At 40.1% G+C, this 57,671-nt stretch carries 53 protein-coding genes and 1 tRNA gene (1 of these 54 running past the window's edge); 31 read left to right on the top strand and 23 right to left on the bottom strand.

The window, feature by feature from the left end:
• Both ACHUE3_RS12920 and ACHUE3_RS12915 read left to right on the top strand, forming a co-directional pair.
• Positions 1-259: the end of a hypothetical protein gene (locus ACHUE3_RS12920; protein WP_394192818.1), read on the top strand. It extends 431 nt beyond the left edge of the window; only the last 259 of its 690 coding nucleotides appear in the window; its start codon lies off the left edge, out of view; the stop codon is at positions 257-259.
• Between the two features lie 389 nt (positions 260-648).
• Positions 649-2,574: a methyl-accepting chemotaxis protein gene (locus ACHUE3_RS12915; RefSeq protein WP_394192817.1), complete on the top strand. Its 1,926-nt coding sequence runs from the start codon at positions 649-651 to the stop codon at positions 2,572-2,574.
• Positions 2,575-2,649: 75 nt separating this feature from the next.
• Here ACHUE3_RS12915 and yjgA read toward each other — a convergent pair whose 3' ends face one another.
• The gene (gene yjgA, locus ACHUE3_RS12910) at positions 2,650-3,174 is read right to left on the bottom strand and encodes a ribosome biogenesis factor YjgA (RefSeq protein ID WP_394192816.1); all 525 of its coding nucleotides are present in this window, start codon (positions 3,172-3,174) and stop codon (positions 2,650-2,652) included.
• A 134-nt stretch (positions 3,175-3,308) separates the two neighbouring features.
• Here yjgA and pmbA point away from each other — a divergent pair, with 134 nt between their 5' ends.
• A complete protein-coding gene (gene pmbA / locus ACHUE3_RS12905; protein ID WP_394192815.1) occupies positions 3,309-4,658 on the top strand; it encodes a metalloprotease PmbA in 1,350 nt (449 codons plus the stop codon).
• 324 nt (positions 4,659-4,982) lie between these two features.
• Positions 4,983-5,399, top strand: coding sequence for a VOC family protein (locus tag ACHUE3_RS12900; RefSeq protein ID WP_394192814.1), 417 nt, complete (start codon positions 4,983-4,985; stop codon positions 5,397-5,399).
• A gap of 52 nt (positions 5,400-5,451) precedes the next feature.
• On the opposite strand, the gene ACHUE3_RS12895 is transcribed toward ACHUE3_RS12900, so the two are convergent.
• Positions 5,452-6,108, bottom strand: coding sequence for a DUF1707 SHOCT-like domain-containing protein (locus ACHUE3_RS12895; protein WP_394192813.1), 657 nt, complete (start codon positions 6,106-6,108; stop codon positions 5,452-5,454).
• A 324-nt stretch (positions 6,109-6,432) separates the two neighbouring features.
• Between ACHUE3_RS12895 and ACHUE3_RS12890 the strand changes: the two genes are divergently transcribed.
• On the top strand, positions 6,433-7,002 hold the full coding sequence (locus tag ACHUE3_RS12890; protein ID WP_394192812.1) for a BON domain-containing protein: 570 nt from the start codon (positions 6,433-6,435) through the stop codon (positions 7,000-7,002).
• Positions 7,003-7,066: 64 nt separating this feature from the next.
• Positions 7,067-7,225 (top strand): YqaE/Pmp3 family membrane protein, encoded by a 159-nt coding sequence (locus ACHUE3_RS12885; RefSeq protein ID WP_099295317.1) that lies wholly within the window; start codon positions 7,067-7,069, stop codon positions 7,223-7,225.
• 588 nt (positions 7,226-7,813) lie between these two features.
• On the opposite strand, the gene mgtE is transcribed toward ACHUE3_RS12885, so the two are convergent.
• The 12 genes from mgtE to ACHUE3_RS12825 form a co-directional block, all read right to left on the bottom strand.
• Positions 7,814-9,172 (bottom strand): magnesium transporter, encoded by a 1,359-nt coding sequence (mgtE, locus tag ACHUE3_RS12880; protein WP_394192811.1) that lies wholly within the window; start codon positions 9,170-9,172, stop codon positions 7,814-7,816.
• Positions 9,173-9,282: 110 nt separating this feature from the next.
• The gene (locus ACHUE3_RS12875) at positions 9,283-9,555 is read right to left on the bottom strand and encodes an HPr family phosphocarrier protein (protein WP_394192810.1); all 273 of its coding nucleotides are present in this window, start codon (positions 9,553-9,555) and stop codon (positions 9,283-9,285) included.
• A 21-nt stretch (positions 9,556-9,576) separates the two neighbouring features.
• Entirely contained in the window at positions 9,577-10,419 is an 843-nt protein-coding gene (gene rapZ / locus ACHUE3_RS12870; RefSeq protein WP_099295314.1) for an RNase adapter RapZ, read from the bottom strand.
• A gap of 20 nt (positions 10,420-10,439) precedes the next feature.
• Complete coding sequence (ptsN, locus tag ACHUE3_RS12865) at positions 10,440-10,892, bottom strand: PTS IIA-like nitrogen regulatory protein PtsN (protein ID WP_099295313.1); 453 nt, start codon at positions 10,890-10,892, stop codon at positions 10,440-10,442.
• A 4-nt stretch (positions 10,893-10,896) separates the two neighbouring features.
• Positions 10,897-11,184, bottom strand: coding sequence for a ribosome hibernation promoting factor (hpf, locus tag ACHUE3_RS12860; RefSeq protein ID WP_099295312.1), 288 nt, complete (start codon positions 11,182-11,184; stop codon positions 10,897-10,899).
• Between the two features lie 29 nt (positions 11,185-11,213).
• Positions 11,214-12,710 (bottom strand): RNA polymerase factor sigma-54, encoded by a 1,497-nt coding sequence (locus ACHUE3_RS12855; RefSeq protein ID WP_394192809.1) that lies wholly within the window; start codon positions 12,708-12,710, stop codon positions 11,214-11,216.
• Positions 12,711-12,778: 68 nt separating this feature from the next.
• Positions 12,779-13,504, bottom strand: coding sequence for an LPS export ABC transporter ATP-binding protein (gene lptB, locus ACHUE3_RS12850; RefSeq protein WP_394192808.1), 726 nt, complete (start codon positions 13,502-13,504; stop codon positions 12,779-12,781).
• A complete protein-coding gene (lptA, locus tag ACHUE3_RS12845) occupies positions 13,501-14,034 on the bottom strand; it encodes a lipopolysaccharide transport periplasmic protein LptA (protein WP_394192807.1) in 534 nt (177 codons plus the stop codon). The genes lptB and lptA overlap by 4 nt, the downstream gene beginning before the upstream one ends.
• Entirely contained in the window at positions 14,024-14,578 is a 555-nt protein-coding gene (gene lptC, locus ACHUE3_RS12840; RefSeq protein ID WP_394192806.1) for an LPS export ABC transporter periplasmic protein LptC, read from the bottom strand. Before lptC ends, lptA begins: the two co-directional genes overlap by 11 nt.
• A complete protein-coding gene (gene kdsC / locus ACHUE3_RS12835) occupies positions 14,575-15,126 on the bottom strand; it encodes a 3-deoxy-manno-octulosonate-8-phosphatase KdsC (RefSeq protein WP_394192805.1) in 552 nt (183 codons plus the stop codon). The genes lptC and kdsC overlap by 4 nt, the downstream gene beginning before the upstream one ends.
• Complete coding sequence (locus tag ACHUE3_RS12830) at positions 15,127-16,098, bottom strand: KpsF/GutQ family sugar-phosphate isomerase (protein ID WP_394192804.1); 972 nt, start codon at positions 16,096-16,098, stop codon at positions 15,127-15,129.
• A 22-nt stretch (positions 16,099-16,120) separates the two neighbouring features.
• On the bottom strand, positions 16,121-17,092 hold the full coding sequence (locus ACHUE3_RS12825; RefSeq protein WP_394192803.1) for a calcium/sodium antiporter: 972 nt from the start codon (positions 17,090-17,092) through the stop codon (positions 16,121-16,123).
• A gap of 256 nt (positions 17,093-17,348) precedes the next feature.
• Here ACHUE3_RS12825 and mlaF point away from each other — a divergent pair, with 256 nt between their 5' ends.
• From mlaF to murA, 7 genes are read left to right on the top strand one after another with little or no spacing between them, the layout of a single operon-like run.
• Positions 17,349-18,164 (top strand): phospholipid ABC transporter ATP-binding protein MlaF, encoded by an 816-nt coding sequence (gene mlaF / locus ACHUE3_RS12820; RefSeq protein ID WP_099295483.1) that lies wholly within the window; start codon positions 17,349-17,351, stop codon positions 18,162-18,164.
• A complete protein-coding gene (gene mlaE, locus ACHUE3_RS12815) occupies positions 18,164-18,943 on the top strand; it encodes a lipid asymmetry maintenance ABC transporter permease subunit MlaE (RefSeq protein WP_099295303.1) in 780 nt (259 codons plus the stop codon). Before mlaF ends, mlaE begins: the two co-directional genes overlap by 1 nt.
• 14 nt (positions 18,944-18,957) lie before the next feature.
• Positions 18,958-19,506: an outer membrane lipid asymmetry maintenance protein MlaD gene (gene mlaD, locus ACHUE3_RS12810; protein WP_394192802.1), complete on the top strand. Its 549-nt coding sequence runs from the start codon at positions 18,958-18,960 to the stop codon at positions 19,504-19,506.
• A 5-nt stretch (positions 19,507-19,511) separates the two neighbouring features.
• Positions 19,512-20,198, top strand: a complete 687-nt coding sequence (locus ACHUE3_RS12805) for an MlaC/ttg2D family ABC transporter substrate-binding protein (protein WP_394192801.1) — start codon at positions 19,512-19,514, stop codon at positions 20,196-20,198.
• Positions 20,191-20,484, top strand: coding sequence for an STAS domain-containing protein (locus tag ACHUE3_RS12800; protein WP_394192800.1), 294 nt, complete (start codon positions 20,191-20,193; stop codon positions 20,482-20,484). The genes ACHUE3_RS12805 and ACHUE3_RS12800 overlap by 8 nt, the downstream gene beginning before the upstream one ends.
• A gap of 5 nt (positions 20,485-20,489) precedes the next feature.
• Positions 20,490-20,747 (top strand): BolA family protein, encoded by a 258-nt coding sequence (locus ACHUE3_RS12795; protein WP_394192799.1) that lies wholly within the window; start codon positions 20,490-20,492, stop codon positions 20,745-20,747.
• 13 nt (positions 20,748-20,760) lie between these two features.
• On the top strand, positions 20,761-22,020 hold the full coding sequence (gene murA / locus ACHUE3_RS12790) for a UDP-N-acetylglucosamine 1-carboxyvinyltransferase (protein ID WP_394192798.1): 1,260 nt from the start codon (positions 20,761-20,763) through the stop codon (positions 22,018-22,020).
• Positions 22,021-22,058: 38 nt separating this feature from the next.
• Here the strand turns inward: murA and ACHUE3_RS12785 are convergent, their stop codons facing one another.
• The 3 genes from ACHUE3_RS12785 to ACHUE3_RS12775 form a co-directional block, all read right to left on the bottom strand.
• Complete coding sequence (locus ACHUE3_RS12785) at positions 22,059-23,141, bottom strand: trypsin-like peptidase domain-containing protein (protein WP_394192797.1); 1,083 nt, start codon at positions 23,139-23,141, stop codon at positions 22,059-22,061.
• Positions 23,142-23,243: 102 nt separating this feature from the next.
• Complete coding sequence (locus ACHUE3_RS12780) at positions 23,244-24,596, bottom strand: Do family serine endopeptidase (RefSeq protein ID WP_394192796.1); 1,353 nt, start codon at positions 24,594-24,596, stop codon at positions 23,244-23,246.
• A 127-nt stretch (positions 24,597-24,723) separates the two neighbouring features.
• Positions 24,724-25,167 carry a Z-ring associated ZapG family protein gene (locus tag ACHUE3_RS12775; protein WP_394192795.1) on the bottom strand — a complete coding sequence of 148 codons (444 nt, stop codon included), beginning with the start codon at positions 25,165-25,167 and terminating at the stop codon, positions 24,724-24,726.
• A gap of 178 nt (positions 25,168-25,345) precedes the next feature.
• On the opposite strand from ACHUE3_RS12775, the gene zapE reads away from it, so the two are divergent.
• The 16 genes from zapE to ACHUE3_RS12695 all read left to right on the top strand — a co-directional run bounded on the left by zapE (position 25,346) and on the right by ACHUE3_RS12695 (position 48,890).
• Complete coding sequence (gene zapE / locus ACHUE3_RS12770) at positions 25,346-26,434, top strand: cell division protein ZapE (protein ID WP_394192794.1); 1,089 nt, start codon at positions 25,346-25,348, stop codon at positions 26,432-26,434.
• 251 nt (positions 26,435-26,685) lie between these two features.
• Positions 26,686-27,114, top strand: a complete 429-nt coding sequence (gene rplM / locus ACHUE3_RS12765; protein WP_002957960.1) for a 50S ribosomal protein L13 — start codon at positions 26,686-26,688, stop codon at positions 27,112-27,114.
• An 8-nt stretch (positions 27,115-27,122) separates the two neighbouring features.
• Positions 27,123-27,515: a 30S ribosomal protein S9 gene (gene rpsI / locus ACHUE3_RS12760; protein ID WP_024600778.1), complete on the top strand. Its 393-nt coding sequence runs from the start codon at positions 27,123-27,125 to the stop codon at positions 27,513-27,515.
• Positions 27,516-28,180: 665 nt separating this feature from the next.
• Positions 28,181-28,771 (top strand): ubiquinol-cytochrome c reductase iron-sulfur subunit, encoded by a 591-nt coding sequence (petA, locus tag ACHUE3_RS12755; RefSeq protein ID WP_058560963.1) that lies wholly within the window; start codon positions 28,181-28,183, stop codon positions 28,769-28,771.
• Entirely contained in the window at positions 28,771-30,036 is a 1,266-nt protein-coding gene (locus ACHUE3_RS12750) for a cytochrome b (protein WP_058560964.1), read from the top strand. Before petA ends, ACHUE3_RS12750 begins: the two co-directional genes overlap by 1 nt.
• Positions 30,033-30,776 (top strand): cytochrome c1, encoded by a 744-nt coding sequence (locus ACHUE3_RS12745; RefSeq protein WP_394192793.1) that lies wholly within the window; start codon positions 30,033-30,035, stop codon positions 30,774-30,776. Before ACHUE3_RS12750 ends, ACHUE3_RS12745 begins: the two co-directional genes overlap by 4 nt.
• Before the next feature lie 79 nt (positions 30,777-30,855).
• A complete protein-coding gene (gene sspA / locus ACHUE3_RS12740) occupies positions 30,856-31,482 on the top strand; it encodes a stringent starvation protein SspA (protein WP_394192792.1) in 627 nt (208 codons plus the stop codon).
• The gene (locus ACHUE3_RS12735) at positions 31,482-31,922 is read left to right on the top strand and encodes a ClpXP protease specificity-enhancing factor (protein WP_394192791.1); all 441 of its coding nucleotides are present in this window, start codon (positions 31,482-31,484) and stop codon (positions 31,920-31,922) included. Before sspA ends, ACHUE3_RS12735 begins: the two co-directional genes overlap by 1 nt.
• 225 nt (positions 31,923-32,147) lie before the next feature.
• Positions 32,148-34,208 (top strand): M13 family metallopeptidase, encoded by a 2,061-nt coding sequence (locus tag ACHUE3_RS12730; protein WP_394192790.1) that lies wholly within the window; start codon positions 32,148-32,150, stop codon positions 34,206-34,208.
• Positions 34,209-34,371: 163 nt separating this feature from the next.
• Positions 34,372-35,253, top strand: coding sequence for an NTP transferase domain-containing protein (locus ACHUE3_RS12725; protein ID WP_394192789.1), 882 nt, complete (start codon positions 34,372-34,374; stop codon positions 35,251-35,253).
• A gap of 49 nt (positions 35,254-35,302) precedes the next feature.
• Positions 35,303-36,376 (top strand): phosphotransferase enzyme family protein, encoded by a 1,074-nt coding sequence (locus ACHUE3_RS12720; protein WP_394192985.1) that lies wholly within the window; start codon positions 35,303-35,305, stop codon positions 36,374-36,376.
• A 136-nt stretch (positions 36,377-36,512) separates the two neighbouring features.
• On the top strand, positions 36,513-37,877 hold the full coding sequence (locus ACHUE3_RS12715) for a Gfo/Idh/MocA family protein (RefSeq protein WP_394192788.1): 1,365 nt from the start codon (positions 36,513-36,515) through the stop codon (positions 37,875-37,877).
• Positions 37,878-38,134: 257 nt separating this feature from the next.
• A complete protein-coding gene (locus ACHUE3_RS12710) occupies positions 38,135-40,216 on the top strand; it encodes a hypothetical protein (protein ID WP_394192787.1) in 2,082 nt (693 codons plus the stop codon).
• A 426-nt stretch (positions 40,217-40,642) separates the two neighbouring features.
• Complete coding sequence (locus tag ACHUE3_RS12705) at positions 40,643-44,425, top strand: S8 family serine peptidase (protein ID WP_394192786.1); 3,783 nt, start codon at positions 40,643-40,645, stop codon at positions 44,423-44,425.
• A gap of 62 nt (positions 44,426-44,487) precedes the next feature.
• Entirely contained in the window at positions 44,488-48,306 is a 3,819-nt protein-coding gene (locus ACHUE3_RS12700) for a S8 family serine peptidase (RefSeq protein WP_394192785.1), read from the top strand.
• Positions 48,307-48,416: 110 nt separating this feature from the next.
• Positions 48,417-48,890, top strand: a complete 474-nt coding sequence (locus tag ACHUE3_RS12695) for a peroxiredoxin (protein ID WP_394192784.1) — start codon at positions 48,417-48,419, stop codon at positions 48,888-48,890.
• An 86-nt stretch (positions 48,891-48,976) separates the two neighbouring features.
• Here the strand turns inward: ACHUE3_RS12695 and ACHUE3_RS12690 are convergent, their stop codons facing one another.
• Positions 48,977-51,100 (bottom strand): S8 family peptidase, encoded by a 2,124-nt coding sequence (locus ACHUE3_RS12690; RefSeq protein ID WP_394192783.1) that lies wholly within the window; start codon positions 51,098-51,100, stop codon positions 48,977-48,979.
• 312 nt (positions 51,101-51,412) lie between these two features.
• Here ACHUE3_RS12690 and ACHUE3_RS12685 point away from each other — a divergent pair, with 312 nt between their 5' ends.
• Together ACHUE3_RS12685 and ACHUE3_RS12680 are read left to right on the top strand one after the other, a co-directional pair.
• Positions 51,413-52,597 (top strand): BaiN/RdsA family NAD(P)/FAD-dependent oxidoreductase, encoded by a 1,185-nt coding sequence (locus ACHUE3_RS12685; protein ID WP_394192782.1) that lies wholly within the window; start codon positions 51,413-51,415, stop codon positions 52,595-52,597.
• A gap of 227 nt (positions 52,598-52,824) precedes the next feature.
• A tRNA-Ile gene (locus tag ACHUE3_RS12680) sits at positions 52,825-52,901 on the top strand.
• A 39-nt stretch (positions 52,902-52,940) separates the two neighbouring features.
• Here the strand turns inward: ACHUE3_RS12680 and ACHUE3_RS12675 are convergent.
• The 5 genes from ACHUE3_RS12675 to ACHUE3_RS12655 form a co-directional block, all read right to left on the bottom strand.
• Positions 52,941-53,363: a BLUF domain-containing protein gene (locus tag ACHUE3_RS12675; protein WP_394192781.1), complete on the bottom strand. Its 423-nt coding sequence runs from the start codon at positions 53,361-53,363 to the stop codon at positions 52,941-52,943.
• A gap of 112 nt (positions 53,364-53,475) precedes the next feature.
• Positions 53,476-54,702 (bottom strand): organoarsenical effux MFS transporter ArsJ, encoded by a 1,227-nt coding sequence (arsJ, locus tag ACHUE3_RS12670; RefSeq protein WP_394192780.1) that lies wholly within the window; start codon positions 54,700-54,702, stop codon positions 53,476-53,478.
• A 6-nt stretch (positions 54,703-54,708) separates the two neighbouring features.
• Positions 54,709-55,719, bottom strand: coding sequence for an ArsJ-associated glyceraldehyde-3-phosphate dehydrogenase (locus ACHUE3_RS12665; RefSeq protein ID WP_394192779.1), 1,011 nt, complete (start codon positions 55,717-55,719; stop codon positions 54,709-54,711).
• 20 nt (positions 55,720-55,739) lie between these two features.
• Positions 55,740-56,231: a phosphatase domain-containing protein gene (locus ACHUE3_RS12660; RefSeq protein WP_394192778.1), complete on the bottom strand. Its 492-nt coding sequence runs from the start codon at positions 56,229-56,231 to the stop codon at positions 55,740-55,742.
• Positions 56,232-56,245: 14 nt separating this feature from the next.
• Entirely contained in the window at positions 56,246-57,085 is an 840-nt protein-coding gene (locus ACHUE3_RS12655; RefSeq protein ID WP_394192777.1) for a metalloregulator ArsR/SmtB family transcription factor, read from the bottom strand.
• Between the last annotated feature and the right edge of the window lie 586 nt (positions 57,086-57,671).

The raw sequence follows: 57,671 nt of genomic DNA, 5'->3' as shown, positions 1-57,671 counted from the left end.
CACAGTGGTTAATGGTTTAGGCGGGGGAATTGAGTTGGTCGGTGGTATATGGGTATTGCTTATTAGTATTCATGGCCTAAAAGCAGCACAATTAGCAAAAGGGTTACATTTATTAGGGCTTGTTGTTGGTGCTTTCGGTGTGCTCACGCTGTTTCAGTCAGTGCCAGAGTTGAAAGATGCATTCGGCTTAAGCCAGATTGTATGGTTTGTCTGGATGGGGTGTGCCTTACTAAAAAGCAGTACTGAGAGAACGCAGTGAAGCGATTCTCAGGTTAAAGTGTGCTACCGACTGTTGCGTTGCAGCAACAGTACAGCAAAAGTAACCTTTATATTATGGAAAGACTATAAAAATGGCTGCTCTAATACTCTGTAAATACTTAAACTCACTAACGATAGCTATTTACCAACGACAGCCTTAAGTTGGTAAGTCCAAACACATACATGTACAAACGCGATGCCAGAGTATAGTTTCATTTTATGTCGCTGTGTGACTTTACATTGTTCGTAAGCTATTTTTAATTGCATACTATGTCTATCATGCTTTTAGTTTAGCTATTTTTGTCATGTGAGAATTTCATGTTAGGTTTTCATTAAACTGTCATAAATAATTAATAATCTACGTGCGTGATTAACCCAAAGGGGAAACTTATGCGCGTATCTTCATTTACCCGCCTCTTAGCCGTGTTACTTGCCTCTGCAAGTATACTTTTATCGGCTACATTATTTTGGGCTAGCCAAACCCTGATAAAGCTTGAACAACAAGATCAATCTTATAGCCAATTAAAGAATAAAATTCTGCTCGATCTGGAAGGGGTAATTGAAGATTATCTAGCTAAAGGCGATAGTTTGTACCTTACAAAAGCGTCTGAGCTGATCAGTGAGGTACAGAATAATGATCTTAACGTATTACCCAGTCACTTAGAGAAACAGCTAGCAGCTTTGCTTACTCAGCTTGACCAAGATATTAATGGTAAATACCGGGCATTAGGTAAACTATCGGGCAATGAGACGGCTCTTTTAGATAACGCTTTGCGCCAAATGGCAGGTTCTGCTTCTTCATTGATTAATTATGCCAATAAAGCAAATCAAGCGGGGACTCATAGTGAGGAATATTATGTGCTTGCTAGTGACTACTATAGCGAAGTTGCATCGCTTTCATTATTTACTTATCAATTAATTATTAGCTTTGATCAAGACACTAAAGATAGCTTGCTCCAAAGCGTGGATAATTTAAATCGTATCGCAAAGCAGATTAATAACCTAGATAACTTGGGTGTGATGAGTGAGGTTGATGAAGATGAACTGTTTTTTGGTGTTGAAGCTGAAGATTTAGCAGAGGAAATAAAAGCAGAAATAAGCAGCTGGCCTAACAGATACCCACGAGATTTATCAAGTACTTTAGAGCAAACTGAGCAGCGCCAAGCCGGCATTGAGTCATTACGTGAACAAACAGCTTTGCTTTCAGAGACGGTTATTAACGCTGAGAAACAATTAAAAGTTGAACAGGCGACATTGAAAAAGCATATATTTTTGGTTTGTTCAATTGCTATAAGCATGCTGGTGATTTTAGCAATCGGCGTTTATATAGTTCAGCGCAAACAGATTCTTGCGCCATTAAGACAGTTGCGTGATGGTTTTGCATTTTTAATTGAGTCAAACGAGCTTAAAAATATTGAGAGTAAAAACTCAGAAACTGAAGTGGGTGAGATCGCGACTTACTTTAACCAATTAATAGAGCGCCAGCGACTAGAAGCACAAGAGCGAGCGCAAATGCTCAAGGTCATTAATGACTTTATGCAGGACATGAGTGATAACCTAAATACGATTAGCCAACAAACACATGGTAGCCATCAACAAGTAGAGCAAAATCAAGCATTGCTGCATGATATACAGCAAATTGGTGAGCAAGTTAACGACATTAATAGTCAAGTTGCTGATAACGCCAAGCAAACCTTTTCAGCGATGGAGCAAAGCTTGGGGTTTGCACAAAGTATGTTAGGCGCGAGCTCAAATACGCAAACTCGTGTTGAAGGCGGTCTTAAGAGCTTACAAGAGTTACTTAGTGGTGTGCAGGATGTTGGCCAAGTGATAGAAGTGATACGTACAATTGCAGAGCAGACTAACCTACTGGCTTTGAATGCGGCGATTGAGTCTGCGCGAGCTGGTGAACATGGACGAGGTTTTGCGGTTGTGGCAGACGAGGTGCGTAAACTTGCGCGCCAAACTCAGGGATCATTAAGTGATATAAACGAACAGCTTAATTTACTGAGCGAAAACTCCAGTATGGTGTCTACTCAAATTTCAGCATTAGCGGATGATGCCCAATCACAAACTAATAACGCACAAGAGCTTAAGCGCAACTCTGAGGGTGTGGCTAATAATGCTCAAGATGCCAACAAGGTTGCATTTGAGGCAATGGAGCTTGCAAAGCAGCAAAATAGGTTACTCGAAAACTTTAGTCAGTCAATGCAAGACATGAAGGGGCAGGTGAGTGAATCAAGTCATTTGGTTGAGGAAATACATGACCGATTACAGCAACAAATGAAAAATATTAAAGATAATTTAGGTTTGTAATTAAGAATCAAAATAGGCTTAAACGCAGTGTTTAAGCCTATTAGTGATAAGTAATATAAACGCGCAAGGCGCTGATTACATCATGCTATCTTTTAGGTATTGAAATAACTCTTTATAGCCACGTGCTGGCTTTTCCGCTTTCACTTCTTTCGCTGCATTGCGCACTAGCTGGCGCATTTTTTGGCGTTCAAGTGATGGGTATTCTGCAATTGTTTGATTGATTAAATCATCACCTTGCTCGATCAAATCGCTGCGTAATTGCTCGATTTTTTTGATCATGACTTCCGCTTGGTTATTTTTGTTCAGCATAATGTCGATAATTGCTTTTATTTCATCGATGTTTTCAACTGTACGTAACGTTTTTGCGATGTAATTTAAGTGGCGACGATACGCATCGCTTTTGTTACTAATTTTATCTGCAACTACCATCGCTGCTTTTAAATCGTCATTAAGAGGCAAGCGCTCGCGCTGTTTTTTCCCCATTTTGGCAATATCAGAGCCTAGTTGATGAAACTCTTGCGCATCTCGCTTAAGCTCACTTTTGGATACGTAAATAATTTCTTCTTCAATTTCAGCAGGGTTGCCTTTTTTCTTCGCCATGAGGTGCTCATATAATGTCGTTAACTAACCTCATTATACGCGATTCTTTTAATGATTAATATTAGCTGATGCAATGCACTGGGTGTGTTAGCATTTAACTATATTGTAAGTGATACACGCTCAGGACCAATAACATGAAAAGCCAACAGCAAGATCCTATTTATACACAAATTTCTCAAGTAAAAGATGCCGTAGCAGAAGTGTTAGAACACGCAAAAAAACTCGGTGCTACCGGTGCTGAAGCGGCCATGTCGAGTACGTCAGGTTTATCTGTAAGTACGCGTATGGGTGAAGTTGAAACGATCGAATTTAACCAAGATGGCGGTTTAGGTATTAGTGTGTACGTGGGTAATCATAAAGGATCTGCTTCAACGGCTGATTTAAACCCTAAAACGTTACGGACTGTTGTTGAAAAAGCCATAGATATTGCAAAGTTTACGTCAGATGATCCACACAATGGTGTGGCAGATAAAGCGCTATTAGAGTTTGCACCGTTAGATCTTGATTTATACCACCCTTGGGATGTTAGCCCGGAGCAGGGTATTGAGCTTTGCCATAGTGCGGAGCAAGCTGCACTCAATGCCGATGAGCGCATTGTTAATTCAGACGGTGCAAGTTTTTCATCTCACCAAGGTTTGCGAGTTTATGGCAATAGCCATGGCTTAATAGCAGGCTACCCACGCACGCGCCACAGCATAAGCACCATGGTTATTGGTAAAGATGGTGAGCAAATGCAACGCGATTCAGCTTATACAGTTTCTCGTGAGCAAAGTGGCTTAAAAGATGCCGCAGCCGTAGGACTTGAAGCTGCAACTGAAACTTTAGCAAAATTAAACAGCCAAAAGCTGGGTACCATGAAGGTGCCTGTGATTTTCAGAGCTGATATTGCTAATTCTTTATTTGGTCACTTGGTGTCAGCCATTGGTGGTGGTGCTTTATACCGCAAATCAAGCTTTTTGATGGATAGTCTTGGTACTAAAGTATTTAGCGATTGCGTTAATATTGCAGAGCGCCCACATCTGTTAAAAGGCTTAGCATCAACTCCGTTTGATAGCGAAGGGGTCAAAACCATTGACCGTGAAATTATTCAGGGTGGTGAATTACAAACTTATTTATTAGCCAGCTATGCAGCCCGTAAGATGAACATGACACCGACAGGTCATGCTGGTGGTATTCATAATTGGCTTGTTGAGCAAACTCACCAAGACTTAGCACAGTTATTAAAAACTATGGGCACAGGTTTATTAGTGACAGAACTAATGGGGCAAGGTGTTAATACTGTAACAGGTGATTACTCTCGCGGCGCAGCTGGTTTTTGGGTAGAAAATGGTGAAATACAGTACCCTGTGAGTGAAATAACCATTGCTGGTAAGTTACAAGATATGTTTAAAGCAATTGTAGGTCTAGGTGGTGATATAGAACGCCGTGGCGGGATTCAAACAGGTTCAGTACTGATTGAAGAAATGCAAATCGCGGGAAGCTGATTGAAGCTTATAAGTGATTAATTCACAAAGAGATTAAAAGGCGCTGCACTTAAGAGGGAAAAGGTATTAGGTAAGTGACAATGATCAAGGTGCAATTAGCCTGTGCCTTTTTCTTCTCATTTACCCTAATTGTCTTCTCTTTGTGCAAAATATTTTAGTTATTTATCCTAGGTGTTAGGGAAGTGACTAGATACTAGAGCCCTAAAACCTAGTGCCTCTATTCTAATACCTTTTACTTATAAAGTTTATTGTAAAAAACACTTTACCTCAACTTAGCTTTAGGTTTTAAGCTGGCTTTAACTACTTAAATAAAGGAGCTATATTATGTATTTAGAGCATGTGAATTTAGTTGTTGATGACGTTGAGGCAATGCTGCACTTTTACAAAGCGGCGTTTCCGCATTGGTATATTAGAAGTAAAGGGCAAGGCACTTGGCATGGTAAGCCACGACAATGGTTACACTTTGGTGATGATTATCATTATTTAGCCCTAAGTGATAATGGTGAAAATAAGAACCGAGATTTAACTGGCCATCAAGTAGGGCTGGCGCATTTTGCATATGTTACTAATAATATTGCTGCGGTAATTATGCGCTTAGAGCAAGCAGGTTATAGCATAGATAAGCCTGGTGCAGAAAACCCATATCGTAAAAACGTGTACTTTATTGATCCTGCCGGGTTTGAGGTGGAGTTTGTTGAGTATCTTAGTGATATACCAGCACAACGCAATAACGATCAATAAGTCAAGAGTAGGTGTCGGGTTTAACTAACACCTACTTTGAGCGCCTAGTGGCTTAATACTTATTCATATCATTCCAGCTTGCTTTTAAGCTATTGGCAAAGGATACGAACTTTTCTTTAATAGTGCGTTTAACTTTTATTTCTACCGAACCAAGAATGACTTTACCTTCAATGGTTATTGTTGGGCCATGTAGTTTGTTAAGCGATACCGATTTATTTTCTACGCTGCCGACAACACTAAACATTTTTGATACTACGTTGACGTGTTCTGGCACATAAATCTCATCACTGCCTAGCAAACAGTTAACATGCAGCGTGATATGTTGGTGTTGAAATATAGCATCCGTGAAGTCTAGTTCTATCGACCCTAACAGGTTGGTTAAGTGAATCTCTTTTGGTACAACCCACTGACCACTACGTTCATTTGAACCCATAATGCTCTTCAGGTGCAGTGTGTCACTTTGACTTTGGTTACTATAGTTTGGCGTAAACTGTGCGCGTTTTTCACTTTGATACTGGGTATCTGTTGTTAACTCAAGGTCGCTTACTAATTCCATTAATACAGCGTTATCTGTTGCTTCCATTGCTTGATCTAAACGACGTTCAAAGGCTTCTGCAGAGATAACTCCGTGGCTGTAGTTATAGATTAATTGGTCGATAACTTGTTCACGTACTTGATCAATAGGGCGATCTTCAACTTTAACTGGCATGGTAGTTCCCTTTTTACACGTTCATTTAGGTAGTTAACTATATTAAGCAAAGCTTAGGCCAAAATATAATATCAATAAAATCAGTGTTTTAATTTTATTTAAGTGTTTTGTGTTTAGTAATATTAACGACAGATTAATGAAAATTGCGACTAAATAGCGAAATCTACACAGGTCAGAACAAATTACCGAGCTGCATGTAATTTATTACCATGTATTAAACCAAGGTAAAATACATTTCCATTTAAGTTTTTGATTTTTATAGTTAAAAAAGTTGGCTTGATGTTCGCATTAACTAAAGTGTCTTTAATCAAAAGGAGAAAGATTATGAAAACATTTAACAAATCTATGATCGCCGCTTTAGTTCTTGGTACTACAGCAATGGGTGCGCAAGCAAGCAGCTGGGAAAATGAAAGTAAAGATGCTTGGATTGATGGTAAGGCAGAAACGGTTTTATTAATGAATACAAACCTTAACAACTTTGACATCAACACAGACGTAAAAAATGGCAAGGTTATTTTAACAGGTAAAGTAGACAGCGACCTAGATAAGGAGCTTGCTGAAGAGCTTGTGTTAAGCCTTGACGGTGTTAACGATGTCGACAACGAATTAACTGTTGTAAAAAATCCAGACATGCATAGAAAAGACATGAAGTCTGATATGAATGACACAGAAAGTGATTTAACAGATGCTAAGATCAGCACTGTAATTACAACGCGTTATTTATTTAGCTCAGAAGTAGGTGGTACTGATATTGACGTTGATACAGATAATGGCGTTGTAACCTTGAAAGGTACTGTTGAATCTGAAGCTGAAAAGCAACTTGCAATCAACATTGCTAAGAATGCTGAAGACGTACATAACGTAGTTGATGAGCTGACAATTATCACTGAATAATTTTTAGCAAGTGAATGCCCAGCTCCGCTGGGCTTTCTAATACAATCTTCAAGGAGTGAGAATAATGGACATAATTCGTATTATTTTATCGGTGCTGATACCACCACTTGGTGTATTTCTTCAAGTTGGATTAGGTGCGCATTTTTGGATTAATATTTTGTTAACATTACTAGGTTATATTCCTGGCTTAATTCATGCGATATACATCATCGCAAGACGCTAAATAAAACGTTGGTCAATTTGCTCTATCAAGGAGGGATTATGAAACAAGAACAAGGAACGGCTCAAGCGGATAATGTAAATAGCCCTAGAATGTTATGGTCATTAAAGCAATGGAAGCAGTTAATGAATAGTTCGCAAGAATGAATTTATTCAATATGGACGTGAGCAAGGATTGAAGTTGTCACGATGGATGTGAGCAAGGATTGAAGTTGTCACGATGGACGTGAGCAAGGATTGATATTACTCACGATGGATGTGAGCAAGGATTGATATTACTCACGATGGACGTGAGCAAGGATTGAAGTTACTCACGATGGACGTGAGCAAGGATTGAATTTATCACGATGGATGTGAGCAAGGATTGAATTTATCACGATGGATGTGAGCAAGGATTGATAAAACCCACATAGGATATAGTGGTAGGAGGTTTAGGATATATCAATGGATGATGCAGTGTTTTCACATGGATTGATAAGGAGATAGCTAGGATGGTATCTAACAAATCATAAGTGCATGCTTATCTTATTGAGAGCATGCACTTATGAAAGCTTCTTAAAATGACTCTATTAAACTTCTTAAAACCTAGAACCTAGATAAGCAGCCAAGTCGCAGTGCCTAAAAAGGCGAAAATACCTACGATGTCGGTAACTGTAGTCAATACTACACTGCCTGCAAGTGCAGGATCTATTTTCATTTTTTTCAGTAGTAATGGAATGCTTGCTCCCGCAATACCTGCCGCTACTAAATTCATAAACATAGCAAAAGCTAATACGCCACCAAGCTTGAAGTCCCACTGCCACAGTGCAACAACACCGGCAATTAATATAGACCATACCATGCCATTAATAGCACCGATTGCTAGCTCTTTTAATAACAAGAATCGTTGGTTTGTCTGATTTATATGTCCTACAGCAATACCACGAATAACCAGGGTTAATGTTTGGCTACCCGCAACTCCACCCATTGAAGGCACAATACCGTTAAGTACTGCGAGAATCGGTAATATGGCTAAGGTGTTTTCAAAAAAGCTAGCCACAATTGCAGCCAACAATGCTGTTAGTAAATTTACACCGAGCCAAATTGAGCGCTTTTTAGAGCTTTTTAATACGGGAGCAAAGGTATCCTCTTCGTCATCAAGACCCGCCATGCTTAGAAGGCTATGTTCAGCATCTTCACGAATTACATCAACAATATCATCGATTGTAATACGCCCTAACAAGTGGTCGTTATCGTCAACAACAGGTGCCGAAATCCAGTTGTGTCTTTCAAATAGCTGGGCAACTTCACTTTCATCCATTGCAATTGAAATAGATTCGCAATCTTCGTCCATTAAATCACGAATTATTTTATCAGGTGGATTGGTAAGCAAAGTTGTAAGTGACATAGCCCCTAAAAAACAATTGTGTTTATCAACGACGTATAAGTCATCAGTGCCTTCAGGTAGTTCGCCACGTAAACGTAAGTAACGTAATACTACATCGATAGTAACATCGGGGCGGATGGCTACCGTATCGGTGTTCATTAGTGCGCCGGCAGAACGCTCTTGATAAGAGAGGGCTTGCGTCGCTCGCTCTCTATCTTGGCTATCCATAGCGCCAACAACGTCTTGATAGACGGTCTCTGGTAAGCTACGTAATACTTCCCCTAAATCATCATGGCTCATGTCCTCTGTCGCCGCAGCAATATGCTCAGGCTCCATTTGAGCTATGATCCCAAGGCGTACGTCTTCAGAAAGTTCTTCTAAAACATCGCCTCTGACATCTGGATCAACAAGTTGCCATAGTAGAGTTCGTATTTTATGGGGGGAAGATTCAAGGAGAAGAGCTGTATCACACGGTGCTGTTTTTGCCAGCATACGCCTAACTTGAACAAATTGACCACTATTAAGTGACTTAGTCACTTGTTTTAGTTGTTGTAGTGGGTAATCTTGTTCAAAAGCTTCTGGCATTAGTGTCCTTATATCATGTGTATTTCTGAGGGTAGGTCAAAAACTAATAATATATTACAGTTCTTACATGCATGGTTAGTTTAACTCACTTTTAAGTGACAGACCACGCACTATTCATGCTCGTGAAAGCGTTGCTCTATAAGTTCGCCAATAGAATTAAGGGCCGGCTCTGCATCAGGCCCTTCACACACAACTTTTACTTCTTTACCTTGACTGCTTTCAAGTAACATTAAAGCCAACACACTGTCACCTGCTGCTTGCTTATCATCTTGGAAAAGAGTGATAGTTGCATCAAATTTAACGGCGAGTTGAGCTAATACCGTTGCAGCCCTTGCGTGCAAACCTAATTTATTTCTAATTAAAAAAGTACCTTCTGAACGCATATACAACAGGCCTATTTAAAATCAATCTTGCTCACGATGGCGAATTTTTACATTGTTATGACTCATTGCAAAGCTTTCACCTATGGTTTGTGCTAAATATACAGAGCGGTGTTGCCCTCCGGTACAACCTATAGCAATAGTTAAATAGCTACGGTTGTTTCGCTCTAAATGCGGTAACCATGTTTGTACAAACGTTTGAATTTGCCACGTAAATTTTTGCACTATGCTGTGGCTTGCCAGGTAATCCTTTACAGGCTGGTCTAAACCTGTGAGGGGCTTTAACTCTGGTTCCCAATGAGGGTTGGGTAAAAAGCGAGCATCAAAAACATAATCAGCTTGTTTAGGTATGCCGTGTTTAAAGCCAAAAGATTCAAATGTTATGATCAGTGTTTTATCTTTTTTGCCTAAGATCTTTTCTCTGATCGACTCGGCCAGTTGATGCACACTGAGCTCAGTGGTATCTAAGATAAAGTCAGCGCGAGTTATCAGTACATCGAGTAATATTTTTTCTTGTTTAATGGCCAAATCAAGCGGCAAACTATCGATAGAAAGAGGGTGTAATCGACGAGTTTCAGAAAAGCGTTTGATAAGTGTTTGGTCATCACTGTCGAGATAAAACAAAGTTGGATTTGCAAAACCAGGCAAATACTCAAGGATGTCGTTGAACTCTTCTTGTTCTTTGGGTAAGTTGCGCACATCAATACTGACTGCAATCTTATCGTAATTCTCTGACACACTTCGAACTAAAGAAGGGAGTAAATTGACCGGAATATTATCAACACAGTAATAGCCAAGATCTTCAAGTACGCGAAGCGCGACGGATTTACCTGAACCAGACCGCCCACTGATAATAATCAATTCCATGTAACCTCTCCTTCACTTTCTTATGAATGCTCAACAATAACTTGATATAAATCGTGATCTGTTTTTGCGCTACGTAGTTGTTTACAAAACTCTTTATCGTTAAGTTTATCAGCAATTGTTGCTAACGTCTTCAAATGAAGTTGGCAATCTCCATCAGGTACGATCAGTGCTACAAAAATATCGACAGGACGATTATCAATTGCATCAAAGCTAATGGGGGTTTCACTCACTAAGATTAGTGCTAGAGGAGATTGTGCGCCACTCATACGACCATGTGGAATAGCAATACCTCGACCAATGCCTGTGCTACCAAGTTTTTCCCGGTTTAATAAAGCGTTAAGGATCTCTTGTTGTGTAAGGTGAGGAAGCTTTTCATGAGCCAGTTGGCTAATAAATTCTAGAATTCGTTTTTTGCTATTAAAAAGGACCGCAGCTTTACTGCAGTCCTCAGAAGTAAGTGAACTTAATTTCATAGTATTAGTGTCGAGCGTGCTTCTCTTTGTGTTTTATTACTTGGCGGTCTAATTTATCAATTAGTCCGTCAATCGCAGCATACATATCTTGATGTTCAGTTGAAGCAAATAAATCAGCACCGCTAACATGTATTGTGGCTTCCGCTTTTTGACTTAATTTTTCTACGTCAAGAATCACATGTACATTATTAATACTATCAAAGTGCCTTTCAAGCTTCGCAAACTTATTGTGTACATAGTCTCTAAGTGAATCGGTAATTTCTACGTGGCGACCAGTTAAGTTAATTTGCATAAGCATTTTCCTTCTTTGTTTTTTACGCCTTAAATCAAACTCTTTCTTTGATTTGACGGTGGAATAGCTAGAGACTCACGATATTTTGCAATTGTGCGTCTAGCTACTTTGATACCTTGCTCAGCCAATATATCTGCAATTTTACTATCACTCAATGGTTTCGCTGAGTTTTCTGCGCTAATAAGCTTTTTGATCAATGCACGGATAGCTGTAGAAGAGCATTCCCCGCCATTTTCGGTGCTTACATGGCTAGAGAAAAAGTACTTCAACTCAAAAATACCACGTGGTGTATGCATATACTTTTGAGTTGTTACGCGTGAGATAGTTGACTCATGCATCTCTACCATTTCTGCTACATCATTAAGTACCATCGGGCGCATGGCTTCGGGGCCGTGTTCAAAAAAACCTTGCTGCTGTTTCACTATGCAATTAGTAACTTTGAGCAGTGTTTCATTACGGCTTTCTAAGCTTTTAATAAACCATTTTGCTTCTTGCAGATGTGAACGAATAAACTGACTGTCACTGCTCGATTTTACTGAACGAGACATCGCAGCGTATTGGCTGTTCACTCTAATTTTAGGCATGCTGTCTGGGTTTAACTCGACCATCCAGCGACCTTTAACTTTTTTCACTGAAACATCAGGGATAACATACTCGGACTCTTCGCGCACAATAGTATCTGCGGGCTTAGGGTTCAAGCTGTGTATCAGTGTCATGACTTCTTTTAGCTCATCTTCTTTAAGCTTAGTCTTTTTCATCAAAGTACGGTAGTCACGACTCGCTAAAAGATCGATATATTCAGTCAAAATCATTTTAGTCTCTGCAAGCCATGGCGTTGCCGGGTCAAACTGATTTAGTTGTATACATAAACACTCTTGTAAGCTGCGTGCGGCAATCCCTATTGGATCAAATAATTGGATGCGCTTTAAAACAGCTTGGACTTCATCAAGTTCTATTTCTTCTTCGTTATTATCTTTATTTAAACTTTCAACAATATCTTCGCAGCTAAGTGTTAAAATACCCGATTCATCAATCGCTTCAACAATAGCAATGGCTATGGCTTCATCGGTCGGGCTAAATGGCGTTAATTGCAGCTGCCACATGATGTATTCATGCAGTGTTTCAGTGGAAGCACCTTGGTAAATAGACTCATCTTCAGGCATTGGTCCTGATGAGCTAGAAGGCGCAGCGCTCATGTACTCATCCCATGTTACATCCATGGCCATTTCGTCGCTGACAGTTTCTTTATTCAGTGCTTCACTACTTTCTTGTTCGTATTCACTTGGTGTTTCATCAGCAGATGCACTGACTGTTACTTCATCAGTGTCTTGTTTTTGCTCATTTTTGCCTGCAGTTTCATCACTAAATTCATGCTCCTCAACTTCTAGTAAAGGATTACTGTCGAGTGCTTCCTGAATTTCTTGTTGGAGATCCAATGTACTGAGTTGCAACAAACGAATAGCTTGTTGTAACTGAGGTGTCATTGTCAATTGCTGGCCCATGCGCAGCTGGAGTGATTGCCTCATTTATCTTTAACAATCCTTTTATTATGTAATCAGAATTAAGTTTAGCAGATAGTTAGCTGAACGTTGGTTTATAGCCTAAATTGCTCACCCAGGTAAACATCGCGTACTGTTTGGTCGGCAAGCACATGTTCAGGAGTGCCTGAAGCAATTAGCTCACCATGAGAAACAATGTAGGCTTTTTCACAAACATCAAGGGTTTCTCGTACATTATGATCTGTAATCAACACCCCGATGCCTCGGTTTTTAAGGTGTTCAATTATCTTCTTTATATCTAACACTGAAATTGGATCAACACCAGCAAAAGGCTCATCTAATAAAATAAATTTAGGATTTGCGGCTAATGCGCGTGCAATTTCAACTCGGCGGCGTTCGCCACCTGATAACGCCATACCTTGGCTATCACGTATATGTTGTATGCTAAATTCATCAAGCAGGCCATCAAGGGCTTCTTCGCGAGCTGTTTTATTTAGCTCTTTACGGGTTTCTAAAATCGCCATCAAATTTTGATAAACGGTTAACTTACGAAAAATAGATGACTCTTGCGGTAAATAACCAATACCTAATCGCGCACGGCTATGCATAGGCAGTAATGTAATGTCGTTATCATCAATGCTTATTTTGCCTTTGTCGCTCGGCACTAGGCCTACAATCATGTAGAAAGTGGTGGTTTTACCTGCACCATTTGGGCCCAGTAAACCGACTATGCTTCCTGCACTTACCTCTAAGCCCACACTCTTTACAACTTGACGACCTTTATAGCTTTTAGCTAAAAATTCAGCTTTTAATGTACTCATGGCTGACCTTTTGACTTTGCTTTTTTATTTTCAATAGGCACTAAAATAGTATGTACGCGGTCATCTGAGTCTTCATCTTTTTGCGCACTAATTAGTTGTTGCTCCATGTCATAAGAGATGCTTTTTGCATTAATCTTTTGCCCAGCTTGAGTTACTTGAGCATTGCCAATTAGCGTTAAGTAACGTTCAGCTACATCGTAACGAACTTCGTTTGCGCTGGCACTCATGATTGAGCCGTCATCTTGTTTTTCTTCGAAATAAGCTGGGTTACCCGTTGCAATAAGTAGTTGCTTATTCTCGCCTAACTTGTCGCGTTTATGTACTTCTAAGCGGTCAGCAGTAATGCGGCGTACGCCATGGATTATTTCAACATTCGATTCGAAAATACCGACATTAGATTTTAGCTGTGCTTGCTGTTTATCGGCACTGATTGATACTTGGTTTGCAGCGGGAAGTTCACTTTGCGCAACACTTGAGTAAGCAATGAATAGGCTTGGAATTACAAGCATTTGGGCAAGTTTATTGGTCATAATATATGGTTCGCGTATGGTTAATTAATTCAATTACTTCGGCTTTTAAATCGGCTTTTAGCCCGCGGCCAGTAATTTTTAAATCAGGCCCGACTAACTCTACAGGTTGCTCTGAACTCATGGTTTGTAGCTCAATATCAACTTGGATGTTATCGGCATTAATATGATCTATCATGGCATTGTCTGTAAGGTTTATTGCCGTCACATTGCCTTCTAAAATCAGCTGGTTATTTTCATACAACGTGGCCTCAGCTGCATTAATTTGCCACATTTGCTCTTGATTATATAAGGTAAAAATAGGCTCTTCAAAGTAAGTGAACCCTAACTGCTGATATAGCTCCATTTTTGCAGCGGTTACTTTGTGACTTATTTTTCCTTGCTCATCAAAGGCTGTTTGTTTTAATGCGACAGCCGTGTAATCTGGCTTAGCAATAATGTCTTCTTCAACGAGCTGTTTTGTATTTGATTGGTTAAAGTATGGATACCAAAGCCAAACCATACAGCCTATAAATAGTACGCTTAAAATTAAACGCGCACTATTCATGAGCTAGTACCTGTACTCGTCAGCGGTAGGCCATTTTCAAGCATCAGTAAATCAGTAAGCTCTCTGACCGCACCAAATCCACCCGGTAGCATGGTTGTGTAATGTGCTATTCGTTTTATCAACGGGTGAGCGTCATTAACCGCTACAGCAAAGCCAACCTGCTCCATTACCGGTAAATCAGGGCCATCATCACCAATGTAAGCAATTTCATCATCAGTTAAAGTCAGCGTATCTTTTAACTCTTGATAGGCTTGCAATTTATTCTCTTGGCCTTGATAAATATGTTTAACAGTTAGACTAGTCATACGCTGCTGAACAATGTGTGAATGACGTCCTGTAATCACTGCCACTTCAATACCACTGTTTATCAATGCTTTAATACCAAAACCGTCTTTAGTATTAAAGGCTTTTAATTCTTCGCCTTGGTTACCAAGGTAAATACGACCATCAGAAAAAACACCATCAATATCGCAGATTAGTAGCTTTACTTTTTTAGCTCGGGTCTGGGCATCTTTACTCAATGGTTGATATAAATCAGCAAACTGCATTTATAAAACTCCTGCTTTTAGCAAGTCTTGCATATTAAGTGCACCAATAGGGTGTTGGTTATCATCAATAACAATAAGGCCATTTATTCGTTTACGTTCCATGATGTTTAGCGCTTCAGCGGCAAGCATATCGGCTGTCGCTGTGGTACATGAACGCGTCATAACTTCACTGATTAGGGTGTTATGAATATCAATACGTTGTTCTAAAATTCTGCGTAAATCACCATCGGTAAATAGCCCTGTTAGTTGTCCAGCTTCATTCACAACAGCGGTCATACCTAACCCTTTGGCAGACATTTCTATTAAGGCATCTTTTATGCGCTGGGTATCTTTAATGATAGGCGTTGCATCACCATCGTGCATCAAATCTTTCAGGCACAGTAACAAACGTTTGCCTAAACTTCCGCCAGGGTGAGAAAGCGCAAAGTCATCTGCGGTAAAGCCTCTGGTTTCAAGTAAAGCAACTGCAATAGCATCGCCCATAGCAAGTGTGGCAGTGGTGCTTGCTGTAGGGGCTAACCCAAGCGGGCATGCTTCTTGTGATACTTTTATACATACATGCGCATCCGCCCATTTTGCCATCGAAGAGCTTGGGTTTCCTGTCATAGCAACCATTTTAGCCCCGATGCGCTTGATAACAGGAATAATATTAAGCACTTCGCTGGTTTCGCCGGAGTTTGATATAAGCATAACGACATCATTTTGAGTGATCATACCTAAATCGCCGTGGCTTGCTTCGCCTGGGTGAACAAAAAAAGCTGGGGTACCAGTGCTTGCAAGTGTTGCAGCAATTTTGTTACCTATATGACCCGACTTGCCCATACCAACAACAATTATTCGCCCTTGGCATTGAAACATTAATTGGCATGCTTTATTAAAGCTATCATCTAGATACTGAATAATATCATCAAGTGCTTGGCGCTCAATTGTGAGTACGCGCTTACCTTGCTCAATAAAATTTAACTGCGTCATTTATTATCCATTTATGTTGGCATTAAGCTACTTGGCTAAAAATATAACCTTGGTACGCTACAAATGCAGCGAGCAGTAAACCACCTTCAATTCTATTTATTCGCTGAGTGCCTTTAATACTTAGCGACATAGCGATTAACGCGAGTGTTGCACCAATCATTATGAGTGCGTCACGGTTTGCTGCTGAAGGGTCTATGATTGATGGGTTTATAATACCTGCCAAAGGCAAAACAGCTAATATGTTAAATATATTTGAGCCAACAATGTTGCCTAACGCAAGGTCATCTTCATTTTTTAACACCCCGGCTATACAGGCTGCTAATTCAGGTAAGCTTGTGCCAATAGCAATAATCGTTAAACCAATAACAAGGTCGCTGAGGCCAAAATATTTTGCAATATCAACAGCAGAGCCAACTAAAAAGTGTGAACTTAAGGGCAGTAATATCATGCCTACCACGAGCCAGAAAAAGGCGTTTTTAGTTGGCACGTTATCTGGCACATCTTCACATGCTTCACTTACAAAAGGGTCATCAGCTTGGTTTTTGTCACGAATAGAAATAATGATAAGTCCGGCGATAAACACAATAAAAGCGATTAATAATGCTATACCTTCAGCAAATGAAAAGTAGTTATCAGAGAAAACATACCATGCACCCAAAGAAACGATTAATACCAGTGGCATTTCACGCTTCAGAGTTGTCGATGACACCAAAAGAGGGCGAAGAAGTGCAGTAATACCTAGTACTAATAAAATATTAGTGATATTTGAACCAACGGCATTACCAACGGCGGTGTCGGTTTTACCCGCAAGTGCTGCAGAAGCTGAGACCATCATTTCTGGTGCAGAGGAGCCCATAGCGACAACGGTTAAACCAACAATTAAAGTAGGTACGCCAAAGTTTTTTGCCAGCGCTGCGGCGCCATATACAAAGCGATCTGCGCTCCAAACAAGCCCAGCAAACCCAAGAATCAAAATGACAAAAGAAGTCACCATTACATTACGCCAATTACTCAATATCAAATTGACTTAAATAATATCAAAAGCCAGCTTGAAAGTATAAATAAAAGAATCAGGTCAAGTTATTAGCAAAACGTTATTAGTATGAACAAAAGTACAACGTTAGATATTATGCTAACCTGTATTTTCCTTGCTTAGGTTGTTATTACATAGAATATTACAAAATTTTACGATTTGTTTTTTCCATCTGAGTACAAAAAGCTTTAAAATAGAAAAAGTAGTGAAAATGATAATGGAGAGCGACTTGTCGCAACCAATAGTAGAAATCAAGGATGTAAGCTTTTCAAGGGGCGATAGAAGCATATATAAAAATATGAGCTTCAGCGTTCCTAAAGGTAAGATCACTGCCATTATGGGGCCCAGCGGTATAGGTAAAACAACTATGCTGCGATTAATTGGTGGCCAATTAAAACCTGATAGCGGCACGATTTTATTTGAAGGTGATAATATCCCAACCATGACGCGTAAAGAGCTTTATGCTGCGCGTACCAAAATGAGTATGTTGTTTCAAAGCGGCGCATTGTTTACCGATATGTCAGTGTTTGACAATATCGCTTTTCCACTTAGAGAGCATACCCGTCTTAGCGAAGATTTAATCCGCCTTGTTGTACTGATGAAGCTTCAAGCTGTTGGCTTGCGCGGTGCACAAGACTTGATGCCATCGGAACTCTCTGGTGGTATGGCACGGCGTGCTGCCTTGGCGCGTTCAATCGCACTTGATCCAGAACTCATTATGTATGATGAGCCATTTGCTGGACAAGACCCTATCTCAATGGGGGTTTTAGTCAAGCTAATCAAATCACTAAACCAAGTATTAGGTTTATCTTCGTTAATTGTTACGCATGATGTAACTGAAGTTATGAGTATCGCGGATCATGTAATTATCATTGCTGATCAAGGTGTGATTGGAAGTGGTTCTCCTGAGCAAATGCGTAATCATGAGTCGCCATTAGTGCAGCAGTTCTTAAAAGGACTTTCTGATGGGCCTGTACCGTTCCATTTCCCCGCAGAACCTTATAATGATGAATTACTAGGAGTGCTTAGCTAATGTTCGATATGTTACAAAAGCTAGGTCAGAAAACATTTGGCCGATTTGCAGCGCTTGGGCGCTCTACGCAAATGTTAATTGGTGCGTTGTGGAACTTGCCAAACTTTCGTAAAGGAACTCCATTACTTGTTCGTCAGTTATATATGGTTGGTTCGCAATCATTACTGATTATTATGGTATCAGGTTTGTTTATCGGTATGGTGCTCGCGTTACAAGGTTACACCGTATTAGTGGGCTATGGTGCTGAGGATAGTCTTGGGCCATTGGTTGCGTTAAGTTTACTTAGAGAGCTGGGACCTGTTGTGACAGCCCTTCTGTTTGCTGGACGAGCAGGAAGTGCGCTAACCGCAGAGATAGGTCTAATGAAAGCAACCGAACAGCTTTCAAGCTTAGAAATGATGGCTATCGACCCACTTAAGCGCATTATTGCGCCACGGTTCTGGGCGGGCTTTATCAGTATGCCGTTACTTGCATTGATATTTTCAGCGGTTGCTATAATCGGCGCTCACTTAGTGGGTGTAGATTGGTTAGGGGTCGATACAGGTAGCTTTTGGTCAATCATGCAATCTCAAGTGTCATTCCAACAGGATATTTTAAATGGCATGATCAAGAGTTTTGTATTTGCCATCGTTGTAACTTGGATTGCACTTTATAAAGGGTATGACTGTGTGCCGACATCAGAGGGCATCAGTAAAGCAACTACAGAGACTGTTGTGCACTCATCTCTGGCTGTTTTAGGGTTTGATTTTATTTTGACAGCGGTAATGTTTACCAGCTAAAAAAGGTATAGATAATGAATTCACGGAAATTAGAAATTTTAGTTGGCTTTTTCGTCGCTTTAGGGATTGCAGCATTTGCAATGTTGGCATTGAAAGTGGCTAACGCAGGTATTAGTGGTAATGGAGATACTTATTTATTAAAGGCTAAATTTGATAATATTGGCTCACTAAAAGCGCGAGCGCCTATTAAAGTCGGTGGCGTAGTTGTTGGCCGTGTTGAAGCAATCTCTATCCATCCTCAAGAGTTTTTACCAGTGGTTGATATGACTATTGATGCGCAATATCAATGTCGATTTTCAGATACTAGCTCAGTGTCTATTTTAACATCAGGGATTTTAGGTGAGCAGTACTTAGGCATTAATCCGGTTATTGCACCTAAATCAGCTGAGCAGGCATGTTTAGGACTTGAAGTAACAAGTAATGATGGCGACTTAGGATTAGATGAGTTATTTGGTGTCGAGAGTAAAGCATTAAACAATGGTGACTTTATTACGGATACCAAGTCAGCGTTAGTACTTGAAGAATTAATTGGGCAGTTCTTATTCAACCAAGGTGGCGAGTAATTATTATGTTTAAAAAACTTTTAGCGTTAGTTGCATTTGCTTTTATCGCAACCAATGCAAATGCAAATGCAAATACAGACCAAGTAAATTTAAAAGACCCATACAAAATGGTGCGCCAAGTATCGGATAATACTTTTCAACGTATTACCCGAGACCAGCCACTGATTGAAAAAAACAAAGAGCATTTACGAGTTATTGTTACTGAAGAATTAATGCCATATATTGATTACAAATACGCTGCCCTTCGCGTGTTAGGTAGCCATGTATCGAAAGTCCGTGCGATTAAAGATCCTAGCGAACAAAAACAAGCAATTGAAGATATCAAAATATTTATAGATGTTTTTCAAGAGTACTTAATTGCTACGTATGCGGGTGTATTTACCCAATACACTAATCAGCAGGTTGAGTTTGCTCCTAGCCGAGAATTTGCAGGACAAGATGTTGTTCTAGTTAAAACCAAAATTGTTGACCCGGGTAAACCGGATATCAAAATTGACTTTAAGGTCCGCGAAGATAGAAGTGGTGAATGGCGCGCGTACGACATGGTTGCAGAAGGCATTAGTTTACTGGATGCAAAGCAAAGTGAGCTGCAAGGTATTCTTCGCCAGCAAGGTATTGAGCACGTAAGTAACCTGCTTAAGCAAAAAAGTCAGTTACCGGTCCAATTTAGAGGCGATGGTGGTAATGAGTAAAGTAAGCGTTACTCAAGTAACTGATCATGAGTTTCGAGTCAGTGGTGAACTCACTCGAAACTCAATCACAACTGAACAGCTTCTTAATAAAAACTCACAAAGTAGCCATAAAACCTGGTATTTTGACCTTTCTGAGGTGTCTAGGGTTGACACGGCGGGCTTAGCTTGGTTAATTCACTCTTTCGCAGAATTAAAGCAGCAAGGCATTCGCCTTGAATTGCAAAATATTCCTGAACAGCTGCAAAATTTAATGCAGTTGGGACAGGTTACAACCTTATTTGAGTGAGAGTTATGCAAACAAGCGAAGTCGAAACATTATTACGCGACGAATTACAATTAGCAGAAGTACATGTTAAAGCCAATGGTAGCCATTATGAAGTGGTTGCAGTGGGTGATTGTTTTGATGGCTTAAGCCGTGTTAAAAAACAGCAGTTAGTGTATGGTCCATTAATGAACACTATTTCTGACGGTACGATCCATGCTGTATCTATTCGTGCATTTACACCTACAGAGTGGAAGCGTGAACAAAAATTTATCTTACCGCAATAGTTAAGGCCTCCTAATGGATCAATTTGTAATTCAAGGTGGCACTGGCTTAGCTGGTGAAGTTACCATTTCTGGCGCTAAAAATGCCGCATTACCTATTCTTTTTGCTGCGCTATTGGCTGATGGAAAAAGTACCTTCAAAAATGTCCCACGGCTACGTGATATTGGCACAACAGAAGCGCTATTACAGACGCTCGGTGCACAAGTGCTGTGGCAAAATGACCAACTTGTTATTGATGGTGCGACAGTCAATAAAACACTCGCACCTTACGAGTTAGTAAAACAAATGCGCGCCTCGGTTCTTGCTTTAGGGCCTTTGGTAGCTCGCTTTGGTGAAGCTCAGGTTTCCCTTCCTGGTGGCTGTGCTATCGGTGCACGCCCTGTTGATATCCATATTCAAGGCCTTGAGCGCATGGGCGCGACGATCAAGGTTGAAAACGGCTACATTAATGCCAGTGTAGAAGGGCGCTTGAAAGGCGCTGAAATCTTCATGGAAATGGTCAGTGTTGGTGCAACTGAGAACTTGCTAATGGCAGCGACTTTGGCTGATGGTAAGACCGTTCTAGAAAATGCAGCACGTGAACCAGAGATCGCTGATTTAGCGGCCTGCTTAACTGCGATGGGGGCTAAAATATCGGGTGCAGGCACTAGCCGCATTGAGGTCGAAGGTGTTGAAAAGCTAAATGGTTGTGAGCATCGTATTTTACCTGATCGCATAGAAACCGGTACTTTCTTGGTTGCGGCGGCAATGGCAGGTGGCGAGGTGCTATGTAAATCAACTGATTTTCACAGCCTTGAACCTGTTATTGAAAAGCTTCGCGCAGCCAATGCACTAGTCGAAGTGACCGATGACAGCATATATTTAGATATGCGTAACCGTGAATTAAAAGCGGTTAATATTAAAACTATGCCACACCCTGGCTTTCCAACTGATATGCAAGCGCAGTTTACAGCGCTTAATGTGGTGGCTAATGGCAGTGCAACAATCACTGAAACAATTTTTGAAAACCGTTTCATGCACGTACCAGAACTACAGCGTATGGGGGCTAATATCCGTTTAGAGGGAAACACTGCAATTTGTGGTGAGACCGAAAGCTTAAGCGGTGCGCAAGTGATGGCAACAGATTTGCGTGCTTCGGCGAGTTTGATTTTAACGGGAATTGTAGCCAAAGGTGAAACTATAGTTGATCGTATCTATCATGTTGATCGTGGTTACCAGCGTATTGAAGATAAGCTCAGCGCACTAGGTGCAAACATCAAACGCAGAAGTAGTTAATCGCCTAGAACCTAGGTCCTAGCTCTAGGCCCTAGGTTTTATAGTTCTGTTTCAAGTTCGGCCACTTTGACCATCACTTTTAAAATTTCCCCACTTCGATAAAGCTGAAACTCAATCTCATTTCCGGGTTCAGAATTTCCTATTAACGTAAGCGTACGTTGTGGGTTACTGACATCTTTCCCTGCTATCTTAACGATTATATCTTGCTCTTTTATACCAGCCTGCCATGCAGGACCAAAAGGGTCTAGGCTTGTTATACGAAGCCCTGCAACGGGCGTATAATTGTCGCTGACCTCTTTACCTGTATTATCAACAGCGGTGCCTGTAAAGCCTAAGTAACCTCTTACAACACGGCCATGACGTATTAGTTTATCCATTACTTCTTTTGCTAAAGAATAGGGCACAGCGAAGAAAATACCTTGAATATCCAAATTTTCACGTGTTTTGAACTGTGCCGATGTGATCCCCACCAAATCACCTCTAGAGTTAACTAACGCGCCACCTGAGTTTCCTACATTTATAGCAGCATCCATTTGTAACAAGCTATTGAATGGGCTGTCAGTAATTTTTTGTTTTCCTGTTGCGCTGATTATTCCTTGGGTAATTGTTTGCCCTAAATTTAGTGGGTTTCCTATAGCGAGTACTACATCACCCACACGTGGATTAAAGTTATTATTCACCGGGATAACGGGCAAGTGCTCAGCATTAATTTTTAATAACGCCAAATCGGTAATTGTGTCAAAGCCAATAAGTTGCACATCAAAAAAGCGGCGACCATCAGTGAGGATCACCATTATTTGATCTGCGTTATTAATCACATGATAGTTAGTTAATATGTAACCATCACTGGACATGATAACGCCTGAGCCTAGTTCTTGAACAGTGTTTTGGCGTTTGTATCGGGGCTGGCTAGAAATACTCTCAGAGAAAATGGTGACAACGGATGGCCCAGCTCGCTCTACTGCTTCAGAAAAGCTCAGGTGTTGACTTGTTATAGCGCTGGGCAGGGCAACATTCGGTAAAAGACTTGCTCGCATATTAGGGCTAAAGAATACCACTAAGAAAGCGATACCGAGGCCAGCAAATAAAGGGGGAAGTACAAATTTAAAAAATTTTAGCACGGTATTCTTATTATTAGAGGGCAATCCCTTTATTTTGGCACAAAAAAAATAACAGCGGCAAGTGCCGCTGTTATAAATTTCGTTATTTAATCAATATTTATATTATTGGATCAATACAAACACAGATTCGCGCCCTCTTTGTACGCCAAGGACGATATTGCCTCTAGTGTTTTCGATGATTTCATTCATGTCTCTGATATTTTCTACACGTTGACGGTTAACCTGCATAATAATATCACCTTCTTCTAAGCCAACACGTGCGGCAGGAGAACGAGGATCAACAGATGTAAGCTCAACACCTTTTGCGCCATTTCGCTGGGTTGTTTTAAGTGTTGCACCTTGGAATGCTGGGTGTAATTCATCACCTGAAGCGCTTTGACCAGAAGCACCATCAAGAGTTACATTAACTATTTTTACTTTACCGTCACGGTAAATACCCAGTTTCACTTTTTTACCTTCGCCTAGTGTCGCAATCTTACTGCGCAGTTCATGGAACCCGCTGATATCAGTGCCATCAACACTAGTAATTACATCACCCGCTTTAATACCTGATTTACTAGCGGCAGAATCATCCATTACTTGCATGACATAGGCCCCTTGCTTAACATCGAGTTTCTGTGCTTTTGCAAGGCCTGCATCAAGTGGGCGGCCAGAAATACCCAGAGATCCTCTGCGGGTTTCACCATGTTCAATTATTTGATCTACTAGGTTTTTCATCATATTAGAAGGAATAGCAAAACCAATGCCTACATTTCCACCTGATGCGCCTAATATGGCGGTATTAATACCAATCAGTTCACCATTTAAATTAACTAATGCGCCACCTGAATTACCTTGATTTATTGCCGCATCTGTTTGAATGAAATCTTCATAACCTTCAATATTTAAGCCGCTGCGACCAAGCGCACTAACAATACCTGATGTTACTGTGTGGCTTAAGCCAAATGGGTTACCGATTGCGACTGCAAAATCACCCACACGCAGTTGATCTGAATTAGCTAGTTTGATTTCGACCAAGTCATCAGCATCAATTTGTAATAGGGCAATGTCAGATTCTTTATCACTGCCGATCCGTTTAGCTTCGTACTCGCGGCCATCTTCAAGTGTAACAAGCATTTTTTCTGCATCTTGCACAACGTGATTATTGGTTACTACATAGCCTTCATCGGCATCAATAATAACACCGGACCCTAGTCCACTAAATTCACGCTTTTGGCTGCGTGGTTGAGGATTACCAAAAAAGAAGTCAAGGGGATCGGCGCGTCTGCGTACTTCTTTAGAGCCTGATACTTGTATACTCACAACACCTGGGGTGATTTGTTCTAGCATTGGGGCTAAAGTTGGTAATTGTTGACCATTTACTGCAATTGGCATTTTTGCCATTGAAACTGCAGGGGTTAATAGTAGGCTCGCAGATAGAACAGCTGCGCTGATTAACGATAATTTCATTTTCATAGTCAAGGTTTACTCCACATCACAGGAAAAGTAAAAACTAAAAAGGCTGCAAATAGCAGCCTCATTAAGGTATAGATATTATATAAAGCTGTTATATCTAAAGACTATGGGGTCAAAAAAAAGTTCCTCAAGATGCTTTCGATTGTTCCGAAACTTTGTTGTCACCAGCAAATAAACCAGATTCACCCGAGACATAATCAGCAGGCTGAGCATTGGCAGATGAACGATCGCTTTGACGTTCCTTTAAAGAACGTTGAAGCTGTTCTGTGGTTTCTTTTGAGAAAAAAGGTTCTGCAGGATGCTGCTTTTTGTCATTAAGTAATAACTTATTTGTTTCATCAACATGGTTTAAAAGCTGGTCATAATTGTCTTTCATGCGATTTACTAGCTTACCGGTACTTGCTAAGTGATCGGCAACATCTTGGCGATACTGCTCTAGTGCATGCTTAGCTTGCTCTGCTTGTTCTTCTAGTTCATCTTGCTTAAATTGTTTTTTAGTCACAAAAGCGCCCAAAAAGAATGCTGCTACGGCAACAATAACAATAATACCAATCCAAGTAACGGTGCCCATAAATTCTACCCCTTTGGGAAATAAAAACGAAAAAATTGCGTGTGTAATTAATAAGTTTAGTCTGTGCTTATGTAACCTGAGCTCAGGTTATATAAATCTTACTATCTCTAATATACCCCGAGTTACGATGCGTGTTAATATATTGCGCAAATTAAACCGTGTTTTATTGTAACTACCTATGACTCCTTGGCAAAAATACCAGCAAGATTTACAGCGTGATGATTTTGTACATGATGCTGCGCAAGAAAATGCAGTGCGTCATTTACAGCGACTATACGATGACTTAACCGCTGCAAAGCCAGCTGAAAAAGGCTGGTTTGCAAAGCTATTTAATAAAGATAGCACGCCAACTATAAAAGGCCTGTACTTTTGGGGGGGTGTAGGGCGCGGTAAAACCTACTTAGTTGATACATTTTATGAAGCGCTACCCGGTGAGCGCAAGATGCGTGTGCATTTTCATCGCTTTATGCATCGTGTACATGATGAGTTGAAAAAACTAAATAATAAATCTAACCCACTCGAAATTGTTGCGGATATATTTAAAGCAGAAACAGACATCATCTGCTTTGATGAGTTTTTTGTACAAGACATCACCGACGCTATGTTGCTGGGTGGTTTAATGGAAGCGTTATTTGAACGTGGCATTGTTTTAGTGGCGACTTCTAATATTGTGCCAGATGAGCTTTATCGCAATGGACTTCAGCGTGCACGTTTTTTACCTGCGATTGCATTAGTTAATGAAAATACTGAAATCGTTAATGTTGATTCGGGTATTGATTATCGCTTGCGCACACTTGAGCAAGCTGAAATATTTCACAGCCCACTAGATGCACAGGCCGATAAGAACTTGTTTGAATACTTTGATAAGTTATCACCAGAGCCGGGCACCTTGGATACAACGATAGAAATTGAAGGGCGGATGATCAAAACTCGTAAGGTATCAGATTGTATTGTGATGTTTGATTTCCCTGAGTTATGTGAAACGGCCCGCAGCCAAGTCGATTATATGGAAATAAGCCGTTTGTATAACACGGTTATTTTATCAAATGTAAAGCAGCTTGGACAAAGTAACGACGATGCCGCGCGCCGCTTTATAGCATTAGTTGATGAATTTTATGAGCGTAATGTGACACTAATCATCTCAGCAGAAAAACCGATCACTGAACTTTATACTCAAGGGAATCTAAACTTTGAGTTCAAGCGTTGTATTAGTCGGTTACAAGAAATGCAGTCACTGGAGTATCTTGCAAGAGAGCATTTAGCTTAATGAACCTGAACTTTGGTTAATTAGATAGAGCACTTAAATTTCTTGCGGAAAAAACAAGCGCTAGGTAGCAATGTGGTTTAAGTGCTGGTATACTCCCGCGTCTGCCACGTTGCGTTCTATTGCCTTCATTAGCTTAGCCTCTTTTGAATGGCGCAAAAGTCTTAAACTCGAAGGGGTTGGAGCAAACATTTAGAGCGGTAATTAATAATAATTACCTGTGGTTTTAATTGAAAAACATTGGATTTTTATAAATGAAAACGTTTGTTGCTAAGCCAGAAACAGTAAAACGTGACTGGTACGTAGTTGACGCTGAAGGTAAAACTTTAGGTCGCATCGCTACTGAAATCGCTCATCGCCTACGCGGTAAGCACAAAGCTGAATATACTCCACACGTAGATACTGGTGATTACATCATCGTTATCAACGCGGAGAAAGTTACTGTAACTGGTAACAAATTCAAAGATAAAGTTTACTACGCTCACTCTGGTTTCCCAGGTGGTCTTAAGTCTACTACTTTTGATAAACTTCAAGCTGCAAAGCCTGAAATGATCATCGAAAAAGCTGTTAAAGGCATGTTGCCACGTGGTCCTTTAGGCCGCGCTATGTACCGTAAACTTAAAGTTTACGCGGGTACTGAGCACAACCATGCTGCACAACAGCCTCAGGTTCTAGACATTTAAGGAGCACTATCATGGCAAATCAATACTACGGTACAGGTCGTCGTAAAAGTTCAAGTGCTCGCGTATTCTTACGCCCAGGCACTGGTAACATCGTAATCAACAAGCGCTCTTTAGAAGAGTACTTTGGTCGCGAAACAGCACGTATGGTTGTTCGTCAAGCTCTTGAGCTTGTAGATATGACTGAAAAGTTTGACTTACACATCACTGTTGCAGGTGGTGGTACTACTGGTCAAGCTGGCGCAATCCGTCACGGTATCACTCGTGCACTTATGGAGTTTGACGAGTCACTACGTCCACAACTTCGTAAAGCCGGTTTCGTTACTCGTGATGCGCGTAAAGTTGAGCGTAAGAAAGTGGGTCTTAAGAAAGCACGTAAGCGTCCACAGTTCTCAAAACGTTAATATTACGTTTTACAGAATTCCAAAAACCCAGCTTCGGCTGGGTTTTTTGTTTATGGATGAAAAAATTAGCGATAAACACAGTGTCACCCTATACACCGTAGCGTGGGTTGAGTATCACCAATCCTACGAGCAAAAGAATCCCACGCCCCCCCAAAGCTCTATGCATCCCTTTAAAACGGATTGCAGTAAATTTGAGAAACTCGCACTTTTTACAAGTAATCAGCAAACGAGTATTAAATATGCGCCTAATAATTAACCTGCTTGGGCCTTTACTGCGTATAACTTTAAAAAAAGTTCAATAATAATCATAATAAGTGTAAATCCATCAGTTAATTGATGGATTTTTTTGCTACAATTGTCTGGCAAGTAATGTGAGTGAGTTCAACAGCACCATGTGCAGTTTATCTGCTTCCTCTTAGTGAGGTTGATCTTGGTCAGTATATTGTTTTTGTAAAAGTTATATCATAGAGACGGCTCTATGCTCGAGCTAGCTTAATCAGTTTTTGATAAAGTCAGGATTATTCGAGCATGAGGCTGTTAATAACCTTGTTTTAATAATGGGTTTTAATTATGATCGCTTCTATTTTAAAATTTCGAAAAATTAACCTGCTGTAACTGATGTTCTCAATATAGCAAGTGTTGGGAATCATAGTGGAGATAAGTGGATGAGCAATGCGCCTGTAGACAATGGCCGACGTCGCTTTTTAACCATAGCTACCTCTGTTGTTGGTGGTGTTGGTGCGGCTGGGGCTGCTGTTCCTTTTATTGCGTCTTGGAATCCAAGTGAGCGAGCTAAATCTGCGGGTGCGCCTGTAGAAGTAGATATCAGCAAACTTGAGCCAGGACAATTAATACGTGTCGAGTGGCGTGGTAAACCTGTATGGGTTGTATCACGGACCCCAAAAATGCTTGAGCAGATGAAAGCTCACGAAGGTCAACTTCGTGATCCGCAATCGCAAGAGCCACAACAATTAGAATCATCAACGAATGATTTCCGTTCAATACGTCCAGAGATTTTTGTCGCTGTTGGTATTTGTACGCATCTAGGGTGTTCACCTAGCTTCCTACAAGGTGGCTTTGGTGAGAAAGTGGAAGGGACTGAAGACGGTTTTTACTGTCCATGTCATGGTTCTAAATTTGATATGGCTGGCCGTGTTTTCCAATCGGTACCAGCACCATTAAACCTAGAAATTCCACCATATACTTTTCTTGATGAGACCACTATTTTAGTGGGCGAAGAACAAGGGGTGGCCTAATGTTTGGAAAAATTGTTGATTGGATAGACGACCGTATCCCAATGACACGTGTTTGGAACATGCATATTGCACAGTATCCAGCACCTAAAAACTTTAACTTCTGGTACTTCTTTGGCTCTCTAGCCATGTTGGTACTAGTAAACCAAATCCTAACTGGGATTTGGTTAACAATGAACTACGTGCCTTCAGCTGAAGGGGCGTTCGCTTCTATTGAATACATCATGCGTGATGTTGAGTATGGTTGGCTTTTACGCTATCTACATTCAACGGGTGCATCAGCATTCTTCATTGTTGTATACCTTCATATGTTCCGTGGCATGATCTACGGTTCTTACCAAAAGCCGCGTGAATTACTGTGGTTATTCGGTATGTTCATTTTCTTAGCCCTAATGGCTGAAGCGTTCATGGGGTACTTATTACCATGGGGCCAAATGTCGTTCTGGGGTGCACAGGTAATTATCTCACTATTCGGTGCTATTCCGGTTATTGGTGACGATTTAACACTGTGGATCCGTGGTGACTACGTAATTTCTGGTGCAACGCTTAACCGCTTCTTTGCACTGCATGTAATTGCATTGCCATTGGTTATTGTTATCTTAGTATTTTTACACATTGTTGCACTACACGAAGTGGGTTCAAACAACCCTGACGGTATTGATAATAAACGTAAAAAAGGAACCGTGGCCGAAGAAGACAAGCCTAAATTTAAGTTCCATGAATACTATACTGATAAGAAAGACATCATCGATGCGATACCGTTCCACCCTTATTACACAGTAAAAGATATTGTGGGCGTGGTTGGTTTCTTAATCTTGTTCTGTTGGGTTGTGTTCTTTATGCCAGCTATGGGCGGTTTCTTCCTAGAAGCGCCAAATTTTGAAGCTGCTAACCCACTTAAAACACCAGAGCATATTTTCCCTGTTTGGTACTTTACGCCATTCTATGCAATCTTACGTGCAATCCCTGATAAATTAATGGGTGTTGCAGCAATGGGTGCATCAATAGTCGTACTAGCATTATTACCTTGGATTGACCGTGGTTCGGTTCGTTCAGTTCGTTACCGTTGTGGTTTCCATAAATGGAATATTGCAGGTTTTGTTGTAACTTTCGTTCTCTTAGGTTGGGTTGGTGCTACACCTCAAACTGACTTTAAAACGATTGTTTCGCAAGTCTGTACTGTGACTTACTTTATGTTCTTCGTACTGTTATTTGTTTACAGTAAGAATGAAAAAACTAAGCCATTGCCTGAGAGGTTAACGAAATGATGAAAAAACTACTTATTGGTTTATTCGCTTTATCAGTAAACGTGTTACCTGCAATGGCGGCTGGCCCGTCAGTTCCTTTAATGGAAGCGGGTAACGATATATCTGATCAACCATCTTTACAACGTGGCGCAAAGTTGTTCATGAATTACTGCCTTGGTTGTCACCAAATGCAGTACCAACGTTATGAACGTACTTTCCGTGATATTGGTATTCCAACAGATGTTGGTCAAGAGCAACTTATTTTTGATGGTTCAAAAGTAGGTAGCCACATTACCAATGCGATGGCTAAAGAAGATGCTGCAAAATGGTTTGGCGCAGCGCCACCTGATTTAACCAATGTTGCACGAGTTCGTGGTAGTGATTGGATTTACACTTACTTAAAGTCATTTTACAAAGATGAATCTCGTCCATTTGGCGTGAATAATACGTTATTCCCGTCAGTAGGTATGCCGCATGTTCTGCAAGAGCTGCAAGGTTTACCAACACCTATTGTCGAAGAAGTTGAAGAAAATGGTCACAAAGTGACTAAGGTCGTCGGCACTGAAACAGATGGTACAGGCGAAATGAGCGTGGATGAATACGACCAAGCGGCTCGTGACTTAACTAACTTCCTTGAGTATGTAGGTGAACCTACACGTCTTGAGTCTGAAGCGTTAGGTATTAAGGTAATAGGGTTCTTAATTATCCTATTTATCTTGGCATTCATGCTGAAGAAAGAATACTGGAGAGATGTTCATTAATTTTGAACATATTTAAAGGTAATTTTGCAATAGGGGCTTAAGCCCCTATTGCTGTTTTAGTTATATAATGGAGGTAGGCATGGCCGTAGCTGCCAATAAGCGCCCTGTAATGACCCTTTTTTCTGGTGCTAACTGTATGTATAGTCACCAAGTACGCATTGTACTTGCAGAAAAAGGTGTAAGTGTAGATATTCATTTGGCTGAAAAGGATAATCTGCCAGAAGCACTTCACGAAATTAACCCTTACGGTACAGTGCCAACACTGATTGACCGTGAGCTTGGTTTATATCAGGCAAACATCATCATGGAATACCTTGATGAACGTTTTCCTCATCCTCCACTAATGCCTGTTTACCCGGTAATGCGTGGTCGTAGCCGTTTGATGATGCATCGTATCGATACTGACTGGTATAGCCTAGCAGCAAAAATATATGCTAATGGTACTGAGTCAGCCCAAGCACGTAAAGAGCTTACTGAAGCACTACTAGCAGTATCAGCAATCTTCACTGAAGCGCCATACTTTATGAGCGAAGAGTTCAGTTTAGTTGATTGTTACTTAGCACCTCTATTATGGCGTTTACCAGAACTTGGTATTGAGCTAAATGGTGCAGGTTCTAAAGAAATGAAAGAGTACATGATTCGTTTATTCGAACGTGAATCTTTCCAAGCTTCTTTAACGGAAGCTGAGCGTGAGATCCGTTTGTAATGACATCTAATCGTCCTTATTTGCTCCGTGCATTTTTTGATTGGATTGTTGATAATCAATGTACACCACATTTAGTAGTGAACGCTGATTTTCCTGCCGTGCAAATTCCAACGCAGTTTGTCCAAGATGGCCAAATTGTTTTGAATGTTAGCCCGTCAGCCGTTACGCAGTTTTCGATGGATAACCAACAATTGAGTTTTAATGCTCGATTTGGTGGTCAACCAATGCAAGTATATGTACCAATAGGTGCTGTACTTGCAATATATGCACGTGAAAACGGTGAAGGAACTGTATTTACCGCAGAAGAGTTTTTAGAGGACGAAGACGATTTTGCACTACAGCCAGAGCCGGTTGAATTAGTTGATGAACCGATCATTGATGAGCCTGAGTCACCTAAACCTGACAAGAAGAAAGGGTCACATTTACGTGTTATTAAATAAAACGTGAATAATTAAAAAAGCCGCTTTATAGCGGTTTTTTTGTGTCTGAAAGATCATATACAGTTTAGGTATACGACTTGATAAACTTTGTTACACATTAAAATCGTTTGCCAATGCTCAGTCATATATTGTTTTGTTGATCAGGTTTAATATAGTGGATGCGAATAGGTTGATGAGGTTTATCGCTTCTACGTATTCAATCAATAATTAATAAACGAGGCTTTCATGAAAAAAGTAACGCTTACGGCAGCAAGTATCGCACTGGCATTAGGTTTAGTAGGGTGTGGTGAAAAACAACAAGCAGAAATAGTAACACCTCAAGCGCAAGTCCAGCTATTAGATTCAGGAATAGAACTGGCTAATATGGATAAATCAGTTCGAGCGCAAGATGACTTTTACTATCACGTGAATGGTCAGTGGTTAGAGACGACAGAGATTCCGGGTGATAAATCTAATTATGGTTCATTTACACAGCTATATGACGACTCTCAAAAAGCAATGAAGGCTGTATTAGAAAATGCAGCAGCGAATAAAGAGGTTAAAGCTGGTACTGACGAATTTAAACTAGCCGCATTTTATAATAGCTACATGAATGAAGCTAAACGTGAAGTGCTTGGCATTCAGCCTTTAACGCCTGTGTTAATGAATATTGATGAAGTTAAAGCTAAAAGTGATTTGGTCACGTTAATGGCCCAGTTACGTATTCAAGGTGGTAGCGTACCGTTTGGTTGGTATGTTAACAATGACGCTAAAAATTCAAGTGAATATGCTCTTTATGCTTATCAGTCAGGTCTGGGTCTACCTGATCGTGATTATTATTTAAAAGATGATGAAAAATTTAGCAAAATACGTGAAGAGTATAAGGCATACATTACTGCTGTGCTTGAACGAGCAAATGTAGGAAATGCAAAAAATGCCGCAGACACAATCTTAGCATTAGAGAAAACCATCGCACAGGCACAATGGAGCAGAGTGGAAAGCCGCGATGCAACTAAATCTTACAATAAGATGAGTATATCTGATGCTAGTAAGCTTACAGGTACATTTGACCTAGAGACATATTTTACAGCCTCAGGTGTGGATTCAACGGATATTATTGTTGGGCAGCCTAGTTACTTTGAAAAATTTGCCAGTATTTATAGCGAAACGGATTTAGATATATGGAAAAATTATTTGAAATTTCATTTCGTTAATAATTATGCAAGGCTGTTAAACAAAGATTTGGTCAACTTAAACTTTGATTTTTACAGTACCACCTTACGAGGTGTAAAAGAACAAGCCCCATTATGGAAAAAAACGGTTGATGCCTCTAACAGTGTCTTGGGCGAAATTTTAGGCAAGGTTTACGTTAAAGAAAACTTCCCGCCTGAAGCCAAAGCACGAATGGAAGAGTTAGTCGATAACGTGATTCTAGGCTATGGTGTTGCTATTGAAAACCTAGAATGGATGAGTCCTGAAACAAAATTAGCAGCCAAAGAGAAGCTGGACAAGTTCACGCCTAAAATTGGTTACCCCGACAAGTGGAAAGATTACTCTAAGTTGGAAATCAAATCGGATGATTTGGTTGGAAATTATATTCGCTTTAGCGAATGGTCATACGCAGATATGACGGCGAAGCTTGGTCAACCTGTTGATCGGTCTGAATGGCATATGACTCCACAAACGGTTAACGCGTATTACAACCCGGTTAATAATGAAATAGTATTCCCAGCAGCAATACTGCAACCTCCTTTCTTTAACTTAGAGGCAGATGATGCTGTAAATTACGGGGCAATCGGTGCTGTTATTGGACATGAGTTAGGGCATGGTTTTGACGATCAAGGTGCAAAATATGATGGTGATGGTAACTTGCGCAACTGGTGGAGCGAGTCAGATTTAAAGCAGTTTGAAGAGCGTACAGCGCAGCTAGTTGCGCAATATAATGAATATAAGCCATTTGAAGATGCAGCGGTGAATGGTGAGTTAACATTAGGCGAAAACATTGGTGATTTAGGTGGTTTAACCGTTGCCTATACCGCATACCAATTATCATTAGGTGAAACCAAAGCGCCTATCATTGATGGCTACACTGGTGAACAGCGCTTCTTTATGGGTTGGTCACAAATCTGGCGTCGTAAATATCGTGATGAAGAGTTACGCAACAGACTGATGACTGACTCTCACTCACCGAGTCATTACCGAGTTATTGGTATTTTGTCTAACATGCCAGAGTTTTATCAAGCATTTGATGTCAAAGAAGGTGACAAAATGTACATAAAACCAGAAGAACGAGTAAAAATTTGGTAATAAGGTTGGGATAAATACCAAGTCATTCATGCTTAAGTTTTTAAACGGTGGCCTATAAAGCCGCCGTTTTTATTGTGTAGCTGTTATTTCCTCTAGGCGTTCAGCTAGACCTATTATTGAAAGCTGGTACAATTCTTCCCAATAAAAATAATATGAGTTTGCCATGGAAAAAAGTAAACATTCGCTCAGTTTGGTCGTGCTTGCGGGTGGCCTAGGTAGTCGCTTTGGTGGTAATAAGCAAATAGCAGAAGTGGCTGGGCTAGGTTGTACAATAATGGAATTGAGTATCGCTGATGCACACACTACGGGAGTGACTCAAGTTATACTTGTCATTAACCAAGACGTTAGAGCTGAGGTTGAAAACACAATTTTACCTCGATTACCACAAGGGCTAGAGGTGCTACTTGTAGAGCAACGTATCGATTCAGTCCCACAGCGCTTTGTTGATTTAGCAAGTAATAGAGTTAAGCCTTGGGGTACAGGCCACGCTTTATTATGTGCTAAAGAGCACATTAAAAACCCAGCTATTGTGATTACGGCGGATGACTACTATGGGGCTTCGTCATTTAAAATACTCAGTGACCATTTTAAATCTGAACAAAGTTGGGCCATGGTCGGATACCCTATTGAAGACACATTATCAACGCAAGGGGGTGTTAACAGAGGTATTTGCCAAGTTGATAGTGGCTATTTACAAGGGGTGGAGGAGTATTTAAATATCACTAAAAGCGATACGGGGTTAACAGGTATAAATTCATCCGGTGAGCAAAAAAAAATAGCGTTGGATGCCTTAAGTTCAATGAGTTTTTGGGGCATTACTCCTACTCTACTTGAGCGTTTAGAACATGGTTTTAATGAGTTTTTAGAAATAGATGACAGCGATGTCACAAAAGAGTATTATTTACCCGATCAAATACAGTGGTCAATCATTAACAATAAACAAAAAGTGCGCGTTTATACGGCCCAAGAGTCGTGGTATGGCGTTACTTACAAGTCTGAGTTACAGGATGTTGCAGGGAAATTATATGAACTACGCCATGGATGAGGTAATCCCATCCCAGCCCTTTTCTGGGCACGAAAATAGTGAAATAGGTATGAAGTTAGACCCAGTTGCGGTGCAGTTGTCAGAAAGCTTTGGGCTTGGCAATCAATGTGTAAGCATTAAACCAATCGGTAATGGCCATATTAATAGCACCATGCTATTAACGATGCCTGAGAAGTCATTGGTAGTACAGAAGTTAAACACAGAAGTATTTCCAGAGCCGGAGATGTTAGTTAAAAATGCTCGACTTATTGAGCGTCATTTAACTAAAAAACATCAATCAGGAAATTATGAGTTAGACATCATTAGGCATGTACCTACTCAGTCAAGTGAGTTCTTAGTTGACTGCGATCAAGGTGTGTGGCGTGCTCTCGAATTTATTGGCGGCAGTTATAGTGAAGATGTAGTAGCGAATACTTCACAAGCAGAAATTGCCGCCAATGCGTTTGGACAGTTTGCAGCAGCGCTCGAGGATTTTGATGCTGAGCAACTGCATCATGTTATTCCTGATTTTCATAATTTAGCAATGCGCGGCAAAAACTTAAAAGCGGTGATAGAGCAAGATCCGGCATCACGTTTGGCGAGTTGTCAGTCAGAAGTGGACTTTTGTTTATCTCAATTTGGTTTAATTGACGAATTAAAAGCTTTGGCAGGAAATGTGCCTGTAAGGCCATGTCACAATGATACAAAAATTAATAACATGTTGTTTTGTAATAAGTCACATACGGCCAAGGCCGTTATTGATTTAGATACTTGTATGCCTGGATATTGGTTGTATGACTTTGGCGATATGGTGCGTACTTTTTGTTCTCCAGAAGAAGAAGATTCAACTAATCTAGATAATGTACGTGTGCGCGAAGAGATTTTTGCAGCTGTGGTAAAAGGCTATATTGAGCCATTAAAAGGCCTAATTACTGACGAAGAGAAGCAAAGTTTCTGGTTAGGCGCAAAAGTTATGACCTTTATGATCGGCCTGCGCTTTCTTACTGATTATATTGATGGCGACAATTATTTTGCGACAAAACACGCAACGCATAACCTCGAACGTGCGCAAAATCAGTTTGCACTTTACCGTGATATCATCGCTAAAAAGCAAACACTTAAAGCAATCATAAGTGACGTTTAATTAATAAACCTAGTGTATTTTTTATGCTAGGTTTAACTTCTTCAATTCATCTCATTTTCTTGTTAACTACCTTAGTCGACTTTACCTAAACACCTATTTTAGGTAAGTTGAACTTAGGTTTATCAAGGAAAAAACAATGAAACAGTTTAATCGCCGCGACTTTCTAAAAGCCGCCAGTGCAGCCGCAGCAGCTAGCGTTGTTGCTGGTTGCGCAACACCTAACTCTCCCATAATTCCAGCTCAACAAGGGCAGTCAGTTATAGGCTTAATAGCACCAAAAATGGACGTAGTTCGGGTTGGGTTTATTGGTGTCGGTCAACGAGGATTTGGTCACGTCAAAAGAATGAGTCACATTCATGGTACTCAAATTGTGGCAATATGCGACACCCATGAAGAAGTACTTGAGCGTTCAGCAAATTATTTAACAGAAAAAGGATTAACAAAGCCTGCCTTATATTCTGGGGCTGATAACGCATACCAAGCAATGCTTAATCGAGATGATATCGACATCGTCATTATTTCTACGCCTTGGGCGTGGCATGCCCCAATGGCAATAGACACAATGAATAGCGGCAAACACGCATTTGTTGAAGTACCGCTTGCGCTAACCGTAGAAGAGATGTGGCAAATTGTTGATACGGCAGAGCGTACACAAAAGAACTGCATGATGATGGAAAACGTTAACTACGGGCGTGATGAGTTAATGGTGCTGAATATGGTTCGCCAAGGTGTATTTGGTGAGCTATTGCACGGTGAAGCCGCTTATATTCATGAGCTTCGCTGGCAAATGAAAGAGGTTACTCATAAAACGGGGTCGTGGCGTACACAATGGCATGCAAAGCGTGATGGCAATCTATACCCAACTCATGGCTTAGGCCCTGTTTCTCAGTATATGAATATCAACAGAGGCGACCGTTTTGATTTTTTAACCTCTATGAGCTCACCAGCGCTTGGCCGAAAAGCGTATGCAGAGCAAGAGTTCCCCTCTGATCACCAACGAAACCAGCTTAATTATATTGCCGGAGATATGAACACCACACTTATCAAAACAGTGAAGGGGCGAAGTATTATGGTGCAGCATGACACTACTACGCCAAGGCCTTACTCTCGTCATAATTTAATACAGGGCACGAACGGCGTATTTGCTGGTTTTCCAAATCGAATTGCACTTGAAAAAGGGAGTGAAAAGAGCTTCCACGAGTGGGATCACGATATGGCGCCATGGTATAAAAAATACGATCACCCATTGTGGGTTAAGATGGGAGAAGAAGCACAACGAAATGGTGGGCATGGTGGTATGGACTTTTTGATGTTTTGGCGCATGATTTATTGTTTGCGCAATGGTGAAGCATTGGATCAAGATGTATACGATGGTGCTGCGTGGTCAGTTATTTCGCCATTATCGGCTCAGTCAGTGAGTAATCGCAGCGACTCTGTAGATATCCCCGATTTTACGAGAGGCGCATGGAAAACAGCTCAACCTTTGGGTATTGTGGGTTAAGAGGGGGGGGATATAGCGCCCAATGGCAGTGATTTCATTAGCAAATGGGCCGTTGATTCATAGTGAGTACTTGAATAGAAGATAGATCATTTATTGGATGCTCTATCTTCAGGGTCCTCTTAAATGATAGCTTACAGTTGAGTTACATTTCGATTACAAGGTTGCATGGATTATTTTGCTTTATGCATGTAAAGTTGAGTGGTGCAAACCTACATTCCTAAGTTTACTGCTATTAACCGTTTTAATGAGAAGTTTTAATGCCTGCGAAGAACTATAAAGAATCGAGTTGTGAGTTAGACTGCAAATTAATGTCATTAACTTATCGGGGTAAATCTTTAAAGTTATCGTCGAAAGTTCATCAATTGTTAGTTTTATTCATTAGTAACGAAGGAAATATTGTCTCAAAAGAGGAGGCAGCTGAAGCTATTTGGCAAGGTAATGAAGGTGTCGCTAAGAAAGGGTTTGCGAATGCTACTTGGGTGATAAAAAAAACGTTCAAAGAGCTTGGTATCGAAGATGAAATATTTATTACCTTACCAAAGCACGGTTACCAATTAGTCTTTCCAGTTCACATTATAGAAGATCAGCCTGCGAACCCTTTAACGGCCAAAAAGCTAAATAACCAATACGTTTTTATTGGCGCTATTTTCGCTATATTAGCTCTACTTACTGTTGGTATAGCCAATTATTTTTTTGTATCAGTAGATAATGAACCCCCTTCCTTAACGATGCCTACAAAGGAGAAGGTGACTAACTATGGCGGGATAGAGGAGCATATTGCTGTATCGCATGATGGTGAAAAAATGGCTATTCAGTGGCGAGCAGATACTCTTTTAGGAAAGATATATATAAAAAACTTAACAAAAGCAGATTCACCATTAACACTCTTCTCTTATGGGCATCATGAAGAGGCGTCACCCGCATGGTCACTAAACGACGACAAACTAGCATATGTGCGTATTGGTGAACAAGGAGGTTGTCAATTACGTGTAAGGTATTTGATAGATAACAAAGATGAAATGATAGCAGATGATTGCTTTTATATGCCTTATAAACGAGTTGTTTCATGGTCAAACGTTGATAACAACTCATTAGTGTATTCCGCTATGATTGACAATAGAGTTGCTTTAAAACGCTACTCAATGGAAGACAATAATGCAACACAGATCACATTCCCAATTAGAAATGAAATAGACTTTGCTCCTCGGTTTATTAGTGGGGATCAACAAATAGCGTTTATTCGTGAACATGGAGATTCGTCTCTTTCAGATTTGATGCTACAAGACAATAGCAGTATGGAGGTGACCTTATTTTTAAAAGGCAAGCCGAGTATAATTGATTTTGACTACTCAAAACAAAAGTCACTGTTTTATGTTAATTGGGTAAATGGTGCTAAAGCTATGATTTCAAAAATTAATAAAAAGGGGGAACATCTTCCAGCAATTAATAGCTTTTTTCGACTACCTAGCAGTATAAATATATCGGATACGACCCAAAAATTATTTGTAACTGACCATATTTCAAAAGAGTACATTGCACAAATAGCGTATGAGGACCAGCAAATGGTTAGAAAAATTTCATCCTCGTCACGTGATATGTATGCAAAGCTTTCTAAAACTGATGGGCATATTGTGTTTATGTCAAATCGCTCAAATTTATGGTCTGTTTGGAAGAATGATAAAACCATTAGTAAAGATATAACGAAAGATCTAGGTAATGTTAGTGTGCCCGCAATTTCTCCTATTAGTAATGAGTTTGCCGTAAACATAACCAAAGCCGGCATTCGTAACCTTTATATTGGCAACGTGCAGTCAGAAAACTTTCGTGTAATTAATATCAATGGTTTAAGTGCTGACAACTTAAGCTGGTCAAGAGATGGAAATTTTTTATATTTTAAAGGAGTTAAAAATGGTACGCATGGCACGTACAAGCTTAATATTAACTCAAATGAACTGACCTTGATTGATGGACTTGACGCGACTTACACTATAGAAGGTGAAGATGACTCGGTTTTATATTTCTCAAAGTTTAATGAAACGGGTCTATGGCGACTCGATAGGCAGACGATGAATATCAGCCTAGTTACCCCAAAACTTGAAAAATATGACTTTGGCTCATTTTATTACGAACAAGATTATGTCTACTATCTTTCTCGTTCAAAAGAATATGATTACATTGAGCGAATAAATATTAACAATTATTCAAAAGAAGAAGTTGTAGCAAAGTTTCCTGCCAATACAGTTCGTAAATTTTTTGGCCTGTCATCAGCCGATGGGCAATCTTTTTTAACCACCTTAAAAGTAGCTAATGAAGCGGATGTGTTTAATTATGATTTGTGAATTTTAAGTGTATGATTTTTAAAGTAATAGATAATTATTAGATGCTTTTTAGAATTAAAAGTATAAAAGAAGAACATTATTTGATTTTATCCTGATTGTAACCTCTCTCATTTAAGGTTAATTCTAGCAGTGGTGAATTTACTGTTAATAGATAAAACTTAAATGATTATGGGAAGTATAAAAAAAGTTAATAGCTTAATGTGAAAGGCTTAAATTACTTACTTATCCAAAGCCAGCATCAAACGACTGGCACTCATTTTCTGGCCTATTGTATTTTGGGTTTTGTCCTCGGTAGCAAATATCACCTTCGATTATAAATAAAGCTGAGATTGACCGAACATTTGAAACAAAGCGGAATAAAGTACTCCAGTTCGTTTCCTCATTTTTTCGTCAATTAAATCGGCTATAAAATATGAAGGAAGAAAAATGAAATCTAGAAAGTGTCTCTTATCGGTTTGCATATCACTTGCGATATTGTCTAACTCAAATCACGCTATCTCATCAAATGATTTACAACACTCATTTAAAAGTGCTAAACAAAACGAACGGTCAACGTATACATTTTTAATAAATAGTGAAGCTAACTCAGGATCAACCTCAGTTGATAAGAAGTTACAGAAAGAAGTTCTAAATAAAATAAAGATACTAGATCCCCAAGCATCACTTATAAGCAGTACGCATTTAATTGCAAACACCATAACAGTTGAGTTAAGTAGTTCTCTCCTTGAACAAGTAAGAAGAATTGAGGCTATCTCACATACCTTTAACGCTCAAGATTCAATTTCCTATCATGCAAGTGATAGCACTCTAAATAAAAATAGTATTACAACTACAATCATGAGTGATGAAGAACCGAGTCAATTATTACCATACACGGGTGATGAATTAGCAGGTTCTGGTGCTGGAGTCGCAATTATTTCAACGGGTATTGATTACACATTGTCATTTTTTGGTGGCTCTGGTGAATATGGGGAAAATGAAGATCTTGAAGCACCGCCCATGCCTGGTAGTTATCTAGAAGCGCTTGCAAATGGTGCTGTAGAATATGAAGGTTTTCCTACGGATGTTGTTGTAGGTGGTTGGGATTTTTCAAGTGAAAATTTTGGTAATGATGCTAACCCAATTGACCAAAATTTAGAATATGAATCATGGAATGGTAACGTTTATCCAACAGGTAAAGGTACTGAGATTGCCAGTATTGTTCATCAGCTAGCACCTGGCGCTAAGCTACATGCTTACAAAGTCTCTAATGTATCAGCCAACAGCTCGGGTAATGTGTTTGCTTCTAATGCAACGTTGGCAACAATTACATCTGCTTTCGAGCATATGATAGAAAATAACCTTAATCCTGAATCTAAAGAAAAAATAGATATAGCGGTTTTAGAAGCGAGTGGAGCAAGTGCCTTTTTTGATGTTGACGGCAATGCTTCATTAGCTTTGATGCAGTTAATGATTGAGCGTGCATCGGCTAGTGGTATTACAGTTGTGACGCATGCAGGTAATCTTGCGGAATATTCTATATACGGTGATGCACAGGCAAAGCATCGTGCTTGGCTTTCAATCGAAGGTAGCCCGACTTCAGCAGTAACAGTGGGAGCTGTAAATTATGCAGATGATGGCGAAACCATAATTGTTCCTGAGTGGGCGGCTATGGGTCCGGTACGTGGGTCAATGGCGCTAAAACCTGAGCTGGTAACTTTTACTGATAATCAACCAGTGGCGAAAATTTCAAACCCAGATACAACGAAAGCTAAAATGGGATATCGCTCAGGCTCGTTATCTGGTGCGGCAAGAATCGCAGCCGCAGCTGCAGTTATTAAAAGCAAACACCCAGGTTTTGGTCCCGCAGAAATTAAGGCATTACTTGCAAATACTGCAAATGCAGATGCTATTTTAGAAAGTGATAGTGTAACTCAGGCAGAGCTATACTCTGTTGGACACGGTATTGAAAATGTAACCGCTGCGATTAATTCACCACTTGTAGTATGGGAAACGAGTTCAAACCAACCTTATTTACAATTTGGTTTTCACGAAGTGGATGCTGGTAAGGTTGTTCAAAAGAATTTAACTGTTCGCAACATATCTGATAGTGCACAAACATACGCCTTATCGCATCACTTTTCCGGAACGAAAAAAGGTTATGATGCCCTCACCTTTAACTTACCTGAAATGGTAAGCGTGCCTGCTAACTCAAGTGTCATTATCCCAGTCACTATTGCTATAGATAATACTAAATTGCCTGCTTGGCCGCTGGTTAGTACAGAAGATCACATCGATGAAATATTAAAAGAGACAGAGCTTAATGGCTATATAAGTTTAACAGCTGAAGAAAAACCAACATTAAATCTTGGTTGGATGATTAAGGCGCGCAACAACACTTCAATCACCAAACGACCTAATGCAGAACAGTATCCAATTTACCTTGGCTGGAATGCTGATTTAGGTAAAACAGAGTACGTACAATTAGACTGGGCTAAATCTATATATGGAGAAGAAGATGATTTAGGAAATAGCCCCTATATGGCCTATGTAGCATCGTTTGTAAACAATTCTGATACAGCAACAACTTATCAGGGGTATCCTTTAATCTTGCAAAACAAATCAATACCAAATCATCTAAAGGGTACCAAAGGTCATATAGTAAAAGCTGTTGGAGGTGGTGTTTTTGACGAGCCTATGTGTGAGGTCTCAGGTAAAAAGTTAAATATTGCAGTTAGCTTTTTTAACCGAGCAGATTTTGCAATTGCAAACTTTCAAGATCGCGGGGCAAGCTTATTTACATATGATTTGTTCTTTGAAGAGATGGTTTTAGCAGAAGGTTGGGACAAAAGTTTTCCAGGTGCCAACATTTGGGATGACTCACAACGCGTTAACCAGCCGTTTGTTAGTATAAATGAAATGGGGCAACCAGTAACTTATAGTGTTGATTATAATAAAGAATATAACTATAACGAACCAAATGCACGTTATGTTGAATCAAACCTACCTACTTATTTCGCAAATAATGGTAAAAATGTCGTTTCACAAGTTTGCTTAGAAGATCTTTTTCATCATGAGTTAGATAGTGTTGAAGATTTTGATCAAAACTTTGGTTTTCATATCATCACTGACCGCCATACTGGGCGTGACGTCAATGAGCCGATTGCAATGTTTAACCCTGTTAATATGGGAACTCGTACTTCGGAGACATCTTGTTATTTTGACTGGTTTACAGGGGCTGAAGTATGTACTGACACTGTGTTTGACCGCTCTGTGCACGTAGGCTTTGCATCAGCTGAGGGTGAAGAGGTTGAAGCTAAGAGTCTTAATTTTCAGCAAACTTATACAGCACAACCGGGCGAAGAGGTTTTTATAGCATCCGCAGCAGCACCTGAATTATTTGGTAGTGTCATTGAAGAGCCAAAAGGGTTTATGGTTATGAGCCTAAACGATGACTTTATGCAGATTGGTTATAATTCATTTACTGATGGTGATGGTTCTATTGTTGCAAAAGCCGCGTCTAATCAAACGTTTTATGTTGATGAGAATGTAGAGCAAGGTACTGTCGTTGGCAAAATAGAATTAGATACTGAAGGTTTTTATACTGTTAGTTCAACTCAATATCAAGAGCTTAACTTATTCATAACGAATACATTAATCGGAACTCCTTTCGCAGTTAATCAAGAAACGTTCGAAATTTATGTAGTGAATCCTGACGCATTAGATTATGAAGTTAATAAAGACTTTAATCTGAAGGTAGTTGTCAAGAACGGTAATTCTGTAGGTGAAACTGAAGATATTTCAATCAAAGTGAATGATGTTAATGATATTGCACCAGTTATTAATGAAGACGTTGTAACTGAAATGCCTGCTATTGAACTTTCATTTGATGAAGGGAGCAGTAGTGAATTTGAAATTGATTTCACAGGTGTTTTCTCTGATCAAGAAAATGATGCACTTACTTTCTCTGTATCAGGGGATGGTTTTAAGTCACTAACTCTAGAGGGAATGAAAGTTATTGGTGAGGTTAGTGAAGAAGGAACTCATCAAGTTACATTAACTGCTACAGATGGTATTAATGAAGTTAGTCACAACATTGAGGTAACCGCAAGTGTTGTACTAGCGCCAATTCCAGCACCTGTTGTAGAAGAAAAGAAATCAAGTAGTGGTAGCTTTGGTTTTGCTTCGTTACTTGCTGGCTTGTTATTTTTACGCCGTAAATTTAATTAAAAGTAGAGTTGTTTTGATGGAAAGTATTCATGCTTTCCATCTTTTTATTTATAGGTATTTAAATGAATATAAGTTGTAAAGGCATAATAATCAGTGCAATCGCTTCGCTATTTGCCCTGCCAAGCTTCGGTGATGATGTAAAACCGCTTCATACTGTCAACCCGACAATAGAGAAAATTAAGTTTGCGCATTCTAATAAGCAACGTAATGATAATATGTACTTCGTTCGACTGAAGGACAAAGCGCTTGCTAGTTATGATGGTTCAATAACAGGTTTTCCAGCAACAAGCCTTAAAACGAATGAATACAATCAAACTGCCGCGGGTATTTTAAATGTAAAATCGCAGGCAAGTATTGCTTATAAAGGTTACTTAAAGAGTAAACAAGCGCAAGTTATTCAGCGTTTGGGCGGGCAATTAAATCGTACAATTAAAGCTTCTCAGCAATATCATATTGTTGTTAATGCACTTGCGCTTAAGTTAAGCGAAAGTGAAGCCTCACAAATTATGAAAGATCCCGATATTGTAAGTGTTGAAAAAATAGGTTTGCATTACATTCAAACTTCTACTGGGCCTGAATTTATTGGTGCTAAAAAAGTATGGCAAGGGATCAATACGTTTTCGAGTACAAAGGGTGAAGGTGTAATCGTTGGTGTAATGGATTCAGGTATTAATGCTAGTCACCCTTCTTTTTCTGCTTTGGGTGATGATGGATATAGCCACACAAACCCTTTGGGAGAAAATCAATACCTTGGGGATTGTATTGAACTGCCAAAATTTTGTAATGATAAGCTAATAGGCATAGTGAGCTTTCCTGAGCTAATTGATTTCAGAATGTCACAAGCGACTGATTTAAATAATCCAAGTTACGATGATATTGAAGATAAAGTAAAAGTAGGTTACGACTTTAATGGGCATGGCTCGCATGTTGCTTCTACTGCAGCGGGTAATGTAGTCAACAATGTTAGCTATTACTTACAAGTAACAGAGTCAGAAGACAGTGTAATTGCTGAAAAGGGGTCGTATGAATTCCCTTCTATCAGTGGTGTTGCACCTCACGCTAATATTGTATCTTACCAAGTTTGTGATGATGGTGGAGCATGCTACCCTGAATTTACAGTAAAATCCCTTGAGCACGCTATTGAAAATGGCATTCATGTATTAAATTACTCTGTAGGCGGGGGGGCGAGCGATCCTTGGACATCTGTAGATGCTGAAGCGTTTCTAAATGCCCGTGAAGCCGGCATTCATGTTGCTACTTCAGCAGGCAATGCAGGCCCAACAGCTAGTACGATTGGTTCACCTGGTAATGCACCTTGGGTAACAACTGTAGCGGCTTATACACACAATCTAAGTTTTGACGAAAAGTTACTAAGTGGCTTTAGTGGTGGCGTTACATCTTTAACTGAATTAACTGGACGAGGGGTTACAAAAGGTTATACCGGGCGAGTAATTCTTGCAGCCGATTACGGCGATGCTTTGTGTGAAAGTGAATTTGCTGCTGGCACGTTTGACGCAGAGATTGTTGTGTGTGAGCGTGGCGAGGTTGCACGTGTTCGTAAAGGTCTTAATGTCAAAGCCGGTGGCGCTGGTGGCATGATCTTGGTTAACGTTTCCAATGAAGCGAATAGTGTTAATGACGATAATCATGTTTTGCCTGCTATCCATTTAGATGCAGAAAATGCCTCTCAATTATTAGAATGGTTAGAATCTGGTGAACAACACCGGGCAACAATTGCAGCTAGTGTTAAAAGCACTAATGATGCACTAGGGGATATTGCAGGTCCTTTTACATCTCGCGGACCTAATTTACCTTATACAAATATATTTTCACCTGATATTGCTGCACCTGGGGTCGACATTTACGCAGCTAATGCTGAAGACCGTGTTTTTGAAGGTGAAATCGGGCATATACCATATGCTCAGCTTTCAGGTACATCAATGGCCAGCCCTCATGTTGCAGGCGCATTGGCGTTATTAAAGGCAACTCACCCAAGTTGGACTCCTGCACAGGCTCAATCAGCCATGATGACGACAGCACATCAAGTAACTTATAAAGATGATAACTATGATGGCGAAAAACAACGCTCAGACTTTTTTGACCAAGGCGCGGGTAGCTTACGAATAGATAAAGCATTAAAAGCTGGATTGTTACTCGATATAAGCAAACAAGAGTATATTGATGCAGATCCTAGTAAAGGAGGTGATCCTTCTAAGCTTAATACTAGTTCGATGGTTAATAATGATTGTATTTCTAACTGTACTTGGACAAGAACAGTAACTGCAACTCAAAGTGGCACTTGGGCAGCAAGCTATGAATATCTTAACCCAGGATTTACTCTGTCAGTTTCGCCAGCTTCATTTTCTTTAAATGCAGGCGAAAGCAAAGAGCTTACCATTACCGCAACGGCAAATATTGAACTAGCAGATGAGTGGGTTCATGGTTATGTCAATTTAAGGAATGCAGATAACTTAGTGAGTGATACCCATTTACAAGCAACAATTGGTTTCAAAGCTGGGGTTATTAAAGAATCTGTATCTGGGCTGTTAAATAATGTAGATAACCAAATCATTATTGAGGATGTACTTACATCGGGTAGTAACGACTTACAAGTAAATGGGTTTGGTTTATATAAAGCAAATATGTTTTCAGGCTCTGCGATAGGCTCATCAAATGATGCTGAAAGAGCATCGCCTTGGTCTAATCAAGATGTCTTATATACTGTCACTGCAGTTGTAAAACCATTCACAAAACGCCTAGTCGTTGAAATTTTGGAATCAACTTCGCCGGATATGGATCTATTTGTCGGCATTGATGAAAATAACGATGGTAAAGCAGATGCTGTTGAGGCCTATTATTCGCTAGCATGTGTCAGTGCCGGTGAAGACTCTAATGAGCGCTGCGTCATAGAAACACCAATATCAGGTAATTACTGGATTATTGCTCATAATTTCCGTGGCACTGTAGAGGATGAAGCTGACACCGTTTCACTAGCGGTTACTCAAGTTGAGTTTAATTATGCTCCAAGCATTGATATTACGGCACCAACAGAAGTGAAGCAGGATGAGCTCTTTGATATTGATTTAAAGATTAAAGGTTACCTTGATGAGCAAGAAAATACGCTTCAACTTCAAGAAGGTGAGTTATATTATGGATTAATTGAAGTAGGAACACTCAGCGATCTCAAGCGAAATGTAGGCGCAACGTTAGTGAGAGTTGAAGGAATTGCCTCTGTTAACACTGCACCTCAGATCGTCAATCAAATACAAGACATTGAAATTCAACAATTGCCTCTAGAGAGTTATCAATTAACTTTACCGATTGGTGATGTCTTTATAGACGAGCAGGAGGATGAGCTAAACTTATCGGTATCAGGGGTTGAAGGCATAGTAGTTGTTGATAATACGCTAACAGCAATGATCTCAAATCCAGGTGAGTACATTATTTCTGTAACAGCTTCAGATGGTGATTTAAGCACAAGTATGCAATTCAAAGTGGTTATGTTACCAAATACAGCTCCTTACGTTGTTAATGCTATTGCTGATGAAAAAGTTACAATTGCAAGCAATGGTCAGGCTGGATTGAGTGTAAACTTAGCTTCTGTTTTTTCAGATGATGAAGGTAATGCGCTTTCATATACTGTTAGTGGTATCACTAATGCAACAGTCACTGGTGATGTTTTAGATATTACTTTTACACAAGCAGGCACATACAAGGCATTAGTAACAGCTAGTGACGGGGAGCTTGAATCAAGTACGGAGTTTACTATTAACGTTATGCCTGCTGCTGAGGAGTCTAAGTCAAGCTCAGGAAGTATCAATTTATTTGGCCTGTTTCTGTTAAGCTTACTTAGCTTAATTAGATTAAGACGCCGAGCATAATAACGGATGGCTCCAAAAGGTATGATGTAATAATTCATTATACCTTTTGGGTATGCTTTAATATGTTAATTCATTCGTTGTGACTAAGAACCTTAATTTGAAGGAATATTATGATTACTCAAGGTAAGTTATTACCATCAGTTAGCCTAACAAAATTAACAGAGGATGGGTTGCAAACCCTTACCAGTGATGATCTTTTTGTAGGCAAAAAAGTAGTTGTATTTGCAGTACCTGGTGCGTTTACTCCAACGTGCTCAAATGCGCATCTGCCTGAGTTTATTGCGCTTGCAGATAAAATTAAAGCCAAAGGCATTGATGCTATTTATTGTGTATCAGTAAACGATGCTTTTGTTATGAAGGCATGGGGTGAGCAGCATAATGCGCAAGAAATTGACATGCTGGCAGACGGTGATGCAAGTTTCACTAAAGCCCTTGGCTTAGATAAAGACACCGCAGGGTTTGGTGGTGTGCGCTCAACTCGTTATGCAATGGTTGTAGAAAATCAAACCGTGACTGGTTTGTATGTTGAGCAAGATAAAGAGTTTGCAGTGAGCCGTGCTGAGGCTGTGTTAGCTACACTTTAGTAAAAAAGCCGAGCAAAGCTCGGCTAAAAATTACCAGGGGAACTGGATAAAGAAAAGCCTAATAAACTAGGCTTCTCTTTTATTACTTAAGGTTGATACTGTGCATCAATTGTTAAGCCTGAGAATGTTCTGTAGGCGTTAACGCTCATGTGCCAAGTCCCTGCTTGCGGGTTGCTAAATGTACATGTTTCAGCATTACCATTTTTATATGGACGACAATCATAGCTTGACGATGTTGGTTGGCTACCAAACTTAACAAATAAGTCAGCATCACCTGAACCGCCTGATGTTGTCACAGTAAAGCTTGCCATACCTGCTGGCACATCTAACGTATAATGTTTCCATTGGCCTGCATTTGCAGATACATTTTCAACTGTACCGCCACCTGCTTGTGGAGTACCTGAACCACCTCCAGATGTTGTTAAGTTACCAACTAAACTTACGCCAGAATACGCAGAGTAACCGCGTAGCATTACGTGGTAAGTACCCGCTGCAGGGTTGTCGATAGAACATTCTTCGCTGTTACCACCTTTATATGGACGACAATCATAGGTTGAAGTTGTCGGTGCACTGCCTGCACGTACATATAAGTCAGCATCACCAGTACCACCACTCATAGTGAAAGTCACATTGGTTGCACCGCTTGGAACAGTCATTGTGTAGAAAGTTTCGCTGCTAGCAGCGCCATTTAAGCCGGTTTGTGCTTGGCCATCTAGCAATTCATTACCGCCTGGTTGTGGTGGTGTACCACCTGTTGCAGCAGCTACAGCTGCGGCAGCATCAACAATACCTGTTCCGCAATTGTTACATGTTGCAGCAAATGAACGAGTTGTTGATTTTAGAATGCTTTCAATTTCATCAGGCGTCGCAGATGGTTTAGCTTGCTTAATAAGTGCAGCTACACCCGCAACATGAGGTGCCGCCATAGAGGTACCTTGAGAGTAATGATAGCTATCACTTGAAGGACTTGATGAACCTGAGTTATGTGTTGAAAGTACACCCTCAGAATCATTCGCAAAACTTTGTGCGCCACCAGGTGCTGCAACATCAATATTGCTACCGTAGTTAGAGTAGTAAGCACGACCACCGTTACGACCAACTGATGCAACATTTACCACGCCGCTACAGTTACCTGGGTTATAGTTTGCAGAGTTATCATTGTCATTACCAGCAGCAATAACAACTACCGTACCATTACCACGTGCTTGATTAATTGCAGACTGTGTTGTTGAGCTACACGAACCACTACCACCAAGGCTCATATTAATAACATCAGCTGGGTTTGCGTTGCTTGGAGCGCCAGAAACAGAGCCACCCGATGCCCAAATAATCCCATCAGCGATATCTGAGGTTAAACCACCACACTTACCAAGCACACGAACAGGAACAACTTTAGCATCGTAAGCAACACCAGCAACACCTTCGCCATTGTTAGAAACAGCGGCGACAGTACCGGCAACATGAGTACCATGCCAGCTAGAACCTTGTGCACCATTGTTTCCACATTCGCCTGCTGCAACAGCATCACCAGGGTCACGTGCATCACTATCGCGGCCACCGCCATCATTGGCAACAAACGTATCAGAAATCATATCGTAGCCAGGTAAAATGTTACCGTTTAAATCAATATGTGGGCGATAACCCGTATCGAGTACCGCAACGGTTACACCGCTACCAGTTGCTGTATCCCAAGCTGTTGGTAGGTTTAAACCACCTGCTTGTTCAAAGTAATGCCATTGATCTGAATAACGAGGATCGTTAGGCGTTGCAAAAGGCTTCAGCATTTGGTCAATTTCAATGTACTCAACGTTACCGGTTGCAATTACATCTTGCATGTATTCTTGTGCTTCTGAAGCGCTTAGCTTTTTGTCTGCACGCATTACGTGGTGGTTAGATAAAGCCATCGCACGAACATACTGCGCTTTTACTTTACCTTTTTTACTTGTAAAGTTTTTAACAAAGCCTTGCGCTTTTTTGTTCATCATCTGTGGGCTAGCATCCATAGCTGAAAGCGTCGCCATTTCACTTGAGTTGTTTTTGTATTTGATAATGAAACGCGTACCCAAAGGATCTTGCCCTTGAAGCTTTGCAGTTGTTTCTGCCATTGATGGCATAATTGATTGGCTTGGATTAGCCATGCTGGTTGTTGCAGTAAATAGCGTACCCAATGTGAGTGCTAACGCACACTTTTTAAAACTTGTTGTTGTCATAATTATCCCTAGATTGTTATGTATTACTTCACAATGAATTATTGCGAAGGGGTACAAAAGTAAACGATCTGTTAAAAGTGTGAAAATAACGTTTCGTTATGTCTGTCTCCATTTTGGTTATATAGAGATGTTTATATGGCTAAATAGTATTTTTAGCTTTGTTTTTAATGTTATTTTTAATCATAAAGTGCTACTTTTTATTTGAGGATAATCCCTATAAAATCTTTATTGTTATTAATTTAATAGTTAAATACATCTCAGTTTGTCGAGCTAAGTTTGTTATAATTCAAAAAAATTTAGCGAGAAAAGTAAATGACCCAAGTAGATGTAATAGTGATAGGTGCCGGTGCTGCAGGTTTAATGTGCGCTGCTCAAGCAGGTTACCGAGGACGCAATGTTACGGTGCTTGATATGGGTAAAAAGCCTGGGCGTAAAATTTTGATAAGCGGAGGAGGACGTTGTAACTTCACCAACGAAAATGCCAGCCCTGAAAACTACTTATGTGACAACCCTCATTTTGTTAAATCATGCCTAAGTCGATATACCCAGCATGACTTTATTGAATTGGTCGATCGCCATGGTTTAGCCTATCACCATAAAACGCTTGGGCAGTTATTTTGCGACAACAGTGCACAAGACATTGTTGATATTTTGCTAACTGAGTGCGAGTGGGCAGGGGTGAATGTTGCGCTGCGTAATGAAGTAATAAATGTTGCAAAAACTGATACTGGATATCAGGTAATTACAGAGCAAGAAACCTATCAGTGTGAATCATTGGTAGTTGCTGCTGGTGGTTTAACAATGCCAAAGCTTGGTGCTACACCAATTGGCTATAAAATTGCCGAACAATTTGGTTTAAAAGTATTACCTACCATGGCCGCTCTTGTACCGTTTACCTTGCACCAACATGATAAAGACCGCTTTGAAGGGTTATCAGGTATTAGTATTCCATGTATTGTTAGTAGTGAAGATGGCACGACTTTTAAAGAAAATATTCTCTTTACTCATCGTGGTTTATCCGGCCCTGCTATATTACAAATAAGCTCGTTTTGGCGTGCGGGTCAGGCGGTCTCAATAAACTTATTGCCAGAGCTTGATTTAAAAGAGCAGCTAGCAACATGGCGAGAAACCCAAGCACAAAAATCATTAAAAAATAGTCTCGCGACTATTTTACCAAAACGCTTTATTGAAATTTTACATGAAAGCAAAGCAATCCCTGATTGCAACGTAAATCAGCTCACCCATAGCCAAATTGACGAACTAGCTAGTTACATTCATAACTGGAAAATCAAGCCTAACGGCACTGAAGGTTATCGCACCGCAGAAGTTACACTAGGCGGCGTAGACACCGACGAACTTAGCTCAAAAACCTTTGAAGCGAAAAAAGCCCAAGGTCTGTACTTTATTGGTGAAGTAACCGACGTAACGGGTTGGTTGGGCGGGTATAACTTTCAATATGCGTGGAGTTGTGGTTTTGCAGCAGGGCAATACTGCTAGCTTTGTGTTATGTGCTTTGAAGGTGGTTTTTAAAGCTAAAATTGCTATAAACACCACTATAACGCATTGTGGCGATTACTATTTAGGCAGTTGGCTTACAGATTGTTAAAATAAAGGTTTTTGCTAGTGACAAGCCAGTAAAAACTTTTTATACTGCAACCCGCTTTAGTCAATCAAGTGACTAAACGCTTCAAAACTTAGCTGTATATAGCATGCTAATAAAAAGTGGCCCCTTAGCTCAGTTGGTTAGAGCACACGACTCATAATCGTTAGGTCCCCAGTTCGAGTCTGGGAGGGGCCACCACTTTTTAATAACCCCGAGCATTATTCCTAATAAATTTATTCATTCTATTGATGGTAATAATACCTTTAGTTCCAACATCATTTTATATGCGCTGTCACCTGAGATTTTATAAGGGTTAAAATCAGTGTTGCCTGAAAACCGGAGGTTAATAGGGTTGGTGAGACTAGAAGAAGGTACATATCCCATCGACCAGCTAGCGAACTCCCTTACAGAAATTTCTTCATAGCAAAGTAAGGTTATATCGGTGTGGCGGTCATCATTTAGAATGCGTTGATAGGTTTGATTTACTTGTGTTCTAGATCCCTCTAAACATTGCAAAAAGTAATTACTACTAAAACATAACATGCCAGTTATGTGATTTTTGATGTTATCTTCTGATGCTTTTTCGATAATGTGCTCAATGCTTGAATTTGAAAAGCATTCTGTAACTCGGCTTGCGTAAATTAAACGAGTAAGGAACATTGGTGTATCTCTGAAGTTATTACTGTCTTTAAATATACGATACTTTGGTTAAAAAGCTAAAAGAATGACTACTTAGTTATCAGTTTTTAGCATTCATTCAGCGTATTCAAACTCATCGTTGATGTTGATAGTTTGATTGGGGTAAAAACAAAGATAGCATTGCGGCTAAGGCAATAAAAGCGCTTGAGATCCATAAACAGGCTTCAAGTCCATATTGTTGATACACCCAGCCCGATAAAACTGTACCAATTAACCGGCCCATGGCGTTAGCCATATAGTAAAAGCCAACATCTAACGACACGCCATCGCTGTCTGCAAGGCTGACAATTAAGTAACTGTGTAATGATGAGTTAATAGCAAACACAGCGCCAAATATAAGTAAGCCACCAATAATAGATGCTTGTATATAAAAATCATAATGTAGTGCTAAAGCAATCAGTGCTGGTATTGCCGTTAAGTAACTCGCCCATAAAAATGCGCTGCGGCCACTTGGGACTTGCCCTGACTTTTTCCCGGTAAAAGAGGGGGCAAAAGATTGCACTATGCCATAGCCAATCACCCAGCTTGCCATAAAGCCGCCAACCCACCAATGATCCCAACCAAAAGTTGCGGCTAAAAATACAGGCAAGGCAACCACAAACCAGACATCTCTTGCGCCGAATAAAAACATTCGTGCGGCTGAGAGTACATTAATGGCTTTGCTTTTGGAGAACAGCTCACTAAATTTGGCTTTATTTTTAGCTTTGCCTAGGTCTTCTTTTAAAGCAAAGATACTAAATAGCCAGACTGCGGTGAGCATGCATATCATACTGAGAATTGCGCCGTGAAACTCCAGTAAGGTAAGCAGCAAGCCACCTAAAAAGAAGCCAACCCCTTTGAGTGCATTTTTAGAGCCGGTTAGAATAGCCACCCATTTATACAGCTGACCTTGCGCATCTTTTGGTACAAGGAGTTTTATCGCACTCTTTGCGCTCATTTTATTAAGATCTTTGGCTATTCCAGATAGTGCCTGTGCTGCCATAACATAAATAACAGTGAGAGCATCAACAGGTACCATGAGCATGGCTAAAGAAACTATTTGTAAGCCCAAGCCAATGTTCATGGTTTTATTGAGACCGAATCGAGCGCCAAGCCATCCGCCCACTAAATTAGTGATCACACCAAAAATTTCATAAAACAAAAATAACATCGCTATGCTGAGTGGGCTGCAACCAAGCTGGTGGAAGTACAGCACTACAAGCATACGCAGTGCACCGTCAGTAAGGGTAAACGCCCAATAATTACCGGTAATTATTAAGTATTGTTTTATTTGTAGCGGAAGTGCTTTTAATCGATCCACGGTCAATTATTCCTTATCGGCTAGACCAACTTTACGCACAAGTTCAGCAGTACGGTTTGCATAACCCCACTCATTGTCGTACCACACGTAAAGTTTTACTTGTGTGTCGTTGATCACCATGGTTGAAAGTGCATCAATAACACTTGAACGAGGGTCAGTTTTATAATCGATAGACACAAGCGGGCGTTCTTCATAGCCCATAATGTCTTTAAGCTCACCCGCGGCGGCATCTTTTAGTAAGGTATTTACTTCATCAATCGTTGTGCCACGTTCAAGTTCAAATACACAATCAGTGATTGACGCATTAGTAAGTGGTACGCGAATCGCGTGACCGTTTAATTTTCCTTTTAACTCAGGGAAAATATGCGTGATAGCTGTTGCTGACCCAGTAGTAGTTGGAATTAAACTTGTGCCACATGAACGCGCACGGCGTAAGTCTTTATGTGGGGCATCAATAATTGTTTGAGTATTGGTTATATCGTGAATCGTAGTGATTGAACCATGTTTGATACCAATTTTTTCATGAATAACTTTAACCACAGGGGCTAAGCAATTGGTTGTGCATGATGCCGCCGTAACGATTGGGTAAGTATCTTTATTATAAAGGTGGTCGTTTACACCTATTACAACATTTAAAATACCGTCTTCTTTTACCGGAGCTGTTACAACAACGCGCTTTACACCTTGATCAAGGTAAGCTTGCAGTAGTGCTTTAGTTTTAATTTTACCAGAAGCTTCAATTACCACATCACATTGTGACCAATCAGTCTCTTGTGTTTTAGTATTTTGACTAAAGCCAATTTCTTTACCGTTTATAATAATGGCATTGTCGTGATGGCTTGCTTGGTGATGCCACTTGCCGTGTACTGAATCAAATGTCATTAAGTGAGCGAATGTTTCAGCGTTACCAGCAGGGTCGTTAATGTGGACGATTTCTACATCATCCCAATCGAAAGCTGCTCGCATTGATAAACGGCCCATACGGCCAAAACCGTTAATACCTACTTTAATTGTCATGGTTTATTCCTTAATGCTGATTATAACTGCGAATTAAAATAATTAAGTTGAAGCGTATTTCTAAGTGCCTTTGGCCTTATTTGTTGTACCTGTTGAATGATTTTGTCACTAGGCCAACCATAGGCTAATAAAATAAGCGCAATCACTAAACCTGTACGGCCAGTGCCACCTTTACAATGCACCGCAATAGTTGCTTGATTATTTACTGCGTTTAGAATGGCTTCTTTATGTTGTAGCCACTGCGCTTCAAACTCTTTATCGGGGGCATCATCATCTAATATAGGCAGTTGCAGCCAAGAGATATCATGCTCAGCGCAAATAGTGGGTAGCTGCTCGATGTTATTTTTAGCAATCTCATGGTCATACATTAGTGTAAGTAGCATGCTGGTGCCGGCTTGTTTTAGTGTGATCACTGACTCTTCAAGAGATGCTTGTTTAGTACCAGGACAAGGCGTAAAAATAAGCTTTGCGCCCTTATCTAACGTTAATGTGTCAAACGGGTGAAGTTGCATTGTAAAATCCTATATTAGCGACAAAAGTCGGTTTTACTTGGACGGTTCCGCATGTTTGCGAGGTTGGCCAGGTTGTTGGATATAAGAGGCAGGTTGTTTTCGGTTGTTTCACTGATCACTTTTTTGAGCCATAAAGGTAGGTCCGGATTAATTCGATAGAACACCCATTGGCCATGCTTTCTATCTGTGATAATACCCGCTCGCTTTAATACAGCTAAATTACGCGACACTTTTGGTTGGCTGTCTTCTTGTAGTGCTTCCATTAACTCGCATACACATAGTTCACCGTGATAATTAGTCAGCATCAGCGTTTTTAAGCGTATGTCGTCCGTTAAACACTTATAAAATGAGACAGGATCAATCATAAAGGAATCAAGTTCAGAGATTTGTTCATCGATACGTTGGTTCAATGCTGCCTTATTATTTGGCTGATTTTTACCTTCTAAAAGTAGAAACATAGACAAGCGATTATTTAATTCGCTTAATGTGGTCGCAAAAGGGTTATTACAGCGTCGCTCTTTAGGATCTGGAAAGTCCCAAGCTAATTGTGCTTTGGCGCCAGGGAAGTTACGGCATTCTTGATTTGCTTTATCACAAAGGGTAATAACAAAGTCAAACTCTTGGCCTGAAAACTCATCGACACTTTTAGATTTAAGGTCATCTATAGTCAAACCAAACTTTTCAAGCGCATCTAAAGTGCGAGGGTCAATCAATTCTGGTAACGTGCCTGCACTGGAGATATTAAATAGCTCGGCCGCTTTGTGACGAAGTAATGCCTCTGCCATTTGTGAGCGAGCAGAGTTACCAGTACAAAGGAATAAAACAGAACGTTTAGTTGAAGTTTGATTACTCATAAATAACGCCTCACAGTGAATATGCAATAAAGTGTATATTCGTTTTTGTGTATATTCAAGTGTGAGTGTACTCTTTAAAATAATAATTTTAGTTTTTATTAGGGTGAACCTTAGTCAGCTATTAAGTTAACTTGGTTCTTTTGTGACTAGTTTAGCTGTGTTTTTATGCTGTTCGTTTGAAAATCGTACCAAATGGTAATTAATTGCAAATAACTTTAAAAAACGCTTGCGTAAAAATCTGTTCTCCCTATAATGCGACCCCACTGAGACGGCAGAGCAGGCAACGCTTAAGCTGCAAGCAAGTCACTTAGTAAGTCGAATAAAACTTGAGTTTAGATTTTTTGAAAAGTTTAAAATTAAGTGTTGACAAAAAAATAGGAAAGCGTAACATGCGCAGCCCTAGCGAAATAAAGCAAAGCGCTTTAATCGCAACGTTCTTTAACAATATAAAGCAATCATCTGTGTGGGCACTCGTACAGATTGAGTTCTAACAGCCAAGCTACTTCGGTAGTGAGGCAAAAAATTTAGAGTCTCAATTGAAACTGAGTGACCAACAGCAATAAATTTATTTATTGCAGCACAGTCA

It is taken from the genome of Pseudoalteromonas atlantica, assembly GCF_043641955.1.
Lineage (GTDB): Bacteria > Pseudomonadota > Gammaproteobacteria > Enterobacterales > Alteromonadaceae > Pseudoalteromonas > Pseudoalteromonas atlantica_A.
This window is presented reverse-complemented; position numbering and strand designations above follow the sequence as displayed.

Coding starts and splice junctions, on each gene's coding strand:
- ACHUE3_RS12665 (WP_394192779.1), bottom strand. CDS start 55,719: ATGACAATTAAAGTAGGTATTAACGGTTTTGGCCGTATGGGCCGTTTA.
- mlaD (WP_394192802.1), top strand. CDS start 18,958: ATGAATTCACGGAAATTAGAAATTTTAGTTGGCTTTTTCGTCGCTTTA.
- ACHUE3_RS12855 (WP_394192809.1), bottom strand. CDS start 12,710: ATGAGGCAATCACTCCAGCTGCGCATGGGCCAGCAATTGACAATGACA.
- yjgA (WP_394192816.1), bottom strand. CDS start 3,174: ATGGCGAAGAAAAAAGGCAACCCTGCTGAAATTGAAGAAGAAATTATT.
- ACHUE3_RS12730 (WP_394192790.1), top strand. CDS start 32,148: ATGAAAAAAGTAACGCTTACGGCAGCAAGTATCGCACTGGCATTAGGT.
- ACHUE3_RS12800 (WP_394192800.1), top strand. CDS start 20,191: ATGAGTAAAGTAAGCGTTACTCAAGTAACTGATCATGAGTTTCGAGTC.
- petA (WP_058560963.1), top strand. CDS start 28,181: ATGAGCAATGCGCCTGTAGACAATGGCCGACGTCGCTTTTTAACCATA.
- ACHUE3_RS12745 (WP_394192793.1), top strand. CDS start 30,033: ATGATGAAAAAACTACTTATTGGTTTATTCGCTTTATCAGTAAACGTG.
- lptB (WP_394192808.1), bottom strand. CDS start 13,504: ATGAGTACATTAAAAGCTGAATTTTTAGCTAAAAGCTATAAAGGTCGT.
- lptC (WP_394192806.1), bottom strand. CDS start 14,578: ATGAATAGTGCGCGTTTAATTTTAAGCGTACTATTTATAGGCTGTATG.
- ACHUE3_RS12750 (WP_058560964.1), top strand. CDS start 28,771: ATGTTTGGAAAAATTGTTGATTGGATAGACGACCGTATCCCAATGACA.
- rapZ (WP_099295314.1), bottom strand. CDS start 10,419: ATGGAATTGATTATTATCAGTGGGCGGTCTGGTTCAGGTAAATCCGTC.
- ACHUE3_RS12805 (WP_394192801.1), top strand. CDS start 19,512: ATGTTTAAAAAACTTTTAGCGTTAGTTGCATTTGCTTTTATCGCAACC.
- ACHUE3_RS12705 (WP_394192786.1), top strand. CDS start 40,643: ATGAAATCTAGAAAGTGTCTCTTATCGGTTTGCATATCACTTGCGATA.
- ACHUE3_RS12780 (WP_394192796.1), bottom strand. CDS start 24,596: ATGAAAATGAAATTATCGTTAATCAGCGCAGCTGTTCTATCTGCGAGC.
- ACHUE3_RS12775 (WP_394192795.1), bottom strand. CDS start 25,167: ATGGGCACCGTTACTTGGATTGGTATTATTGTTATTGTTGCCGTAGCA.
- ACHUE3_RS12700 (WP_394192785.1), top strand. CDS start 44,488: ATGAATATAAGTTGTAAAGGCATAATAATCAGTGCAATCGCTTCGCTA.
- ACHUE3_RS12890 (WP_394192812.1), top strand. CDS start 6,433: ATGAAAACATTTAACAAATCTATGATCGCCGCTTTAGTTCTTGGTACT.
- ACHUE3_RS12735 (WP_394192791.1), top strand. CDS start 31,482: ATGACATCTAATCGTCCTTATTTGCTCCGTGCATTTTTTGATTGGATT.
- ACHUE3_RS12825 (WP_394192803.1), bottom strand. CDS start 17,092: ATGGTGACTTCTTTTGTCATTTTGATTCTTGGGTTTGCTGGGCTTGTT.
- ACHUE3_RS12885 (WP_099295317.1), top strand. CDS start 7,067: ATGGACATAATTCGTATTATTTTATCGGTGCTGATACCACCACTTGGT.
- murA (WP_394192798.1), top strand. CDS start 20,761: ATGGATCAATTTGTAATTCAAGGTGGCACTGGCTTAGCTGGTGAAGTT.
- ptsN (WP_099295313.1), bottom strand. CDS start 10,892: ATGAAATTAAGTTCACTTACTTCTGAGGACTGCAGTAAAGCTGCGGTC.
- sspA (WP_394192792.1), top strand. CDS start 30,856: ATGGCCGTAGCTGCCAATAAGCGCCCTGTAATGACCCTTTTTTCTGGT.
- ACHUE3_RS12710 (WP_394192787.1), top strand. CDS start 38,135: ATGCCTGCGAAGAACTATAAAGAATCGAGTTGTGAGTTAGACTGCAAA.
- ACHUE3_RS12715 (WP_394192788.1), top strand. CDS start 36,513: ATGAAACAGTTTAATCGCCGCGACTTTCTAAAAGCCGCCAGTGCAGCC.
- ACHUE3_RS12690 (WP_394192783.1), bottom strand. CDS start 51,100: ATGACAACAACAAGTTTTAAAAAGTGTGCGTTAGCACTCACATTGGGT.
- hpf (WP_099295312.1), bottom strand. CDS start 11,184: ATGCAAATTAACTTAACTGGTCGCCACGTAGAAATTACCGATTCACTT.
- zapE (WP_394192794.1), top strand. CDS start 25,346: ATGACTCCTTGGCAAAAATACCAGCAAGATTTACAGCGTGATGATTTT.
- rplM (WP_002957960.1), top strand. CDS start 26,686: ATGAAAACGTTTGTTGCTAAGCCAGAAACAGTAAAACGTGACTGGTAC.
- ACHUE3_RS12875 (WP_394192810.1), bottom strand. CDS start 9,555: ATGCGTTCAGAAGGTACTTTTTTAATTAGAAATAAATTAGGTTTGCAC.
- kdsC (WP_394192805.1), bottom strand. CDS start 15,126: ATGCAGTTTGCTGATTTATATCAACCATTGAGTAAAGATGCCCAGACC.
- ACHUE3_RS12675 (WP_394192781.1), bottom strand. CDS start 53,363: ATGTTCCTTACTCGTTTAATTTACGCAAGCCGAGTTACAGAATGCTTT.
- lptA (WP_394192807.1), bottom strand. CDS start 14,034: ATGACCAATAAACTTGCCCAAATGCTTGTAATTCCAAGCCTATTCATT.
- mgtE (WP_394192811.1), bottom strand. CDS start 9,172: ATGCCAGAAGCTTTTGAACAAGATTACCCACTACAACAACTAAAACAA.
- ACHUE3_RS12795 (WP_394192799.1), top strand. CDS start 20,490: ATGCAAACAAGCGAAGTCGAAACATTATTACGCGACGAATTACAATTA.
- ACHUE3_RS12900 (WP_394192814.1), top strand. CDS start 4,983: ATGTATTTAGAGCATGTGAATTTAGTTGTTGATGACGTTGAGGCAATG.
- pmbA (WP_394192815.1), top strand. CDS start 3,309: ATGAAAAGCCAACAGCAAGATCCTATTTATACACAAATTTCTCAAGTA.
- mlaE (WP_099295303.1), top strand. CDS start 18,164: ATGTTCGATATGTTACAAAAGCTAGGTCAGAAAACATTTGGCCGATTT.
- ACHUE3_RS12915 (WP_394192817.1), top strand. CDS start 649: ATGCGCGTATCTTCATTTACCCGCCTCTTAGCCGTGTTACTTGCCTCT.
- ACHUE3_RS12685 (WP_394192782.1), top strand. CDS start 51,413: ATGACCCAAGTAGATGTAATAGTGATAGGTGCCGGTGCTGCAGGTTTA.
- ACHUE3_RS12725 (WP_394192789.1), top strand. CDS start 34,372: ATGGAAAAAAGTAAACATTCGCTCAGTTTGGTCGTGCTTGCGGGTGGC.
- ACHUE3_RS12655 (WP_394192777.1), bottom strand. CDS start 57,085: ATGAGTAATCAAACTTCAACTAAACGTTCTGTTTTATTCCTTTGTACT.
- ACHUE3_RS12695 (WP_394192784.1), top strand. CDS start 48,417: ATGATTACTCAAGGTAAGTTATTACCATCAGTTAGCCTAACAAAATTA.
- ACHUE3_RS12720 (WP_394192985.1), top strand. CDS start 35,303: ATGAAGTTAGACCCAGTTGCGGTGCAGTTGTCAGAAAGCTTTGGGCTT.
- ACHUE3_RS12660 (WP_394192778.1), bottom strand. CDS start 56,231: ATGCAACTTCACCCGTTTGACACATTAACGTTAGATAAGGGCGCAAAG.
- mlaF (WP_099295483.1), top strand. CDS start 17,349: ATGGAGAGCGACTTGTCGCAACCAATAGTAGAAATCAAGGATGTAAGC.
- ACHUE3_RS12895 (WP_394192813.1), bottom strand. CDS start 6,108: ATGCCAGTTAAAGTTGAAGATCGCCCTATTGATCAAGTACGTGAACAA.
- ACHUE3_RS12830 (WP_394192804.1), bottom strand. CDS start 16,098: ATGACGCAGTTAAATTTTATTGAGCAAGGTAAGCGCGTACTCACAATT.